The 57,036-nt window shown below is 47.3% G+C and carries 58 protein-coding genes and 2 pseudogenes (1 of these 60 cut by a window edge); 38 read left to right on the top strand and 22 right to left on the bottom strand.

Translation table 11 applies throughout. The features are described from left to right. The first annotated feature begins 42 nt into the window (after positions 1–42). Positions 43–858, top strand: a complete 816-nt coding sequence (gene proC, locus MSED_RS04955; RefSeq protein WP_012020933.1) for a pyrroline-5-carboxylate reductase — start codon at positions 43–45, stop codon at positions 856–858. 25 nt (positions 859–883) lie between these two features. Here proC and MSED_RS04960 read toward each other — a convergent pair whose 3' ends face one another. From MSED_RS04960 to sixA, 5 genes are read right to left on the bottom strand one after another with little or no spacing between them, the layout of a single operon-like run. Next, positions 884–1,534, bottom strand: a complete 651-nt coding sequence (locus MSED_RS04960; RefSeq protein WP_225938860.1) for a CHAD domain-containing protein — start codon at positions 1,532–1,534, stop codon at positions 884–886. Further along, positions 1,497–2,129, bottom strand: a complete 633-nt coding sequence (locus tag MSED_RS04965) for a dTMP kinase (protein WP_012020935.1) — start codon at positions 2,127–2,129, stop codon at positions 1,497–1,499. Before MSED_RS04965 ends, MSED_RS04960 begins: the two co-directional genes overlap by 38 nt. Next, positions 2,111–2,752: a dTMP kinase gene (gene tmk / locus MSED_RS04970; protein ID WP_012020936.1), complete on the bottom strand. Its 642-nt coding sequence runs from the start codon at positions 2,750–2,752 to the stop codon at positions 2,111–2,113. The genes MSED_RS04965 and tmk overlap by 19 nt, the downstream gene beginning before the upstream one ends. Continuing rightward, the gene (locus MSED_RS04975; protein WP_012020937.1) at positions 2,752–4,014 is read right to left on the bottom strand and encodes a Ppx/GppA phosphatase family protein; all 1,263 of its coding nucleotides are present in this window, start codon (positions 4,012–4,014) and stop codon (positions 2,752–2,754) included. Before MSED_RS04975 ends, tmk begins: the two co-directional genes overlap by 1 nt. Beyond that, positions 4,015–4,485 (bottom strand): phosphohistidine phosphatase SixA, encoded by a 471-nt coding sequence (sixA, locus tag MSED_RS04980; RefSeq protein WP_012020938.1) that lies wholly within the window; start codon positions 4,483–4,485, stop codon positions 4,015–4,017. It abuts the gene before it with no gap. Between the two features lie 104 nt (positions 4,486–4,589). Between sixA and MSED_RS04985 the strand changes: the two genes are divergently transcribed. Next, the gene (locus tag MSED_RS04985; protein WP_012020939.1) at positions 4,590–4,979 is read left to right on the top strand and encodes a hypothetical protein; all 390 of its coding nucleotides are present in this window, start codon (positions 4,590–4,592) and stop codon (positions 4,977–4,979) included. Between the two features lie 130 nt (positions 4,980–5,109). Here the strand turns inward: MSED_RS04985 and MSED_RS04990 are convergent, their stop codons facing one another. Both MSED_RS04990 and MSED_RS04995 read right to left on the bottom strand, forming a co-directional pair. Then, on the bottom strand, positions 5,110–5,916 hold the full coding sequence (locus MSED_RS04990) for an amidohydrolase family protein (RefSeq protein WP_012020940.1): 807 nt from the start codon (positions 5,914–5,916) through the stop codon (positions 5,110–5,112). 101 nt (positions 5,917–6,017) lie between these two features. Beyond that, complete coding sequence (locus MSED_RS04995) at positions 6,018–6,809, bottom strand: tyrosine-protein kinase family protein (protein WP_158497967.1); 792 nt, start codon at positions 6,807–6,809, stop codon at positions 6,018–6,020. Between the two features lie 383 nt (positions 6,810–7,192). Here MSED_RS04995 and MSED_RS11975 point away from each other — a divergent pair, with 383 nt between their 5' ends. The 3 genes from MSED_RS11975 (at position 7,193) to MSED_RS05005 (ending at position 8,835) form a co-directional block, all read left to right on the top strand. After that, positions 7,193–7,426, top strand: coding sequence for a glycosyltransferase family 2 protein (locus MSED_RS11975; RefSeq protein ID WP_053092987.1), 234 nt, complete (start codon positions 7,193–7,195; stop codon positions 7,424–7,426). 210 nt (positions 7,427–7,636) lie between these two features. Then, positions 7,637–8,512 (top strand): thiaminase II/PqqC family protein, encoded by an 876-nt coding sequence (locus MSED_RS05000; RefSeq protein WP_012020942.1) that lies wholly within the window; start codon positions 7,637–7,639, stop codon positions 8,510–8,512. Further along, positions 8,509–8,835, top strand: coding sequence for a TA0938 family protein (locus MSED_RS05005; protein WP_012020943.1), 327 nt, complete (start codon positions 8,509–8,511; stop codon positions 8,833–8,835). The genes MSED_RS05000 and MSED_RS05005 overlap by 4 nt, the downstream gene beginning before the upstream one ends. Here the strand turns inward: MSED_RS05005 and treH1 are convergent. Beyond that, positions 8,829–10,598 carry an alpha,alpha-trehalase TreH1 gene (gene treH1, locus MSED_RS05010; RefSeq protein WP_048060032.1) on the bottom strand — a complete coding sequence of 590 codons (1,770 nt, stop codon included), beginning with the start codon at positions 10,596–10,598 and terminating at the stop codon, positions 8,829–8,831. The two genes, MSED_RS05005 and treH1, sit on opposite strands and share 7 nt — an antisense overlap. Positions 10,599–10,774: 176 nt before the next feature. Between treH1 and MSED_RS05015 the strand changes: the two genes are divergently transcribed. Then, positions 10,775–11,608 carry a DUF973 family protein gene (locus MSED_RS05015; protein WP_012020945.1) on the top strand — a complete coding sequence of 278 codons (834 nt, stop codon included), beginning with the start codon at positions 10,775–10,777 and terminating at the stop codon, positions 11,606–11,608. 38 nt (positions 11,609–11,646) lie between these two features. Here MSED_RS05015 and MSED_RS05020 read toward each other — a convergent pair whose 3' ends face one another. After that, positions 11,647–12,450, bottom strand: coding sequence for an acetoacetate decarboxylase family protein (locus tag MSED_RS05020; protein ID WP_012020946.1), 804 nt, complete (start codon positions 12,448–12,450; stop codon positions 11,647–11,649). Between the two features lie 60 nt (positions 12,451–12,510). After that, positions 12,511–13,125 carry a helix-turn-helix domain-containing protein gene (locus MSED_RS05025; RefSeq protein ID WP_048060033.1) on the bottom strand — a complete coding sequence of 205 codons (615 nt, stop codon included), beginning with the start codon at positions 13,123–13,125 and terminating at the stop codon, positions 12,511–12,513. A 110-nt stretch (positions 13,126–13,235) separates the two neighbouring features. Here MSED_RS05025 and MSED_RS05030 point away from each other — a divergent pair, with 110 nt between their 5' ends. The 4 genes from MSED_RS05030 to MSED_RS05045 all read left to right on the top strand — a co-directional run bounded on the left by MSED_RS05030 (position 13,236) and on the right by MSED_RS05045 (position 17,673). After that, complete coding sequence (locus tag MSED_RS05030) at positions 13,236–14,711, top strand: MFS transporter (RefSeq protein ID WP_048060034.1); 1,476 nt, start codon at positions 13,236–13,238, stop codon at positions 14,709–14,711. A 17-nt stretch (positions 14,712–14,728) separates the two neighbouring features. Beyond that, positions 14,729–15,193, top strand: coding sequence for a flavin reductase family protein (locus MSED_RS05035; RefSeq protein ID WP_048060285.1), 465 nt, complete (start codon positions 14,729–14,731; stop codon positions 15,191–15,193). A 90-nt stretch (positions 15,194–15,283) separates the two neighbouring features. Next, a complete protein-coding gene (gene hpaD, locus MSED_RS05040) occupies positions 15,284–16,210 on the top strand; it encodes a 3,4-dihydroxyphenylacetate 2,3-dioxygenase (RefSeq protein ID WP_012020950.1) in 927 nt (308 codons plus the stop codon). Next, complete coding sequence (locus MSED_RS05045) at positions 16,207–17,673, top strand: 4-hydroxyphenylacetate 3-hydroxylase family protein (protein WP_012020951.1); 1,467 nt, start codon at positions 16,207–16,209, stop codon at positions 17,671–17,673. Before hpaD ends, MSED_RS05045 begins: the two co-directional genes overlap by 4 nt. 4 nt (positions 17,674–17,677) lie before the next feature. Here the strand turns inward: MSED_RS05045 and sdx are convergent, their stop codons facing one another. Then, positions 17,678–18,007, bottom strand: a complete 330-nt coding sequence (gene sdx, locus MSED_RS05050; RefSeq protein ID WP_012020952.1) for a sulredoxin — start codon at positions 18,005–18,007, stop codon at positions 17,678–17,680. A 162-nt stretch (positions 18,008–18,169) separates the two neighbouring features. Here sdx and MSED_RS11980 point away from each other — a divergent pair, with 162 nt between their 5' ends. From MSED_RS11980 to MSED_RS05070, 5 genes are read left to right on the top strand one after another with little or no spacing between them, the layout of a single operon-like run. Next, on the top strand, positions 18,170–18,433 hold the full coding sequence (locus MSED_RS11980; RefSeq protein ID WP_012020953.1) for a HEPN domain-containing protein: 264 nt from the start codon (positions 18,170–18,172) through the stop codon (positions 18,431–18,433). Next, on the top strand, positions 18,345–18,599 hold the full coding sequence (locus MSED_RS12295) for a HEPN domain-containing protein (RefSeq protein ID WP_048806918.1): 255 nt from the start codon (positions 18,345–18,347) through the stop codon (positions 18,597–18,599). Before MSED_RS11980 ends, MSED_RS12295 begins: the two co-directional genes overlap by 89 nt. Further along, complete coding sequence (locus MSED_RS05060; protein WP_012020954.1) at positions 18,577–18,921, top strand: nucleotidyltransferase domain-containing protein; 345 nt, start codon at positions 18,577–18,579, stop codon at positions 18,919–18,921. The genes MSED_RS12295 and MSED_RS05060 overlap by 23 nt, the downstream gene beginning before the upstream one ends. 13 nt (positions 18,922–18,934) lie before the next feature. Next, positions 18,935–19,222 (top strand): hypothetical protein, encoded by a 288-nt coding sequence (locus MSED_RS05065; protein ID WP_012020955.1) that lies wholly within the window; start codon positions 18,935–18,937, stop codon positions 19,220–19,222. A gap of 26 nt (positions 19,223–19,248) precedes the next feature. Next, the gene (locus tag MSED_RS05070; protein ID WP_012020956.1) at positions 19,249–20,661 is read left to right on the top strand and encodes an MFS transporter; all 1,413 of its coding nucleotides are present in this window, start codon (positions 19,249–19,251) and stop codon (positions 20,659–20,661) included. Here MSED_RS05070 and MSED_RS05075 read toward each other — a convergent pair. The 3 genes from MSED_RS05075 to MSED_RS05085 all read right to left on the bottom strand — a co-directional run bounded on the left by MSED_RS05075 (position 20,654) and on the right by MSED_RS05085 (position 22,399). Continuing rightward, positions 20,654–21,082, bottom strand: a complete 429-nt coding sequence (locus MSED_RS05075; protein WP_012020957.1) for a hypothetical protein — start codon at positions 21,080–21,082, stop codon at positions 20,654–20,656. The genes MSED_RS05070 and MSED_RS05075 overlap by 8 nt on opposite strands. Continuing rightward, positions 21,079–21,621 (bottom strand): class I SAM-dependent methyltransferase, encoded by a 543-nt coding sequence (locus MSED_RS05080; protein WP_012020958.1) that lies wholly within the window; start codon positions 21,619–21,621, stop codon positions 21,079–21,081. Before MSED_RS05080 ends, MSED_RS05075 begins: the two co-directional genes overlap by 4 nt. Positions 21,622–21,790: 169 nt before the next feature. Beyond that, positions 21,791–22,399, bottom strand: a complete 609-nt coding sequence (locus MSED_RS05085; RefSeq protein WP_012020959.1) for a methyltransferase family protein — start codon at positions 22,397–22,399, stop codon at positions 21,791–21,793. 233 nt (positions 22,400–22,632) lie between these two features. Between MSED_RS05085 and MSED_RS05090 the strand changes: the two genes are divergently transcribed. Beyond that, positions 22,633–22,983, top strand: coding sequence for an ArsR/SmtB family transcription factor (locus tag MSED_RS05090; RefSeq protein WP_012020960.1), 351 nt, complete (start codon positions 22,633–22,635; stop codon positions 22,981–22,983). Here MSED_RS05090 and MSED_RS05095 read toward each other — a convergent pair. After that, complete coding sequence (locus tag MSED_RS05095; protein WP_012020961.1) at positions 22,971–23,909, bottom strand: nucleoside hydrolase; 939 nt, start codon at positions 23,907–23,909, stop codon at positions 22,971–22,973. The two genes, MSED_RS05090 and MSED_RS05095, sit on opposite strands and share 13 nt — an antisense overlap. A gap of 315 nt (positions 23,910–24,224) precedes the next feature. On the opposite strand from MSED_RS05095, the gene fabG reads away from it, so the two are divergent. From fabG to MSED_RS05130, 7 genes are all read left to right on the top strand, one after another. Further along, positions 24,225–24,968: a 3-oxoacyl-ACP reductase FabG gene (gene fabG / locus MSED_RS05100; protein ID WP_012020962.1), complete on the top strand. Its 744-nt coding sequence runs from the start codon at positions 24,225–24,227 to the stop codon at positions 24,966–24,968. A gap of 8 nt (positions 24,969–24,976) precedes the next feature. After that, on the top strand, positions 24,977–26,134 hold the full coding sequence (locus MSED_RS05105; protein ID WP_012020963.1) for a thiolase family protein: 1,158 nt from the start codon (positions 24,977–24,979) through the stop codon (positions 26,132–26,134). Between the two features lies 1 nt (position 26,135). Continuing rightward, positions 26,136–26,429 (top strand): Zn-ribbon domain-containing OB-fold protein, encoded by a 294-nt coding sequence (locus MSED_RS05110; protein ID WP_012020964.1) that lies wholly within the window; start codon positions 26,136–26,138, stop codon positions 26,427–26,429. 95 nt (positions 26,430–26,524) lie between these two features. Then, positions 26,525–28,123: an alkaline phosphatase family protein gene (locus MSED_RS05115; protein ID WP_012020965.1), complete on the top strand. Its 1,599-nt coding sequence runs from the start codon at positions 26,525–26,527 to the stop codon at positions 28,121–28,123. Between the two features lie 90 nt (positions 28,124–28,213). Continuing rightward, positions 28,214–29,050: an undecaprenyl-diphosphate phosphatase gene (locus MSED_RS05120; protein WP_048060036.1), complete on the top strand. Its 837-nt coding sequence runs from the start codon at positions 28,214–28,216 to the stop codon at positions 29,048–29,050. Positions 29,051–29,120: 70 nt separating this feature from the next. Continuing rightward, complete coding sequence (locus MSED_RS05125; protein WP_012020967.1) at positions 29,121–30,053, top strand: zinc metalloprotease HtpX; 933 nt, start codon at positions 29,121–29,123, stop codon at positions 30,051–30,053. A 140-nt stretch (positions 30,054–30,193) separates the two neighbouring features. Beyond that, positions 30,194–31,507: an MFS transporter gene (locus MSED_RS05130; protein WP_012020968.1), complete on the top strand. Its 1,314-nt coding sequence runs from the start codon at positions 30,194–30,196 to the stop codon at positions 31,505–31,507. A gap of 110 nt (positions 31,508–31,617) precedes the next feature. On the opposite strand, the gene MSED_RS05135 is transcribed toward MSED_RS05130, so the two are convergent. Continuing rightward, positions 31,618–32,142 (bottom strand): hypothetical protein, encoded by a 525-nt coding sequence (locus MSED_RS05135; RefSeq protein WP_048060037.1) that lies wholly within the window; start codon positions 32,140–32,142, stop codon positions 31,618–31,620. Positions 32,143–32,232: 90 nt separating this feature from the next. Here MSED_RS05135 and MSED_RS05140 point away from each other — a divergent pair, with 90 nt between their 5' ends. Further along, a complete protein-coding gene (locus MSED_RS05140) occupies positions 32,233–33,729 on the top strand; it encodes a class I adenylate-forming enzyme family protein (RefSeq protein WP_012020970.1) in 1,497 nt (498 codons plus the stop codon). 305 nt (positions 33,730–34,034) lie between these two features. Here MSED_RS05140 and MSED_RS05145 read toward each other — a convergent pair whose 3' ends face one another. Next, a complete protein-coding gene (locus MSED_RS05145; RefSeq protein ID WP_012020971.1) occupies positions 34,035–35,288 on the bottom strand; it encodes an ATP-binding protein in 1,254 nt (417 codons plus the stop codon). A 445-nt stretch (positions 35,289–35,733) separates the two neighbouring features. Between MSED_RS05145 and MSED_RS05150 the strand changes: the two genes are divergently transcribed. The 5 genes from MSED_RS05150 (at position 35,734) to MSED_RS12460 (ending at position 42,032) form a co-directional block, all read left to right on the top strand. Continuing rightward, on the top strand, positions 35,734–36,150 hold the full coding sequence (locus MSED_RS05150) for a universal stress protein (RefSeq protein ID WP_012020972.1): 417 nt from the start codon (positions 35,734–35,736) through the stop codon (positions 36,148–36,150). 43 nt (positions 36,151–36,193) lie between these two features. Further along, positions 36,194–39,052, top strand: coding sequence for a thermopsin (locus MSED_RS11815; RefSeq protein WP_012020973.1), 2,859 nt, complete (start codon positions 36,194–36,196; stop codon positions 39,050–39,052). A 400-nt stretch (positions 39,053–39,452) separates the two neighbouring features. After that, a complete protein-coding gene (locus MSED_RS05160; protein ID WP_012020975.1) occupies positions 39,453–39,884 on the top strand; it encodes a hypothetical protein in 432 nt (143 codons plus the stop codon). 695 nt (positions 39,885–40,579) lie between these two features. Further along, a complete protein-coding gene (locus tag MSED_RS05165) occupies positions 40,580–41,413 on the top strand; it encodes a hypothetical protein (protein WP_012020976.1) in 834 nt (277 codons plus the stop codon). Positions 41,414–41,909: 496 nt separating this feature from the next. Beyond that, positions 41,910–42,032, top strand: coding sequence for a hypothetical protein (locus tag MSED_RS12460; protein WP_256464112.1), 123 nt, complete (start codon positions 41,910–41,912; stop codon positions 42,030–42,032). Between the two features lie 111 nt (positions 42,033–42,143). Here MSED_RS12460 and MSED_RS05170 read toward each other — a convergent pair whose 3' ends face one another. The 4 genes from MSED_RS05170 to MSED_RS05185 all read right to left on the bottom strand — a co-directional run bounded on the left by MSED_RS05170 (position 42,144) and on the right by MSED_RS05185 (position 47,317). Then, positions 42,144–43,361 carry a hypothetical protein gene (locus tag MSED_RS05170; RefSeq protein ID WP_012020977.1) on the bottom strand — a complete coding sequence of 406 codons (1,218 nt, stop codon included), beginning with the start codon at positions 43,359–43,361 and terminating at the stop codon, positions 42,144–42,146. Further along, the gene (locus tag MSED_RS05175) at positions 43,333–45,132 is read right to left on the bottom strand and encodes an AAA family ATPase (RefSeq protein ID WP_012020978.1); all 1,800 of its coding nucleotides are present in this window, start codon (positions 45,130–45,132) and stop codon (positions 43,333–43,335) included. Before MSED_RS05175 ends, MSED_RS05170 begins: the two co-directional genes overlap by 29 nt. A gap of 346 nt (positions 45,133–45,478) precedes the next feature. Beyond that, positions 45,479–46,504, bottom strand: a complete 1,026-nt coding sequence (locus tag MSED_RS05180; protein ID WP_012020979.1) for a DUF4097 family beta strand repeat-containing protein — start codon at positions 46,502–46,504, stop codon at positions 45,479–45,481. Between the two features lie 282 nt (positions 46,505–46,786). Then, positions 46,787–47,317 (bottom strand): hypothetical protein, encoded by a 531-nt coding sequence (locus MSED_RS05185; RefSeq protein WP_012020980.1) that lies wholly within the window; start codon positions 47,315–47,317, stop codon positions 46,787–46,789. A gap of 161 nt (positions 47,318–47,478) precedes the next feature. Here MSED_RS05185 and MSED_RS12300 point away from each other — a divergent pair. After that, positions 47,479–47,601, top strand: a pseudogene (locus MSED_RS12300) (IS6 family transposase); the annotation flags it as partial. Between the two features lie 3 nt (positions 47,602–47,604). Here MSED_RS12300 and MSED_RS11985 read toward each other — a convergent pair. Further along, a pseudogene (locus MSED_RS11985) lies at positions 47,605–48,317 on the bottom strand (IS1/IS1595 family N-terminal zinc-binding domain-containing protein). A gap of 502 nt (positions 48,318–48,819) precedes the next feature. On the opposite strand from MSED_RS11985, the gene MSED_RS05205 reads away from it, so the two are divergent. The 8 genes from MSED_RS05205 to MSED_RS05245 form a co-directional block, all read left to right on the top strand. Further along, on the top strand, positions 48,820–49,350 hold the full coding sequence (locus MSED_RS05205; RefSeq protein WP_268765955.1) for a protein kinase domain-containing protein: 531 nt from the start codon (positions 48,820–48,822) through the stop codon (positions 49,348–49,350). 192 nt (positions 49,351–49,542) lie between these two features. After that, positions 49,543–50,220 carry a hypothetical protein gene (locus MSED_RS11820; protein ID WP_012020981.1) on the top strand — a complete coding sequence of 226 codons (678 nt, stop codon included), beginning with the start codon at positions 49,543–49,545 and terminating at the stop codon, positions 50,218–50,220. 335 nt (positions 50,221–50,555) lie between these two features. Continuing rightward, positions 50,556–51,158 carry a class I SAM-dependent methyltransferase gene (locus tag MSED_RS05220; protein ID WP_012020982.1) on the top strand — a complete coding sequence of 201 codons (603 nt, stop codon included), beginning with the start codon at positions 50,556–50,558 and terminating at the stop codon, positions 51,156–51,158. Positions 51,159–51,783: 625 nt separating this feature from the next. Further along, positions 51,784–52,335, top strand: coding sequence for a hypothetical protein (locus MSED_RS05225; protein ID WP_012020983.1), 552 nt, complete (start codon positions 51,784–51,786; stop codon positions 52,333–52,335). A gap of 312 nt (positions 52,336–52,647) precedes the next feature. After that, positions 52,648–53,382, top strand: coding sequence for a hypothetical protein (locus tag MSED_RS05230; RefSeq protein WP_048060291.1), 735 nt, complete (start codon positions 52,648–52,650; stop codon positions 53,380–53,382). Between the two features lie 15 nt (positions 53,383–53,397). Further along, on the top strand, positions 53,398–54,936 hold the full coding sequence (locus MSED_RS05235; protein ID WP_012020985.1) for an ABC transporter ATP-binding protein: 1,539 nt from the start codon (positions 53,398–53,400) through the stop codon (positions 54,934–54,936). A gap of 2 nt (positions 54,937–54,938) precedes the next feature. Further along, positions 54,939–55,898: an energy-coupling factor transporter transmembrane component T family protein gene (locus MSED_RS05240; RefSeq protein ID WP_012020986.1), complete on the top strand. Its 960-nt coding sequence runs from the start codon at positions 54,939–54,941 to the stop codon at positions 55,896–55,898. Then, positions 55,899–57,036, top strand: partial view of a phospholipase C gene (locus tag MSED_RS05245; protein WP_012020987.1) — the 5' portion only. It continues 218 nt past the right edge of the window; 1,138 of the gene's 1,356 nt are visible here — the first part of the coding sequence; it begins with the start codon at positions 55,899–55,901; its stop codon lies beyond the right edge, outside the window. It begins immediately after the preceding gene.

The raw sequence follows: 57,036 nt of genomic DNA on the forward strand, positions 1-57,036 counted from the left end.
GCTAAGTGAGATCCTTTTAATCGAGATCGCGAAACTTCTTTCATGGAAACTCTCAGTGTGCTCGGCGCGGGAACCATTGGATCACTTCTGGTGAAGGCAGGCCTATCTCAGGGTTATAGGGTAGTCGCCACGGGCCGTTCCGAGAGAACTCTACTAAGGGTGAAGGGACTGGGAGCAGAGGCCATCACTGACAACGCTAGCGCCGTGATGAGGAGTGACTTGGTTATGATCAGTGTGAAGCCCCAACATTTTCCTGAGCTAGCCAAGTCAATTCCAAGGGAGCTCTGGAGAGGTAAAACCGTGATCTCGGTCATGGCTGGAGTTAGGCTCGACACCTTGCGTAAGGTGATGGGTGGGGCGCAGGTGTTCAGGGCAATGCCCAACGTCAATGCAGTGGTTAACATGTCAACCACCGCGATCACCGGGGAGGGTGAGGCCAAGGAACTGGTGGATTCACTCTTCAGGTCCTTGGGGGTGACCTATTGGGTCAGCGAGGACATGATGGACGTGTGGACTGCCCTCATAGGGAGTGGACCTGCTTTCATCTCTGAAATTGTGGATGGGCTAGTGCTGGGCGCTGTATCCTCGGGTATGCCCAGGGATCTAGCTTACTCCTCAGTTCTAGACATGTTAAAGGGAACTGCCGAGAACCTCAAGAATCACAAGGGTCACCCCGTGGAAGTCAGGGATAACGTGACAACTCCCGCTGGAACAACAATCAGGGGACTCAAGGCCATGGAAGAGAGAGGAGTTAAGGCAGCGCTCATAGAGACGGTAGAAAGCTCGAGCAGGAGAGCATCAGAGCTTGGTAAGCTAATTGACGAAAGAATTAGGAGGGAGTTAATTGGAGAGGATTAAGATGTCTCTCAACGATTGCCTCACTTTAAAACTGTGATAGCTTCTGCTTTATATGCCTAAACTCGTGATCAGACAGTAGGATCTCCCTTACCTCCATCCTCCCAATCTCCTTAATTCTGGAGACGTCCAGATTCAGCACGGGGATCTTCCCCTGGCATGCCTCCTGGGCCATTCTATCCCTTTCATTACCCATGGTTTTAACCAACTCCTTTAGGGAGTCGTTGAATATTCCCAAACTTTCTGCCAAAAATCTCGCCCTTCTCAACAATTTTCTAACTCCGTGGAAGTCGTTCACGAAGGGAATATCGCCATAAATTCTCATGAGGTTCTCAGCTACCAGGAACCTGGAACCGTAAAGCCTAGGTAATCTCCTTAGCCTAGGTAACCTTGCACTGACCCTCCTCAACACCTCTTCCCTATCTACCCGGGGACATCCGTGGACATCGTAATCCCTCACCTTCCCCAGGAGCTTTAGTATGCCCCTCGAGTTATCCAACAGGTCAAAATCCATGTGAAGGGGGTATAGTGCCTCAACCACAACCGCGTATTTCCTTAACTCAACCCTTGCGTCATGGACCTGGTTCGGTGAAGTTCCAAACAACTTCTTGAACTCTTCCAACTTCTCGTTCGCGTAATCCTCAGGCCTTCTCAATTCGGTCCCCAACAATGGTAGCAATTTCAGATTTTACCACCTCGAAATTTCGAGATGTGTCAACTATTACACCGTTCTGTATGACTTTCCTGAGATAGTCCTGGAAGGTGTTAAGGTAAGTCTCGTACGACGAGAACAGTTCACCATTTATACAGATGTCTATCCCTGAGCTAAGCGGATCCAGGACTCCCTTCTTTTTAAGGATTCTCCTCATTATCTCTCTCGGACTCGACACGAGTCCCAACGACAGATTAGCGTGGGGCAAGGCACTCAATACGTAGTTCATCCATTCCTCTTCTAGCCCTCTAGCTAATCCCCAAGCCTTCAGCGTGGAAACGTATCCGTCGGCGATAGCCAGGAATCCAGCCTTAACCATGGGTTTGACCTCATTCTCTATCTGATCAGCTAGGTCGGTGACATAGGCCAGGAACAGGGTTCTCCTCTGGAAGACTATGTCCCTCTTTTTCTTGGAAATGGGCTCCCCCATCAACCTGGACATTCCAAGACCGAAGGTAACCACGCCGTAACCCTGCTCCTCCAGATAAGTCTTCAGGGAGCTCACATGATATGTTCTGCCCGAACCCTCAGATCCCTCGAGAGCTATGATCTTTCCTTCCATAATAATTCACCCACTCTCCTCCTAATGTCCATCTGGATCTCCCTGGGGGATCTATTTCCGTCGAGAACCACAAAACCTTCCTCTTCAGCTAGTTTGTCGTATATCTCAAGGATCATCCCCTGATACTTGAGGAAGCCTTCCTCCGGTTCCAGGTCAGGAAAAACGTCTGCCCCTGCCTCCTGCGGTTTGATCCCCCTCTTGCTCTCCTTGAGGCGGGAAAGGGCCACCTCTGGTGTTACCCTGATGAAAAAGGTTATGTCCGGTTTCGGAGCGTAGGAGTAGAGCTTCTTTACCCATTCAAGGCTGACTCCCCTGACCGAGTCCCTCGCATAGGCCGTGTAGTAGTATCTGTCAGACACAACAACGAAGCCTGTGCGATACATGGGCAGGATTAGCCTTTCATACCTATCCGCGAAGTCGGTGGCGTGTATTAAGCTAAACGTCAGCGGAGTGAGCAGGTTCTTTTTCTTTGCCTCCTTTATTACCTCATGAATCCAGTCACTTGAGTTCCACTCGGTGAGGTATGCGTCAACCCTAGAGTCGAGCCAGTCCTTGAGAAGCTTAGCCTGACTAGATTTCCCTGACCCATCTATTCCCTCAAACGCGATTATTGAGCCTCCCATCAATAAACACCCAAGGGATATCTCTTGTTCAAGGTCTTGACTACCTTCGACATTTCAGCCACCTTATCTATTTTACCGTCAATACCCAGTTTAGTGAAGTCCTTCTTCCTCAACTTCTTGTTGACCCCCTTACAGATGAGGGCGACAAGCGCTAAATCCCTCTTCATGAATCCAGGGAAAAGCGACTCAACTAAATACTCATAACACGCGGTGAAGGGATCCTCCCATCCTGACTCCATAAAGACGTGCGAAAGGAATGAGGCCATCCCTGCCAGTTCGCTTCCAGTTATTTTCTCCGTCTCCAGGAAGAGGTCAAAGGGGGGCCTAACTCCCATGAAACTGGAAAAGGCCTCAAGCCAGTTGTCCCTGAGCTTGGAGAGGGATAACTCTTCTGCCTTCATTACCCTCCCCTCCCTCATCCCAAACTCCGAGATAGTGAGAGTGGGGGCATCAAACAAGTTCACGAGCTCCTCAATGACTAGGATCGCCGATTTCACGGTGACGGACCTCTCCTGGCCTATCCCGGGGAGAGCTCCGATCTCCTTCTCGTCCATGGACCAGAAGGTCTTGTTAAGTGACCTAATCTGGGAAGAGGGTACCTGGAAACCGTGCACGTGTTTGAACTTGATTCCGCCTATTTTCATGAGGAATCTCCCTATTGACCTAACGTTTCCACCAGAGCCGACCACTGTGGGGGGCAACCAGCTTGGCAATGAGTAAAGGTAATTCCTGACCTCTTTCCTTATACTCTCCTGGTTCTTGAAAACCTTGGCTAGCCTAAGGGCACCCAGGGGAAAGTGGTAAACCTGTCCCATCTCTCTTCCCCTCACGTAAACTAGTTCCAGTGAACCTCCTCCCAGCTCAAAGATCACGCCATCGGTGAAGGGTAGGGAGTTTATGGATCCTAGGGCTGCGAGTCTTCCCTCCTCTTCTCCTGGTATGATCCTAATATCGTGACCCAGGGACCTGGAAAGTCTCTTTGCAACTTCCTCGCCGTTCCTGGCAAGTCTGAATGCGCTTGTACCTAGGGGGTAAACTTCCTCGATCCCTCTCCTTTCCAGGACAGACCTGAACTTGGATAGCACGTTCTCAGCCTCGGCGATTCTCTCCTCCTTGATCTCTCCCCCTTCATCTACACCGTCTCCCAGTCGTGTGAAGTCCTTCATGCTTCCTACTGTTCTAAAGGAGTTTTGAGATAACCTCTGGAAAACCGAAAGCCTAATGGAGTTGTAGCCCAGGTCTATGACTCCAACTTCCTCCATTTAGATCAGCTTCATGACCTTCTGGGTTAGAAGTAACTCCAATTTAGACGTTTTCTCGGTCGCGTCCACTTCCACTACCGCGAGTCCGCCCCTCTTTATCTCGACTTCCGCCGAAGTGAGGGCCTTCACTAGCTTAGAGAGATGAGGTTCGTGACCCACGATAAGGATCGTTCCCTGCAATTCCTTGAGTTTCTCTGCTAGGCTCGAGGGATCCTTGTCGGGAAGGAGATCCTCAAGGGTTTCAGCCTTAATCTCAAGACCCATCTCGTCAAGTATAACTTCCGCTGACTGAACTGCCCTTAGCATGGGACTGACCATGACCTGATCGGGTTCGTATCCCATTTCCTCTAGGAAGTTGGCCACTCTCCTCATCTGTTTAACTCCCTTCTTAACTAGCTTTCTATCCTGATCATTTATACCTTCAGTTTGAGGTTCGCTCTCTCCGTGTCTTACAATTAGTATGGTAGTCATGTGAAGATTAGGCCTCTCCTCTATAAAAGCGTTTTTCGTGATGTGGTTTGGAGTATCAAGGTTAGTTAACGCATGAATTAATCCCGCTAAACCAGGAGGATTCCATGTTGTATGAGTTGGCCTTTGCGATTCACATGCTGGGATTGATAGGATGGGGAGGCCTAACCACAGGGGCGTATTACCTACTGGAGGCGTCAGGAGTGAGGGAGAGGAAAATACTGTTGGGTTATCGCAAGTTGGTTTACGTGGAGTGGGTATCATTGCTAGCCATGACCCTTTCGGGCCTCTACATGTGGGATAGGTTGGGCATGCCTCCATGGGTCTACCCGGCCTTTGCTCTCTCGCCAGTGATAGCGCTGGGCGAGTACTATCACTGGAGACTAACTTACGTAGGGGATATGGATATTTTCCTGAAGAGGATGAGGATCTTGTCGTTGTTCTATACCTTAGTGGCACTGTTCCTGATTTATGACATGGTTTTCAAACCAGCTTAACTAACTTAGCTCTCTGCAATCTGCCTCTAATCACAAACTAGTTGACGCAATGCAAGGGGTCTTGGTGACCTTGCACGTGTTAGGAACTGATATCCACTTCTAGATCTAGGTTCGATCAATGTGACCCTTTTCAACTAAGTCTAAGTACCCTCCTGGCGTTATCCCCCATTATTTTCCCACTATTTAATTCCTGGTACACCTGCCACGCGTGAACTGCCAGATCCTGACCCCTAAACGCGGGGAAATCGCTCCCATAGAGAACCTTATCCTCTATCTCCAACAATCTGGGTAACGCCTTTAGGAGATTTCTGGGAGGAATAGACGAAATCTCTAGAAACACGTTAGAGTAATTCCTGGCAAGGTAGAATGCCGTATCATACCATAGGGGTCTCCCAGCATGAGCTAGGATCAGTGTAACATCAAAGTCCTTCACCACGTCATCCACAAGGATAGGATCGCCATACTTGTTCCTAGCCTTAACCCCAATGCTAGTCCCCGTGTGGATCAGGATAGGGAGTTTCTTCTCCTCCGCAAACGAGTAAATGAACTCAAGCCTCCTGTCCCCATCCTCCTCTGGTCTATAGGCGTTGGGAGAAAAGCCGTGGTGAACTGGGTGTAACTTAATTCCCACAATGCCAAGGGAGTATTGCCTCTCAAGTTCCTGCTCCACGTTACAGGTCACAGGATTCACCTCTCCCCACTGATGGAAAAGTTCGCTCCCCTTTCTGATCTCGTAATCAAGATCGAACCCGTCGGAACACTCCTCACTCCAGCAAGGATGAGAGGGAACTAGAAGTACTTTCTCCACAGTGACGTCCTTGAAGTTGAGCGTGAACTTCGTATCTTCCACGTTTTGAAGGAATTGTCTGCAATGATCCGGAAGTTTCCTAAGGAAAATATGGTAGTGCACGTGGACGTCAACTACCCGCATGGCCATAGATAACCCCTGTAACCTAATAAGCTAGTCCTTGACCCTAAAGGAAATTTGAAACGGAGTTCTGGCTCAGGTCGAGTACTGTTTAACTCCCCGGTTAATGTCTACTTATCGAGAATTATTTTAGTATCCAGTGATGGATTGGAAACTATTAGCTCTGCTAACCTCCGAACCCTTGGAATTATCGGCATGTTTATCATCTCATCGGCATACTGGAATACCTCTTCAAAAAACGGGATAAGTATTCCCAGGTTAAAGTTAGTCGCTTTAAGTGCCTTGTCAAGCAGAGACTCAGCGTAAGATTCCATACCAGGTGCAATCATGTTGATGCAGAACCCAATGGCCTTTCCCACCGTTGTCTTACTCTCTGCATTGCTAATGTAAGCAAGGGTTTCATCAACTGCTAGTTTGGAGTTATTGGATACATAGATTCTCCTCACCGGCATGTTGGGGTAGTTCTTCAGGTACTCCGTTGTCTCTAACCTCACCATATCGTGGTCAAAGGTGATGAGACTCGCATTATCAACTATTACGTAGTCATGCGGATAGGATTTCAGGACATTGGTATAAAGATTGGAGAATCTCGTCCTGAGTTCGGGCTCATTCATTACCCGTTTAACGTCGCTATCATATCTGGGACCATCTCCCGTGATCTTGACAACGGTGATGAACCCCTTCTTGAACTTGAAATGTTCAAAGAACCTCGATTCAACTCCATCAACCACGCTACTTAATAGGCCCAGGTCCTCAATACCAGCCAGCCTAGAGGAGTATCCCACGTTATCCCTATCAAGAAGCAAAACTCTAAAACCCCTCTCTGCTAAAGCCAAGGATAAATTCATGGAAATGGTCGATTTGCCTACTCCTCCTTTGGCGCTCTGAATGGATACTCTCAATTTCAGACAGTATTACCATTAGAAAGATTACATATAAAGTTATCATTAGCTAGAAATTTGCATTCAAACTCCTTCCACTCGAGTTCGCATGTAAAGCTGATGTAAAATCTAAACGTATTCGTAATTTCAATCTTATATTTCAAGGTTTACTAGGATTGAACTTCCTTACTAGCGCTTCTAGATTAGTACCAAATTAAATATGTCTCAGGGATATTTATCTTAAAAGAATTACGAACTATTGATATTACAGTTTCGTAGTTCAAAACACTAAAAGGTTACACTAGGGTTATAAAACCCAAATTAAGGCCTGATTAATTTGTTGATATTATAGTTAGATTTCACAAGGTGCGAGATATCAACAGGAACCCATTCTCAGGGTAATAATGCGAGGAAGATTAGGTACCTCCGCATTTTCCTTAGGTTCCGGATCGGTTTTCAGAATATCTGCCCTGAGAGGTGGTGTTTACTTCGCTGAGTTCAGCACAACTGAGAATGGGGCTATATCCGTGTTACTTCACGAGAAAGGGTATAAGACCGTATACGCGGATTCTGGCCTCATATGGTACGGTGAGCCTCCGGAAGACTTAGCCTCATATTTTACTCAACGAATCAGATAGAGTTTTGGATATTGTTAGTTAATTGGCAGATTATTGAGAAGTAATTTGGTATTGTTTTTGACTATCATTCAGGCTTCCTTTACTGGTTAAAGGAGGGAACAATTAGTCTCATGGAATTTTTAACCCCGTGATGTACTAGATACTACAGGTTCGCGTAATTCCAGTTCATTATGAACATTTCTTTAAAATTGAGATTCACGAAAGAATATTATGCCCATATGTCCCGCATGTGAGATTAAACTTGAGTCTTGGGGGTCAGTCTCCAGTCATATGATTCAACAGGCTAGCAGGAGCGATCCGGGACACGTAATGTGGTTAAACAGGAACCTGTCGTTACGCGAGATGCCACAGGAGGAACTAGCGAAGAGACTTGAAACCTTCTTCTCGGGAGAGTTAAGGTCCTGGATAATCTCTAGATTTATTGAAAAGTTTTATGGTGATAAACCACACCCCTTCATGATAGCCATGCAGAACCCGATCAGGGAAGTCCTTCTGGGTTACGTCTTGGAGCATCAGCACTTCCTAGTTAACTGGGTTAGGGTTCTCTCCAAGATTGTGTACGAGACCGACCAGGTAGACGTGATAAGATTCGAGTTGGAGAACATTACCACGGAGTTCGTAGGCACGGAGAGTTCTCCCTCACACTACGAGCTTCTCCTTAGAATGGGGGAGAGCATGGGGATGAAGAGGGAGGAAATCCTGTCTACACCGCCCCTCAAGGGGACAGTTGAGGCAATTAACACGTGGAGAAAGTTGTCACAGAGGAACTGGGTTGAGGTTATGGCTGCAATGCATAGCTTAGAGCTAGTGGCGGACAAGAACCTTAGAAGGTATGGAGCAAAGATCCACTATTTTAACGAGAAGATTCTGGACTCAAACGATTTCCCAGAGGCGGTCAAGAACTTCCTTATGGAGGGTTATGAGGCAGACCAGTATCACGCAGAAGAGGCCCTGGATCTGGTGGAAAGGTACGCTGTTGATCAAGAGAGAGTGAAAGTAACCGTCCTGAAGTCATTTGATACTTTCTCCAAGTATCTACTCTCTAGGTTGGAGAGAGCCTTGTTGCTATCTGGGGTGATAGCGTGAAGATAGTGGTAAATGGGGAGGAGGCTGGAACCAAGGAGAAGGGATGTGCCCTGTGCGGGGCAACCTGGGGAGGATGGTATGAGGACGTGGACGGTGAGAGGCTTTTCTTCTGTTGTGACGTATGCGCAAGGGAATTCCTCAACATGCTGAACAGGGTGAAGGAGATCACCGGTTGGGGGAAGGTAGACGAGCTAATCATTAACGGAGATTACTATAGGGGTAGGAACTGTGAGGCAAAATCCGAGGGAAAATCCCTTAGCTTTTACGTGAAGTTCGGCGAGGATGCCGAGATTACAACGTTCATAATAAAGGGGAATCATTGACCTTCCTCGTCAGGAGCAACTGACTTGGCTTCAGCAAGTTCATTGAGTGCCAGTATCAAGTTAGATTGGGCAAAGGCCTGCGGGAAATTCCCCGTGAACACTTTCCTCTTAGGATCTATGTGCTCTCCCACGAGGTATGTACCGCGAGTGGCCTCTAGGATACCCAATATGATCCTCTCAGCGTCCTCAATCCTCACCAGCTTTATGTAAACCCTAGCTAACCAAAGGCTAGCCAGCGTGAAGGGGTACTTTGCCTCCCCCAGAAAGTCCCTCCTATACCTTTTGGCCTGGCCGTCAACTACCAGGGTGTTCTCTATCTCCCTTAAGGTGTTCAGAAAGGTTGGATCGTCTGGTTCAACAAATCCGTAAAGCGGTAGGGTAAGTAATGCGGAGTCGACCTCATTGCTTCCAGGCCTCTTTACGAACTTCCCATCATTTACGCAGTTCTCCGTTATCCACTCCCTGATCTCATGTCTAGTATCTTTCCATCTGTTCTCCTTATCCACCACCTTCACTAGCTTTCCTGCCCTCTCCAGAGCTACCCACATCATAACCTTTGAGTGGGTATAGTGCGCCTGAACTCCCCTCTCCTCCCATATTCCTACGTCCTGAAGCTTCCAGTTCTCAGATACCCAATCAGCAATGTACTCTATTACGTCCAGATGTCCCCTCACGTAGGAGGAGTCCCCCGTGGCCACGTAGTACTTGTAAAGTGCATCCATGAAAAATCCCTCTAGATCTAGCTGAAGCTGAGCTGCCGCCGCGTTTCCGACCCTCACGGGCCTGGAGTTCATGAAACCAGAGAGCCAGGGGATCTCCACCTCCCTTGGGGGAACCGAACCGTCTATGGAATAGAGTGGGTAGAGGAACGGCTTCGTCGTGAACGACACCATCCTAGATAGGAACTCTATGATTCTCCTGGCGTCCATTGTGTGCCCAGCAGAGATGAGACCCTCAGCCACAATCGAGGAGTCCCTAACCCAGGCGAAGCGGTAGTCCCAGTTCCTCACACCGCCCTCTATCTCAGGAAGCGAAGTTGTGGGTGCAGCAACTATTGCCCCCGTGGGGTTATACATTAATCCCAAAAGCATACCTACAGACGTTTCATAGGCCGTTAGAAGGTCCTCTCCCTTAAATCCCGGTATCTCCATACGAGAGATCCTACCCCTTCCCTTCCCCCTCCTAATCAGGTTTCTCCAGTAATTTATGGTCCTCTCTACCCCAGTCTCCACATCGAATTTGAGCTCCTTCCCAAATATGCCGAACCTCTCATCACTGAAATGACCAAGGAAGGCATATCCTTCTCCTGATACCACCCACCCCCTGCTAGTTTCTTGAATTGAGGGAAAGATGAGATGTAGTTCCAGGAATTCCGAGTTCTCAGGGTTAGCTAACTTGTAAATTCCCTTACTTAACCTGTAAACCTTAGCCCTTACTTTCCCGTAGTTGAACGTTGCATCAGCCCAGATCTCCAGGGGAGTCCTTGCATTGATTTTCCTAACTAGAGAGTGCTCTCCCCTTAGGAGGAGGTCAATCACCTCTGTTCCGTCCCTCAGAACAGTTTTCAATATGTTAGGAACTAGGTACTCCTGAGTTGCCACTTCCCCTGATATACCGAAGGAACCAGCCTTCTCGTCGAGAATCTTCGCGAAGACAGGGGAGGAATCGTATCTGGGAAAGGTCAACCATACGACCTCAGTTCCAGTTATAAGGGCCCCTGTGAATTCGTTGTTGAGGCAGAACAATCTTGAAGAGAAGTCCATGAATCTCTGGTCCAGGCGATGTAATTAAACTCTTGCATACCTGGGAAATTGGCAATACGATTTCCAAAGACGAGAACTATCATAAATGAGGGTCATCCCCAGATCCAAGCAGGTTGTCTCGCAAATTACTAAGTAATTTCGACAAAACTTAATAAGATCGCTATCAAGTTATATTTATGGCATCACCACAGGAAGTGAATGGAATTTCCAGGCTTAGGGGTGGAATAGCCTTTGAGTTTTTAGCAGCAATCCTGTTGATTCTAGGCATCGTCTTTTTTGCAGGAGGTATAGCTGGAGTTATTGTGGGTGTAATTATACTGGTGATAGCGATAGCCGTGGCAATTATAGCTCTAGTCAGGCTATACGGAGGATTCTCAGCCTTAGAGCCCTTCGTTCCCAACATGGTGCTTGGAAGGATTGGGGTTATTTTGTCGATCATACCATATCTTAATTTCATAGGTTACATCCTCATAGGAATAGCACTTTATTTCATAGGCGAGAGGTATAATAATGGTACCCTGAAAACTGGAGGAATAATCACCGCCATACCCTTCATAAACTTCATCGGCTTAATTATATCCTACATAGGACTAGGATCTATTAATTTCTCTGCGGTACCGCAACCCAGCTATCAACCAGGGTATGGACAAGGGCCAGGTTATCAACCTGGGTATGGACAAGGAACTGGGGTAGGACAAGGATATGGTCCTTCACAACAGGGTCAGCCAGTATCTGTTTACCAAGTGGGTCAAGGTACACTTAAGTATAACACAGCTAACTTCACCCTTTACTCCTCCGGTCAGGTTAGGATTACTGGTGCTTCACTCGAGGGCGTTGACACGTATGCGGTTAGTATCAATCCCATGTTCTTGAGTCCTGGGAATAACAACGTCTCCGTAAACTTTTCCTCTCTCCCCCAGACCATGATTCCTGGAGGGGTCTACAGGATTAAGGTGAATCTAGACAACAATACTTCAGTCTATGTATCTGTAATCTACTCACAGCAGTAACAAACACAATGATAAACAAAAGGTCAAGAAAAAGCTTTTTACGCTACCCTTTCTAGCTGTCCTCTTACCTTGTCTAGGAGGACAGTCTTCGTTACCCTGAAGTAAAGGGTGTAGTAGTACCCACCATACACCTGATCCACGGATAGGACGTTAACCTCGTCGTTTACGTAACCTCCTAACTCTACCTCCGCAGTTCCCTTCCAGATTTCGCCATATCTACTCTCGTCCCTTAGCCTGCTTACAATCTCATACACGTCGTCTTCCCCTTCACCTCTTGAGGCAAATCTCCTCACATTTATGAAGGGTCCGAAGTTCTTCAGGGGAAGAGAGTCAGTCTTCTCCTCAAGTTCTACCCTCAATCTCAGCATCACTCCTCCTCCCCTCGTAACGTAACCTCCCATCTTGAGGCCGGTCTCAGGTCTGTTGTACTTGGGCAGAAGGGGGTGGAGTTTCGTCATCCTGATGTTTGCAATCTTCTTGGGGTAGCCATCTAGCCAGCCTCTGACCAAGGCCCAATCCTTGTCTACCCACATGTAGGGGAAATACAGGTAGTTCTTTCCCTTGTACTCTACCTTCAGTCCTATTGCGCCCTCCATGTACTGAACCAGATCCGGCTCCTGGTACATATAATCCCAGTTCGACTCTGCCGTCGAAACAAATTCTGCTATGTACACCCATCCCTCTCCATCCGTCTTCATGAACTCTGGGATGATCTGTTCTGCCCCACTGAACTTTACGTGAGATGCTATGTACGTCACGCCGTAATACCAGGGTGGTGGGAAAACTGTTTGCGATCTGCCCGTCCTGGTTATGGGCATTGTGAAATCCTTTTCGCTGGACATGGAGGCAACTTGCTCCCTCCATTTTTAAAACATATCTCTAACAAGTTTCACGCTATCAACTCAAAACGTCAGATGATCCGACACATACCTCAGAATCTTTCTCTGGACGTTCCTCCAGTGGTAGAGAAAGGTTACTTTGCTCACCCCCAAAACCTTGGCCAGTGCCTCAGCCTCAATCTCCCGTGGATAGTTGAGATATCCATGGTTGAGGGCCATCCAAAACACCTTCCTTTCCATATCCGTGAGATAGGGATAACTGGGCGAAAAGTCCTCCACTTCGACGCGAACTATCTTTCCCAGGGATGAGAGTTCCTCCTTCAGTTCGCTGAGAGTTCCGCTTCCTGTAACGAAGGTCCAGAACTCCTTACCCATTTCGTTATAGTTACCCAGAATTAGAACCTCCCTCGAGTAAAGTAAACCTGCGATCGATCCCTCATATACGTTAAGGAAATCCAGAAGGGCGTCACTCCTATTCACGTAAACTCTATTCAACTTCTTCACTGATTTATGTGATGCCATCCTCCGCCCCAGTTCCTTAGATGGTGAAACGAGCCAACTCCTCAGGTAACCACGGTCAGGGTAAACCTCTAGGTTCATGGTAATAGCTCTCTCCTGAGCCTCTGATGTCCAACAACCCTCGTGAATTACCCCGACTGTCACTTTCTTAAGCACCATTTTCCATCATCTATAATCTAGTTTATACTGTAATAACCTTATACTTATAATGTTTCAATATTAAACTAGTTTGATATAACGGATTAATTACCATGAACAATTCTCCAATTATGGCAGAAAAGTCTGTGAAAGCCGGGGAAATAATCGCCCGGATGGACAGGTTACCCATCTGGTCACTCTCGTACATTTTCATTGGAATACTGGGGATGGGATTTCTCTTCACATTTTTTGATATTTTTGACATTAACGTCTCATTTATCCAGACATCTCTCACCATATTTCACGTTAGTAGTCCATCCTCGCCAGAGATTGGGGTTCTACTGGGACCGGCAGTTCTCCTTAACCTGGTTGGATATATTGTGGGCTCCCTACTCCTTTCCCCTCTCTCGGATCGGATAGGCAGGAGGAACATGTTAATGATAACCATGGCCATCACGGGGCTCGGGAGTCTGTACAACGCACTTGTTAACGATTATTCTAACTTCCTCCTGGCTAGGACTATCACAGGAATAGGAGTCGGAGCAGACCTAGCAGTGGTCAACACTTACATAGGCGAAGTTGCTCCACTAAATGGGAGGGCAAAGTACACCAGTTTCGTGTTCCTGTTCTCAACTCTTGGGGCTGGGTTGGGTCTCTGGTTAGGACTCCTGTTAACAACTCCACCTGCTCCATTTCCCCTAGGTTTACCCTTCGCTCTAGGAGGATCTGGCTTCCTTGCCGTAAACGGGTGGAGGGTGATGTACGGAATTGGCGCTCTCCTAGCCTTGATAGGCTTGCTCCTCAGGTTCAATCTTCCTGAATCTCCTAGATGGTTGATATCCCGCGGTAGGATAGCTGACGCCGAGGCCGTGGTAAAACAAATGGAAGAGAGAGCGTCGAGGAAGCTAAGGTCTCTTCCTCCACTTCCCGCGGTAATACCCCCTTACGTTGTGGAGAGATTGTCCTATCTCGACTCGTTAAAGGCAGTGATACTGGATAGGAGGTATGCGAGAAGGCTCGCGGTCCTAATCCCGATGTGGTTCTTTGGCTACATGACAGTTTACGTGTTAGCAGCAGGATTAACCACTATCCTGGCGTCCCTAGGATATCCTCCGCCCGAGGCCGGTATCATTGCCTCCTTTGGGGATATAGGGTTCATCCTATGCGCAGTAACCATCATGTTGGTTGGGGATAAGATGGAGAGGAGCAGGTGGACTGCAATCTCAGTTCTCTTTACCATAGTGGGGGGCGTGGTGATAGCGTTAGCGAAGACCAACTTACCGTTATCTTTCCTGGGATCGTCAATACTGTTCTACGGCTTCAATCTATGGGTTCCAGTGTCATATGCGTGGAGCGCTGAGAGTTTTCCAACAAGGGCTAGGGCGACAGGTTTCGCCCTCACCGACGGGCTGGGGCATATAGGAGGAGGAGTAGGGACAGTTGTTGTAGCGTCTTTTGTGGCGTCCCTAGTGTCCAGTGGTGTCACCACGGGATTGGCAATTGAGGTTTTCCTGCTCATAGCGTCCTTCCAGATAATCTCAACAGTGATTGCAGTATCCCTAGGACATAAAACAGCTAATAAAAGGTTGGACGAAATATCTCCGTGAGATAAATGGAAATCAACCTGTCTGAAGGACTAAGGGATTTGATGAGAAGGTATCCACAGGGCGTAGCCGTGGTTACCACTACGTGGAAGGGTAAAATGGTCGGAATGACAGTGAACACGTTCAACTCGCTTTCCTTGAACCCTCCCCTGGTCCTCTTCATTGCCGATAGAACCAAGGGTAACGACGTCCCATTCAGGGAGACTTCAAGTTTCTCGGTAAACCTTGTGGACGATGCGAAGATCCTCGATGTTTTTGCAACCAAGCCAGTGGAGACCAGGTTTCAGGAAGTGAAGTTTCATCTCTCAAAGGAAGGGGTTCCTCTCCTGAGCGATGGTTATGCCTACTTACTAGCAAGTAGGAGCCAGGTGATAGATGTGGGGGATCACGCTATCATAGTGGGGGAGGTGAAGGAGGTTAAGGTGAACAGGGAACCCAATCCGCTGGTTTACTACATGAGAAATTACAGGAACGTTTGTATTTAACCTGAGAAGAGCTTACGTCAGACTTTTTGGTGCTTGTTCTTTAACTGGTTTGATGTAAACCTAATAAAATTCGTAAATTAAAATAGTCTCATGACTAACTTAAACGTGCTCAGGCTTTCTCACGTGTGCGTGAGAGTAACAGACCTAGAGAGGGCTGAGAACTTCTATGTCAATCTCCTTGGCTTCGTGGAGACGCAGAAGGATGGAGACTACCTCTATCTCAGGGGGATCGAGGAGGGACAACACCACAGTCTAGTTCTGAAGAAGGCAAGCTCTCCAGGCCTGTGCTATATTGCGTTCAGGGTTAGGGAGGGACTCGATAAGGTGAGGGAACTGGGTAACTCCACGAGATTCAAGGAGAAGGGGGTGGAGGACTCCATACTTGTGGAGTCGCCTGGAGGAGTTCCCCTCCTCTTCTATCAGGACATGGAGTATGTGGGTGATTTGAGGCTGAAGTTCTATCTTCATCGAGGCGTATCCCCGGTGAAGTTAGCCCACGTGAATTACGTGGTAGGTAACCTTGAGAGGGAGGAGAGATTTTTCAAGGACCTCGGGTTCGTGGAAACCGAACGTTTCCTGGACAAGACAGGGAGGAAAACAGTGGTCTGGCTCACAAGGAGGGGTAACTCCCACGAAGTGGCAATAGCTGAGTCCCAGAGGAAAGTTCCAGGCTTCCATCACGAGACCTTCTACGTACATGACGTAAGGGACGTGATTAGGGCAGCGGATTTGCTTGCATCCATGGGGTATTGGGACAACATAGAAAGGGGCCCGGGAAGGCATGGGGCCACAGAGGGGTACTACATCTATCTCAGGGACCTGGACATGAATAGGCTGGAGTTCTTTACTAACGATTATGAGGTGTTAGACCCAGATAAGTGGAAGACAGTGGAATGGACCCACGATCAGTTTAGGTTTAGGAGCGATTTCTGGGGAAGACCAATCCCAGATTCCTGGCTCAAGGAGTGGATGCCCGTGGAGAACCTTCACGGAGAGTTAAGGGGGTGGGAAGCATGATAAGGAAAGGGAGTGACTACATAGAGAGTATAAGCAAGAATCCGCCTGTGACCTACTACGAAGGGGAAGTTGTGAGCGACGTTGTAAATCATCCCGCGTTCAGGATCCCGGTTAAGACTGTGGCCAGCTACTACGACCTTCACTGGAAAGTTGACGGGTTGAGGGTCTACAACAGAGACGTCGGTGAGGAAACTAGCATAAGCTTAGTCAGACCCAGGAGCAAGGAGGACCTCCTGAAGTTAGGGGAGGGGCTGGTAAAGATCTACGAGTTCTATAGGGGTTTCTTCGGAAGAAGCCCAGATTACATGAACCTATGGACCATGGTCTTCTTCGCCCACGCTGAGGACTACTTCGGGAAACACTTCGGTTCGAGGTTCATGGAGAACGCCATGGAAATCTATCGGGAATCCACAAGAAAGGACCACTTTTACACACACGCCATAGTTGCCCCGATGTATGACAGATCTAGACCTCCGTCTCAGTGGGAAGATCCGTATATACAGATAGGTATCACAGAGGAGAGGCCAGAGGGGGTTGTGGTCAGGGGTGCAGCCATGATTTGTACGGCAGGACCCTACGCCGAGATGCTGTGGTATCTTCCGAACATGAGGAGGGACTCTGACCCTAGGTATGCCCTCTACTTCTCAATTCCCACAACTACCAAGGGAGTAAGGTTCATAGCGAGGAGAGGGTTCCAACCAAGGGAGGGTGGCGAGTTTGAGTATCCCATCTCCTCAAGGTGGGACGAGGCTGATGCAATCCTGGTCTTGGATAACGTGTTAGTCCCGTGGGACAGGATCATATTCTTCAAGAAACCTGAGCTCATTGAGGACCTCATGTGGCATACTGTGGGGCTCAGGGGATGGTTTAACTGGCACTTCATGATACAGCACTACACCAGGCTTAAGTTTTTGGCAGGGCTAGCCATGACTATCACCGAGGCAGCCGGCACAAGTACCTTCATCAACGTTCAAGAGAAAATAGGCGAGATCCTCCTATACGTCGCACTTAACGAGGCTGCCCTCTACGGTTCCGTGGCCAGAGCCCAGGAATTACCCAACATCGTGAGACCCGATCCCTATATCTCAATCTCAGCTAGTCACTTCAACATGAAGGCAGTACCACGGGCAAACGAGATCTTGAGGCTCATAAGTGCAGGTTCATCCATACCAATACCCGCCGGAGCAAAGGACTTCACGAACCCCGAGGAAAGGGCTTACCTAGAGAAGTACATGGCAATGAAGGGATTCGATGCTCTTGAGAGAGTCAAGACCTTCAACCTCCTTTGGGACGTGATAGGGTCGGAGGTAGGAATGAGATATGAGCAATACGACCGGTTCAGTAGGGGTGATCCCACGATCAGGTGGGCCCAGACTTACACTGAGGTATTCAGGGATAGGAGAAACGAGTTCGTGAAACTGGTCAAGGAAATTCTGGATCAGATGCCCAATCCAAAGGCCTAAAAAACTACACGTCGACTTCTATCCAGCCACCATTATCCCTGACCTGATATGTCTTCAAGCCAAGTTTTTCCTTGGGTGCGTCCTTGGCTACGTATGGAGGCTCCAGCATTTCACCAGTCTTAAGGTTGAAGACTGCGTGATGGCAGGGACACTTCACTGTTAAGTTTCCGGAGTCAAGTTCACCCAGGATACACCTAGCGTGAGAGCAAACCGCATCCATTCCGTAAAGCGTTCCATTAACATTCGCAATGAAAATTACCTTATCATCTACCTTAACGGCAGCATGACCTGCCTTTTCCAGTGCCTTTGCACTTATGGTTCTTTTCCAAGTCATGGCAAAGATCTTTTTCTAGATCTCTTAAAGATTTCACTTTATAAAAATATAAATGTCTTAAAACAGACAAAAAATTAAAATGAAAATAGTGAAGAGGGTCTCCTGCACTGAATTGAAGGAGCCTTCATGAACGCTAAATACCCTTGAAAAGACCTATTCCTAATGAGTGGGATCAGGATTCAACTGCTTAAGGCGAGGGCTTTACAGTTTCTTGAAAATGCTAGACTTAACGTGGAAAAGGGATATTATGATTTGGCCGTGTTTAACTGTGAACAATCACTTCAACTCTATCTAAAGGCGATATTACAGGAACCCTTTGCGTCCGAATTCAGATCTCATGAGCTTAAATCACTCCTGTCTCATCTCTCTAAGCTGTTGGGAGAGCGAGTTTCAGGAGGCACAGAGGGAAATAGATGCGTTGACTAGGTCAAAAAGGGATTTCTTAATTGATTTAGAAAATGCGTATATCGATAGCAGATATGGTGACGTGGAGTACGATAGGTCTCATGCCGAGGAAATTTTGAAGTCCACCGAGGAGACCATAAATAAACTGGAGGTGATTGCTAGGAATGTCAAGCTGGGTAAGGGATAAGTTTGAGCACCTTTCCAAGTGGAGGGAGTATGCCAAGGCCATAGCGGATTCGGCAAGGGAGTTTGATCCTGGGGTGAAGGTTTACGTTTTCGGGGGAGTGGCAGAGGATAGGATAACCGTGTTAAGCGATATAGATATACTTATCATTTTTCCTAGACTATTAAGTGACAGGGACATAATCAGGTTAAGGAGAGAAATACTTGTAAGGGCTATGGATGAGCACTCTCCTCCCTTTGACTCTCCGGTGGAGCTACACGTAGTTGACTCTGAAAGGGCAAAGGAGTATCTCGGTCGTGCAAGGAAGTTGATTGAGATAACGTAGGCTCCACTAAGAGTTGAAGGATCCCAGTTATCACGGAATCCATGATCTCATAAACTCTCCTCTCCTCGCGTTTAAGGTACCTTTCCGAGAAGAGTCTCTTCTCGTTTATGCGGAACCTGTTAAGTTCGATTCTCCAATGATCAGAACCAAGAGACTCAAGATCTTAGTCTTCTTGTCGGATGGGCCGTCCGCTATTAAACATGAATTTCATGGGTACCCGAGATTCATGGGTACCCATACAATGAAGGGACTAACGGTTCCCGTGGATCACATGGACCAGGGGCCCTCTGAGCAATCCTAATTAATCCTGTTATCGATATATCTAATATGAGGAGCGAGTTCTGGAAGTTCGTGCCCATCCTCGCCTTCATTTCCATTATGACCATGTATGTGGAGATGGTGGTGCTCCCCTCATTACCGAGGATAGAGTCGCAGTTCAATGTTACGTCATCAGAGGGATCTTGGATACTTTCCTCGGAAACCCTCACAGGGATGGCACTCGCTCCCTTAGTGGGTAGACTTGCAGACTCTTGGGGGAGGAAGAGAGTGCTACTCTCAATCCTTTCAATTTACATCGTGTCCGTTGCCCTAACTTCCTTGTCCCCAAACTTTGCTGTACTCATAGCCTCAAGGTCTGTTCAAGGCATCGGGTTAAGTATTAACCCTCTAGCGTATACCCTTCTCAGGGAAAGGCTTAGCAACAGGGAACTTCCAGTTGCTCAGGGTGTGATAGCCTCCACTTTCGCTGTTGGTGCAGCAGTTGCTCTGCCTATTGGTAGTTTCATTTCTCAGTATTACTCCTGGCAGTTCGCTTACATAACCTCTCTCCCCTTCCTAGTGATGAGCGTAATACTGGTTTACCTTCTTTTTCCCAGCTCAACCGTGAGAACAGGAGAGAAGATTGACGTCGTGGGAGTTGGGTTGCTGTCATTGGGTTTCCTACTTGTGGGAATTGGTTTCACCGAGGCCCCTAGCTGGGGATGGACCTCTCCTGGGTTCTTCTCCCTTCTGGGTCTCGGAGGCCTCATCCTAGCCTACTTTGCCCTTCGTGAGAGGAGAGTCAACAACCCAGTCATCAATCCCGAGGACCTCAAGAACCCAAACATCTCCGTTCCTCTCCTTTCCTCGTTCATAACGGGTTTTGGGCTTTTCCTTACTTTCCAGTCCCTTGTGTTCATTTTCGAGTTACCTAGACCAGTGGGATACGGTTACAGCATCCTGCAGACCGGAGAGACAATGGCGCCCATATCCCTGGTGCTCCTAGTTGGTGGACCACTTTTCGGAAGTCTAGTGAACAAGGTAGGTTATAAGAGAGTGATCCTGTCTTCCTCAATGGCATCTACTGGGACCTTAGGTTTACTAGCCTGGGTCGTGGGCAAGGTAGGTGTGCCTGAACTCATGGGTGTCCTGGTACTCGTGTTGTTCTTCATTTCTGGGATGAATGTTACCAGGATCACACTTCTGCTGGCCTCATCCTCTAGGGAGAAAATGTCGTCAATCACGGGGACTAATACCTCAATGAGACTCATGGGTAACACGCTAGGGCCTATCATCAGTGGATCGCTTCAGGACACGTATAAGTTCCCCCTGTTCTCCGGCTTTCTGGGTAGTATCCCTCTCTTTACCTTCATACCCTCGATTCAGGCCTTTCAGTACTCCTTCCTCATCTCCATGGCATCAGTGATCTGCGTGGTAATACTTGCAACGAGGATAAGGGAAACGTCCATGTTGACTAGCTAGTTTTCCAGCTCCTCCAATCCCCGAACTTGTCGTACTCGGGGCAAGCTCTCCTGTAGTTTATACCCTGAACCCAGTCCACGTTGACGAAGGTATCGAAGAACTTCCTCTCCATGGTACTGGGCCTTTCAACTAGGGGAGAGATCTCGCTTACTACGGACTCCATCTCCTCTCTTGAGGAAAAGTACAAAACGATGACTCCCCTGCTCATTAACCTAAGTGGGAAGGGGAAGAAGGAGAACTTCCACGGAACGCCTAGCTCGTCCAGTAGGACTAGAACGTCATCCAGTTGAACCTTAAGGGAGGAGATGGGTATCCCTACCTTCCAGCAGTTGAGGGAGTTTGAATGTTGAACTCCCTTGAGGAACTCAGCGTAACATACCTCGCACTTCCCCCACTCCTTCCTCCCCTGAACCCACCTCACTTTTCCACCAGGGCCCACCATTCCATGAATGAAGAACCGCTCCTTATCACCTTGAACTTGGAGAGTAATTCTTTCCACTCTTCCTCCTTCACGCTTCTCGGGTCCTTTCCTCTTCCCTTCCTTGAGCTCACGTAGGCCCTCGCAGATCTCCTCATGACCCTCCTCATTTCATCTACTGCCCCCTTGTGATCCACGAGACAACATAGCACAAGGTTTGAGAACACGAAGTCCACACTCTCGTCACCAAGAAAGCTCAGGGAACTTGCAGACCCCACCCTCGCCTCAACGTTGCTTAGACCCTTCCTCTTGATCCTATCTATTGCCCTTGGGTCAGGGTCAACTGCCCACACCTTTCCCTTCTCCCCCACCAACCTGGACAGGAGAGGGATGAAGAAACCTGGCCCAGACCCCACGTCCAGAACAGTCATCCCTGGGATAATCGAGTCCCTAAACCTATCCAAGATCCTGGTTGGGGGCGAGAAAGCCCTCCTCACTGGATTATCAAGTATGAACGGCGGTATTTTCCTATCCTGAACCATAAGTCACGGTGGAATGATAGGTTAAATTTTTTCTCATTAGTGTATTAAGTAGAAATATAAATCGGTTAATTCAACATAGGTTTAGGGCCGGTTTCTTTCGTATAATGAGCTCATGTTTAGAAGGAAAGTTAGGATTACTTAAGGCTGGATTGAGCAGACACTAGTCCTCCTACACTATACCGGGGATAAACCTCTTCTTGACGCGGTTCATGTAAGAAATATACTCCTCTCCCAGTTCTTGAGTCAAGAGCTTTTCCTCCAACTTTGCTCTACGACTGTACACCAGGAGAGACGCTGTTATGGAAAGAACTATTGCGAAGATGGACCTTGAGGCGATTGCCACTCCGGTCAGTATGATAATGGCCCCACCGTATGCTGGATGCCGAACATATGCGTAAGGGCCGGAGTCAACAACCCGGTGATTTTCTAGCAAAGTCACTACGGGAGAGAAGAATTTTCCTAAGGTCAAGATTGCCCATAACCTAAACCCTATCCCTACTAGCGCTAAAATAACTCCCAAATATACCAAGAGAAATGGTAACTCGCCTAATCCAGAGTAAAACGAGAAATATGTAAAGAAAATATCCACGAAGTATATTCCGAAAAGAGTAACTATCAGAACAATATAGGATCCGAACTCTCTCCTTCTTATTTTCCCTCTTTGCTCACCTCTTTTCCAAACTCTAGGGAGAAGATATGTAAGTAATAACTCTACTGAAAGGGTTCCATATGACAACGCAAAAACAATTTCAACGGTCTCGGCAAAATTGTTAATCATTAAAATAGTTACCTTATCATAGTATTAAGGTTATCTTAGTGGTTATGTGATTATATCTATTAATAGAAAATATATGAACTGATCTTACCATGATTGCTCCTTTCATCCTTCTAGCCGTTAAAGGGAAACTTCACTCATTCACGCGAAACGAGTCCGGGATAGTCACGCACCTAGATCACGCTCTAGATTTTCAATGTAGGTATATTTTTAAGCGTAAACATGGATATTAATTCATGGATAATAGACCGCTAATACTTGAACTTGAATCCTTCTTTTCAGCGCTATCTGATGGAACGAGACTGGAGATAACCCTATACCTGAGGGATCACGAGGCAACTGTGCAGGAAATAGCTAACGCGCTTGGGAAGTCCCAATCGTTAATATCTCATCATCTCTCATGTCTCAGGAACTGCGGAGTTGTGAACGTTGAGAAGAGGGGGAAATACTCGGTCTATTCCCTTAACGGCGAGGCCGTGAGGAAGATAATAGATGAAGCAATAGGTCATGTTAGTAGGCATAGTAAATCGATTCTTTCCTGCGAGATAGTGAGGGAGGAAAAGGGAGAACTCACTCAGACCCGTTGACCTCCCAGAAGATCTAGGAGCATGGCAATGAACTTGCCCCTATCTATTTCGTAGACCACGTTCACGTTGGGCTCCTTGCCCAGGACTCCTAGATAGTCAATCACCGTGGCACCCCTGGTAAGGCAATCGCAGTTCTCCACGTCGACGAACTGCCTCTCCACGCGGGTCGCCACACTCTGATCCAACGCAACAGCAGTTGTGATGAGGTCGGGGTGTGGGTTCCCCCTCATCTTCTGCCTGGTCATGGCGAAGTTCCTGTAGTGGGTATAGAAGTTGATGTAGAGCTGACTCATCTCGGTGTTCATCCTCTTAATCTCCTCCCACTCCTCATTCACGGTGTACTGTGTTATGAGGTCCCACGCAACCATGGTAATGTCGAATCCAGCGTTAAACACTAGCTTCGCGGCGTCGGGATCAACCCAGATATTGTACTCTGCGGCGGGCGTTATGTTGCCGTGACCGTTGATGGTACCACCCATGACCCAGACCTTACCTATTTTTTCAGGGAGACTTTTGTCCTTGAGGTACGCCATGGCTAGGTTCGTGAGCGGAGAGATCGCTAGGAACTCGAGCTCTCCCGGATAGCGATCCGCGGTCTCCAGGATGAAGTCGACGGCGTGCTTGGGCTCAGGTTTGGCGTTGGTCTCCAGGGCAGAGTCACCAATACCCCCCTTTCCATGAACGTTCTCGACTGTCCTGAACCCCTTGATTAGGGGTCTCTCCATCCCTGGGTATACCTTCAAGTCCACCTTGAAATATCTACGGGCAAAATCAGAGGCCCATAGCGCATTCCTCACCTCCACAGGGAATGAGACGTTGCCCTCGACCACGGTGATACCGTGTACCTTCATTCCCTTGTGCAGGAGAAGGAATAGACTAAATATATCATCCTCGGCCGTGTCGCAATCAATGATGAAATGTCTCATGAATGATAGTCTATAAACTCACTAAAGAAACTAAGCCTTAAGTTAACTAAAGTTTATATGGAGATCATCCTGACTCTTCTCAAAGTTATTCGAATCGCCTAGAAAGGATAGCCCAAGTAAAGAGTCTCAATATAAATTTCCTGGTGCCGTATTCTCTGAATGTTATATAGTATAGTAAATCGATTAATCTTAGCTTGAGGCCGTTTACCAGTATGGACTTCCTGATTCATATAAAGAATAAATGGAGTCCGAGTAAGCTTCCCATCGATCTCAATAATGTTGAACGTTTTTTACCCGCGCTCTCAGGTCTATGGTATGGGAGTTCAACACGAGAATAGCCTCGCCCTGGTAACTGGAGCGGGGAGCGGAATAGGTTTGGCCATAGCACGTAAACTCGGGGAGAAGGGATTTAAGGTGGCCATAGGGGATCTCAAGAATTATGAGGAGAGTGCCGAGAACCTGAGAAAGCTTGGTCTCCACGTGGTGGGTCTACCACTGGACGTAACTAACTGGGACTCATGCAGTGAGTTCGTCGAGGCCTCCATGGCCCACTTTAAGACGGATCACGTTGACGTCCTGGTTAACAACGCTGGCATTATCCGTGACTCACTCTTCGTAAAGATGTCGAGGGAGGATTGGGACGCCGTTATCAAGGTTCACCTCTACGGGGCCTTTAACATGACCAAGCAGGTGGTTGAATCCATGATCTCCAAGGGACACGGTAGAATCATAAATATGTCGTCCCTGAGCTGGACCGGAAACGTGGGCCAGGCTAACTACTCTGCGGCGAAGGCTGGCCTCGTTGGTTTCACCAAGACCCTCTCCAAGGAACTTGGAAGATACAACATCACGGTTAACGCCATTGCCCCAGGTTTCATTGATACCCCCATGACCAGGACTGTCCCAGACAAGATAAGGGAGAAGTTCATGGAAAGGCTCTCCATCAAGAGGATAGGCGAGCCAGAGGACGTGGCCAACCTAGTGGCGTTCCTGGCCAGTGATGAGGCCTCCTACATTACGGGAGAGTTAATTGGAGTTACGGGAGGACTCACCTTCTAGGTGATACCATGATCTTAGGTTTCGGAAGTACGGTACAGAAAACCTACCCGGGCACCACCTTTGAGCTTCTCTCATCCACACTTGATAAGGCCCTCGAGATGGCCCACCTAGACAGAGGTAAGATAGACGGGCTAATTGCGACCTTCCTCCCAGGTACCTTTGACGGTAACTTGGCCCTGCATTTCTACACGGGACAGCTGGCCCAATACCTTGGAATAAGACCTAGGTTCCTAGATTACGTGGACTTTGGGGGAGCCTCTGCCCTAGCCATGCTCTATAGGGCAGAGAAGGCGATTTCTGCAGGTGACGCCGATAACGTTGTCATAATCGTGGGCGGGAAGGCGTCTCCCGTGAGGGAGAGGAAAGTGACTGCAGATTCGGTGGACAGGGCATATCAAGGTATAAGGCTCACTCCCTTCGACGAGGTGTTCAGGGTTTACGACGACCTGAACCCTGTCACGGACTACGCACTTGTGGCGACGAGGCACTCGCACCTCTTCGGGACCACGGACGAGCAGAGGGCGTCCATAGCCGTGAAACAGAGGTTTAATGCCCAGGGAAATCCCAAGGCTATGTACAAGGACCCCCTCAGATTAGAGGACGTGCTCTCCTCTAGGATGGTTAGTACTCCCCTTAGGTTGCTGGAGATCGTGTATCCAGTTGACGGCTTCCACGTGTTCGTCGTGGGGAAGTCAGGAGGTAAGTCAGACCTAAGACCCTTGTCCGTGAAGTACTTCGGGGAGGCCCACTGGCCGGAGATGCCTCCTGAGCTACCGGATATAGTGTCAACGCCCGCAGTCGAGAGTTCCAAGGGGGCCAGGCCACTCCTTGAGAAGATGGACTGCTTTGAACTTTATGACTCCTTCACCATCACGGTCCTCCTTCAGATAGAGGACATAGGTCTCGCCGAGAAGGGAAAGGGAGGTAGGTTCGCCCAAGATGTCAACTTCACCTATCAAGGGGAGATCCCCATTAACACGGGAGGCGGATCGCTCAACGTGGGTCAACCAGCCTACATGAGCGGTGGGGTGATCCTGGAGGAGGCGCTCATCCAGTTAAATGCCATGGGAGAGGGGAGACAGGTCAAGGGGGTAGACATGGTCCTGGTTAACGGGATAGGTGGATGGAACAGGGCTCACTCGACTACCCTAGTTCTAGGTGAGTGAGATGGAGAGCTTCAAGGAAGGCAAGATCCCATACCTTCACTGCCTCGACTGCGGGTATAACTTCTTTTATCCCAGGGATAGATGCCCTAGATGTCACGGGGGCAAACTGGAGTCCAGACTTAGCTCGGGGAGGGGAGTGATCTTCTCCTACACGGAATTCCAGGGAGGAATTTACGCCATAGTTGAGATGGAAGAAGGATTTAGGCTATACGCTAACGTTAGGGAGAAGGTGAGGATAGGCGATAGGGTTGTAGCTGTTCCGGGAAAGGGGAGGCCGGAGTTCGTCAAGGGATGAACAACTCCCACACAACTATATAGTACTACGTAGTCTATATGTTACTCCATTTTTATATAGACAACGATTATATTTTCAAGTAAAAAGTTGAGCTCATGAAGGCTCTAACTTGGATCGGAATAGTTCTCACGCTTCTCTCGGCTCTCTCTTTTCTTTCAATCGTGAGCTCTGGAGCGACTCAAGCCACAGCCACACCAATAAAACATGTCATATTCATAGAACTTGAGAACCACGCTTTCGACAGCATTTACGGCACTTATCCCTTTGGATACCCCGTGATCGTGAACAATATCACCATGTCAGTCATGAGGCCCGTGAATTACATTTACAACTTATCCCTCCTAAACACCCTGTCTCAGTCCCACGGAAACGTAACCTGGATCTCAGTTCCCGCCGGAAAGGGCTACCTTCACCCCTATTACGCCAATTCAACCGTCCTAGTAAATCCCAAGGAAGGTTACACCAACTATCATGAGGACTGGAATTGGGGGCAAATGAACGGCTTCGTGAACGGATCTGGCCCTCAGTCACTGGCTTACGTCTCATATGAACAGGTACCGCTCCTCTGGGATTACGCCGAGGAATACGTACTCTTTGATAACTACTTCTCTCCCACCCTATCCGTGACTGTACCCAACAGGATTGCATACATTACAGGTTTTCCCACTCAGGTTGAGAGCGACGCCCCTCAATTTGGGTTAATACCTCTTAACGAGTCTATCCTTTACCAGCTCACGGAGAACAATGTAAGTTGGGGCTGGTACGAATACGGTTACTCCAAGGACTTTCAGATACTATCCCCTGATCTTTACCTTGGATACAACAACACGGCACCCCTGCCCGTTAGCCTCTTGAAGGGAGCGAATCAGTGGAACTCGCACTATCACGACCTTTCAGACTTTCTGGCTGAGGCTAGAAACGGGTCTCTTCCATCAGTCTCATACGTCATGTTCACGGGTCCCATGGGGTATGACGATCACGTGCCCGGTTACGATATGCATCCTCCCTACAATACCACACTCGCTATGCTCATGCTCTCCACAGTGATCAACGCCGTGATGACGGGGCCAGACTGGAACTCCACTGTGATTTTCATCACCTTCGACGAAGGCGGAGGATACTACGATCCAGTCCCTCCACCAATAGTTAATGGGTTCGGTCTCGCCAATACTCCAACAATATCCAAGATATTACCGGGTTACTTCACCCTAGGGCAGAGGATCCCGCTCCTTATGGTTTCGCCCTACTCCAAGGAGGGATTCGTGGACAACTACACCGCTTCGGGCTACTCAATCCTTGCCTTCATTGACTACAACTGGCATCTTCCCTACCTGAACCCCATAGTGAAGGAGTTCGGACCAGAGTCAATCCTTTACGGGCTTAACTTCACTGCTCCAAGGCCTCCCCTGGTCCTGACCCCTGAGAACTGGAGTTATCCGGTTCCCCTACAGTATCCAATTCACTACGGCTACGTGGCAACCATTAACAATAACTACAGCATCTACAACGCGATCTACCACGATAAGCAGATGGGCAACTACACGCCCCCGCAGTACTTCCTTGAGGGCAACGTGGTGCAAGGCGGGGTTCAGGAAGCCACGGGCTCCTCGGCTGGTTTCCCAACCCTCCTCCTGTGGATTCCAGTCCTCCTCATCATCATAGCCGTGGGAGTCCTCCTGGAGAGGCGTAAGTGAACTATATAGAGTATCGAGTCTATGTAGAACTATATTTTTTACTAATTCTATATGTGCAAACCCTATTTTTCTGAACACGTCTTACCGCGCATGAACTACGTCTTAGTTGGTATAGTTCTCGGTCTAGTTCAAGGAATCAGTGAGTGGTTGCCCATTAGCAGTAAAACCCAGGTCTTGATAGCCTCAACCTTTCTCCTGGGCTTACCCTTCTCCCTGGCATACGCCTTCGGCCTCTTCATGGAGATTGGAACCATTTTCGCTGCGGTGATATACTTCAGGCGAGAGATAGTTAGGCTGGTGAAGGCCCTGGTGGGTAGGGGAACATCGCAGGACGTCAAGTTGCTCAAGTTCGTCGTAGTCATTACGCTGATAACGGGGATGATCGGTGTTCCGCTCTACCTTTTCGTGATAAACTTGGTCACGTCTGCGGTCGTGGGAATTCCCATGACTGTCCTTGGGGTAATCCTAGTCTTGGATGGGATAGTGATCTACTTAACAAGGAAGAGATATGTTCCCAGAAGAGGGTTGAATGAACTCACGTGGAGAGACATGGTGATCGTGGGGATAGCTCAGGGGTTGGCAGCGCTCCCGGGAGTTAGCAGATCTGGGATGACCACCTCAGCCATGATCCTCCTAGGGGTAAAACCAGAGGAAGCGTTCAGGCTCTCCTTCCTTTCCTTGATTCCGGCTGCGCTCGGAGCAATAGGTGTCACCGTGATATTTAGTAAGGCTGAGGTAGTGCAAGCCGTCCACCTCATAAATGTGACAGGACTTGCCGTATCCATGATAGTTGCCACGGGAATTAGCTTGGTTCTCATTGACGCGCTCCTCAAGTTCGCGAGATCAGGTAGAGTCCTCATCCTGGTATTTAGCCTAGGAGTGCTCGCGATCATTAGTGGGATACTTAGCTCGATCTTTGGAGGTTAAGAGTTCCATCGGGAGATAGGAAATCTCCCTCAACTCTCAAACTTTTAATTTTAGCCAACGAACTAATTCCATGAGCGTTAAGGGAAGGCTCCTCACTAGCATGGGGTTTGCACTAATCCTCACCGTGGTGTCAGAGGCCCTCATCCTTCTGGTTATATCCTCAGCCCTCAGGATCTCGCTCGTCTTAGTTTTCCCTCTACTCTTCGTGTTCTGGTTATTTCAATGGCTAATCTCACCTTACCTTGTGGGAAGGGGAGGAATAGAGATTCATTCAAGCGACCCAGAGTATGGCTGGTTAGTACAGATGGTGAGGGAGGTGGCGCTCGCGTCGAGGATATCCCCACCTAGGGTTTTCCTCGTGGATGCTCCCTATCCCAACGCCTTCGCCTATGGAAATAGCGTAAGCGGGAAAAGGGTGGGAATAACCATACCTCTCCTTCAGATCTTAGACGTGAATGAACTCAGGGCTGTAATAGCCCATGAGGTGGGTCACCTGAAACATAGGGACGTGGAAATTGGGATGACCCTAGGCTTGATACCTACTGCCCTGGGTTACATTAGCACCCTCCTCATGAACTTCGGGTTTTTCGCAATACTCTTAGCAGGAGACGAATTTGAGCTTCTATTTGCCCTACTTGCCTTGGCCCTTGGTTTTATCCTTCTAGTTGCCACGTTAACTCTTCAGGTCTTTGTCCTATGGTTCAATAGGCTGAGGGAATCCTATGCCGACTACAACTCGTATGAGGTCCTAGGTGAGGGATCGAGCGCCCTTGCCACTGCTCTGGCAAAGATAGAGCTATACATGCAGAAAATTAGACTGGACCCCTTCACTGGGATCATTGTGACGGCAGCCCCGGTCAGGGTCGAGAGCCAGGAACCTCTCCTCGTTGTGAGGGAGTGGCTCAACAAGAAGGTGAGCGTCTTCACGGACATACTTTCCACACATCCACATCCGGCCAGGAGAGTCCAGATGCTGTATAGGCTAATCAGGGAAGGCGGTTAATTCGCACGGTTTTGGTGGAGGATCAATCACTTAAGCTCCCTTGAGTTCTTACTAACAGTTTAGTGGTAATACGATATCCTCTAAACTTTTTAGAGATCACATTCGTAAACCTTTAAAATATAAGCAGTTCTTATGACTCGATGGATCCAAATCTTCCCAGTAAGAACCTGGACAAATTCTCCTGGTCCAAGGTTCATACCTTCGCCTTCATAGCTTTCTCTGCCGGATTTTTCCTAGAGGCTTACATTTTTGGTATGGCCTCCATAGCAACTGGCTGGGTAAGCGTTCCTAAGTTCCTCACGAGCACTCTCCTGGCATGGGCACCCCTCTGGCTAATCATAGGGATTATGGTGACCGGTCCCCTTTCCGATAGACTTGGCAGGAAGACCATGTTCTACATCACCATGGCCTTATATGGGGTTGGCGCAGTGGGACTGGTTTTCAGCGGGACCTACTATCTAATCCTTCTTTTCCTTGCCATGATGCTCTTCGCCGCTGGGGGTGAGATGAACACAATCATGGTCGCGACCCACGAGATAATGCCCAGGAAACACAGGAGCAAGGCCTTCTTCCTGGAGCTCAACTTCATTAACGTTGGAGGTTTCGTACTAGGTCTCGTGGGTTACCTGGTTCAGAACCAATCGGTGTTTTTCCAGAGACTCATGATAGGTGTCACAGTCCTCATAGTCCTCGTGGTTCTGATGTACACCAGGCTCAAGATTCCCGAGTCCATACGGTGGCTCGAGAAACAGGGTAGACTTGAAGACGCGGACAAGGAAATCAAGAAGTACTTCGGAGATATAAAGATAATATCGCAGGATGAATTGAGGCCAAAGATCACGGTTAAGAAGCTTCCCATGTGGTTTAAGCTCCTGGTCGTAATCCTGGTTGCGGCTGCCAACACCATCGGTTACGGTCTCATGACCTACGTCCTGGGGCCCTACTACTTTCCGAGTCAGACTGCCATGATCATACTAGTGACCAACCTAGCTGAGATGCTTGTGGGACTGGTGATAGGCGTGTTCGCTGACTCCCTGAGCAGGAAACTACTCCTCCTCATCTCCTTTGTGGGGGCGACGGGATTCACGTTTCTGATCATGGGGACAATACCCATGTGGAGCAAGAGTCTGACCCTATTCTACTCTCTACTGGTGTTGCTAAACGTGTTCGTAGGGATCTCCTATCTTACGGAAGATGCCCTCAAGAGCGAGATCTGGCCTACCCTCAAGAGGGGTACAATAACGGCGGTGGCAAGGTTCATATCCATTGGAGCTTACATTCCCACGATTTACCTTACAAGTAACTTCAGCATTTTCCAGTACACTCTGTTCAACGGGCTAGTATGGGCAGTGGGTATGGTAGCAGCCATATTATGGTTCGTGAAGGGGTATGAGACCGGTAAGGGAATCAGTGTCGATGAAATTTCGGAGGAAGTAGAAGGAACGAAGGTGTGAACCAGTTCCCTTTTTTGTTCTTGTCTAATTTTCCTTATCCTGATATCTCTTCACGTTTTCTCCTTTAGATTATGTACTGTATATAGCTTCACGTTAAAGGCATCCATACGTTACCTTGAGGGTGTAGTAACCTTGCCCTTCGTCAGCAACATTATTATCCCAACCATTTTCACAATGTCCCCCACAATGGAGACTACACCAGCGTGGAAGAGGTACAGGGGAAGCCCTGCGGTGAAGATCACGGCACCCCAGAAGAAAAGCGACGAGTACAACCTGGATATCTGATTTGCAGTTAGGTAAATGGAGATTCCAGCTATTGGCTCCAGAGTGTAACCAGCTACTATTACCTCAATCCCCAGGAAACTGTGGAGGAACGCGAGTATTAACCCAACAAGGGTTATTACGATCGCTGAAACTGCGAAATAGTCCATTATCCATTGCTTCTGAAGTTTACTCCTATGATAACTTAAAAAGGAGGGGATGGCCACTGCCCAGACCACGGTCATTATCCCCAGAAACGTGGGGGAGAGGGCGTACCCTATCCCGTTCAACTCAAGGAGAACTAGCCCGTAAAGTATCACTAGGGATGCGATCAAGCTTATCACGTTACCTTGAAACAGGAACTTCCTATCCATATGATTCATTTAACGTAAAAGAACTTAAACTAGTGGTAAACTCAACTTTTCAGAGGGTCACTTTTTAAGCCATGAGGAGTTCACGACTCAATGATTAGAGGCCCAATTTTACCCGACCTCAGACCTAGAACCCAGAGCGATATCCTAGAGTCCTCTGGGGAAGGCGTGGCCATAAACTTCCTTGGCAACAGGATAAGTTACCCCGAGCTGAGGGGAATGGTGGAGAGCGTTTCCTCCCAACTGGAAATTGGCCGGGGAGACGTGGTAATCCTCTCCACCCAGAACATACCGCAGTTCGTCATTGCCGAGTACGCGGTGTGGAGGAAGGGAGGGATTGTGTTGCCCGTTAATCCCAGTTACACGCAAGCTGAACTGGACTACTTGGCAAGGGACTCTGGGGCGAAGCTCGTGATCGCGTCATGTGAGTCCAACGTTCCCTCGAACTTGCCTGTGATCAGGACCAATCCTCACACCTTTCACAAGGTGGAAGGGTGGAATATCCCGGACTGCGAAGAGGAACTCAACCTCAAGTCGGGGAGAGGGGACAGGGTGAACTACTCCCCCCAAGAGGTCGCGGTCCTGATGTACACCTCGGGAACAACGGGGAAGCCCAAGGGAGTTCCGATTACGCACTCCAACCTTTACGCCTCCTCTCTCATCTACGTGAGGTGGTTCCAGTTCACGGGACGGGACAAGGTCCTTGGGATCGCACCATTCTTCCACGTGACTGGGCAGGTCTTCCACGTGACCACGCCCGTGATGGCTGGGTCGCAGATAGTAGCAACTTTCAGGTTCGATCCCAGGTCAGCACTTAGGACAGTTCAAGAGGAGAGGACCACGGTAACCATGAGCGTTGCCACAGCGTATAGGGCCATGCTCAACTCCTACTCTGGGGAAGACCTAACGTCGATGAGGTTATGGTCCTCTGGCGGGATGCCAATGCCTCGAGCCCTAGAGGAGGAGTGGAAAAGGTTGACAGGTTCCTGGATCTATATGGCCTGGGGCCTCACGGAGACCACATCACCGGCCACGCTGTGGCCTTACCCCTACTCAGGCGAGCTACCGGTTAACGAAATGGGTGTAGTGAGCTCTGGGATGCCCGTGTACAACACAGAGATCGAGTTGGAGGACGGCGAGCTCCTGGTGAGGGGTCCTCAAGTCGTGAAGGGTTACTGGAAACAGGAGGAGTTCAAGGACGGATGGCTTCACACAGGGGACATTGGCGAGATAAGAGATGGTTGGGTTTACGTAATAGACAGGAAGAAGGATGTCATAGTTACCTCGGGCTTCAAGGTAATGCCGAGAGAGGTGGAGGAAGTTCTTCATCTTCACCCTGGGGTTGACGAGGCAGTTGTCGTGGGTATACCGGACGAGTACAGGGGCGAGCGGGTAGTAGCCTTCGTGAAACCTAGACCGGGAGCCAAACTGAACCTCGAGGAACTTAAAGAGTTCTGTAGGACAAGGCTAGCCCCATACAAGGTCCCCAGAGAGATCAGACTTGTGGACGAGATTCCGAAGACAGGTTCAGGCAAGATTATGAGGAGAGCCTTCAAGGAGGAGAGGTCACCAAGTCATAGTAACAGTTAACCTTGGGTTTATGGACTGAAGGCCTGCTTAGGGAACATAACCTAAAAGTTTCACACGGAAACTTGTTCATGAAGGCCCTACTGGCTAAATATGTCCATAGGATGGGTTGAAAGACCTCGCTTACCCAGAGGAACCCCTTGAAGACTTCACCGGTCTCCTGTACATTCTGGATATTTCTATCTAGAATTTACAACATTATATAGTTCAGACATTCTATTAAGATCACAAGGGCAAGCAACAGGCATGATTCATCAAGTCAAGGGTAAGCCTATCCTGGCTTTCATCAAGTGATCGACTCCTAGACTTCACAGAGTGTTGTAGTCTCTCAGCAAGAACTGATACAAGGGGATTACCCTTATCTCCATGCCCTCATGCTTGATTGTCTCCCTTAAATCCCAGCTGACAACTATTAGCTCCTTGGCCCTTGTTAGCTCGTGACCCCTGATTAACCCCCTTATTTCCCTCTCCTCTACTACATCGCTAGCATAGGTAACCTGAATCAGTCGAGAGTTTAACTCATCGTAAAAGTCGACCTCGAAACCGTTCCTAACGTAGTATAAATGATCTGTACCCTGAAGTTCTCTCACGAGCTTGATAGCCACCAGGTTCTCCATTATTCTACCCTTGTCCTTTCCTTTTATGGCTACGCTTGAAATTATTCCAGGATCTACAACGTAAACCTTCTTGTTGTATGTTAGCCTTTGCTTTAGCTTCTCGCCGTACCTTGGTAGAAAGAAGATTAGGTATGCCTCACTCAACCCATTAGCCCACATCTCCACGGTAACCTTGTTCAGACCCAGGACTTTAGCTAAAGAGGAGAGCGAGACCTCATTGGAGTAGTAGGAGACTAGTGTCCTGGCAAACTCCCTAAACTTACCTATTTCCCTAATCCTGTATCTCGCTATCACGTCCTTGAAGAGTATGTCATTATAGATGAAGTTCACCTGTTCCCTGCTCAGAATTAGGGACTCCGGAAATCCTCCCTCCACAATGTAGTTCTCAAGTTCCACCTTCAGTCTGGATACCCTTAACGTGGAGTAAAAGTCGTTATCTGCAACCTCTTCGCCCTTATATCTCAGGTACTCGCGAAAGGAAAAGGGAAAGAGGATGAAATCGCTGTGTCTACCCGTTAGGGATGTAGCTAGCTCACCGGACAAAAGTTTGGAGTTGGTCCCAGTGACGATTACCCTCTTCACATCCCTTAACCTTGAAACGAAGGGCTCCCAGCCCTCTACTCCTTGTATCTCGTCAAAGATGATGTATTCAACGTCACCGTACAGCTCATGAATACCCTGGAGAACCTTATTCAGTTCCTCTTTCCTGATACCTTTCAATCTCTCATCTTCGAAGTTTACATACGCGAATTTTTTCCCCTGAAGGAGAAGAGTTGCCAGGGTGGATTTTCCAGCCCTCCTTACTCCTAGGATGGCTAGGGCGTTTGGGGCCCTCAAGTACTTAAGTAGATCTGGGACGTCCCTCTTCACTATCCTTCCTCTCAATTTATTTTGAAGTATGTCTGACTGATCCACTATGACCTGCTTAATATCCTCAATATCCACAGGGTATATTCGGGACAGCGTTAATATGGTTTATTGTACTATACCAAGTTATCGAGAAGTTGGTATAGTATACTATACCAAGTCATCTTATATACTCCTATGACATCGCCTTGTATGGCAACAATAGGGCACTACCCAAGATAGGTTTGAAACGTGATAACCCACTACTTTTGGTTATAAATGTCGTGACTGAGGAACAGCAATTACATATAGATAACGCGACCTAAGGCCAGACATGGGAAACTTACCTAGTTCCTAACCCCAAACATAAAGGAGAAGGAGTGGCATAAACTAAACAATCGCTGGAAACTGAAAACCATTTTACAAACCCAAGGACACTCTACCTTATCACTGATAATTTTTTAAGTAAAACAATGTTCGTTTTAAATGAAATTAATAGAAAAGTTTAAATTCTTTGAAGTGTAGAGAATAGCAGTGAACCCTGTTGTATAAAAAGCTTCTAGTTGGATATGATGGATCGGAGCAAGCCAGGAAGGCGTTGCTCCACGCTATCCAACTGGCTAAGCTTCACTCCTCAAAGGTGGTTGCGGTCGAGGCAATAGACTCTGATCACTTCGTGATCGAGGGCTATTACAGGGAGGATCACGTCAAGATTAAGGAGAGGATAATGGCCCACACCGAGGACATCAAGAGGATATCTCACGAGCATGGAATTGACGTGGAGTTCAAGGTGGCTAGGGGTCCACCTGATCAGGTGATCTCGAAGTTCGCTGAGGAGGAAGACGTTGACCTGATAGTGTTAGGCACCAGGGGATTTAAGGGACTTAAGAAGGTTTTTCTCGGGAGCGTTAGCTCGTCGGTTGCCGAGAGGACCAAGAGGCCGGTCCTAGTCGTGAAGTGAGAACTTGGAATAAGTTTATATCACGTTCTCAATACTAATCCTCATGAAGTTTCTCGTGCTTACTCTGCTGGTTCTATCCTTGATCCCCGTAATTAACAGTTCTATGGTCCCAGCTCATCCACCTGCAGAGTTACCTTCGCATCTTCGCGGAGATCCATCCTCCTCCTTCTACCTTCTCCCTAGGTACTATGAGAGCTTTTGGTGTACCGTGTACACGGGTCAGAACGTTACAGGAACGCTGAACTCTACTAACCCAGTAGTATTGTTTGTAATGAACTCGAGCCAGTATCAGGCCTTTACTCAGTCAGGATCCTTCAACTCCCTGTTCATGGCCTACGGAAACAACATCAGCTTTAACGTTGGTCCACTTCCAGGGGGTGAGTATTACGTCGTTGTTGAGAATAACGGTTCCCTCAATGCAAACGGGTTCCTTTCCTATTCTGCAGTACCTCTGGTCCCCTTCACCGTCCACTCCTATCTCCCTGCCCCTGTGGGAATAGCGGACTACGGCGTGAAGAATACCTCCAAGGGTCTACAGGGTTACATCGTGAAGTTTAACGAGGTCGTGGGAGAGTTCACCGTGAACTCAATATCAGCTTACAACTCAACTCCTCCCAGCGGAATCTCTCCCTACTCAGCAACCCTTCAGCTCAACGTAGTACTTCAGGTTAACACTGTTCACGGCGGATATCAGTACTGGCTTCAGGACGTTCTCTTGTTCTTCACAAATAACGACACAGCGTGCGTAGAGGATAACGTGTGGAATTTCACAAGTTACCCCTCAATTCTCTCAAACTCCACCTTGACGGGACAGGGACACGTTTACCCCTACAGGGAAGGAAACTACATCGAGTATTACTACGCTTACGGTATCTCTGCCTTCAGGTATTCCACACCCTTCAAGGGACAACTAGTAATGAGGACCAACGTGGTCCCTCAGGGCATTGAGGTCATGTTTGGGTTCTACAACGGCACCATGAATTGGTACGACAACGTAACGATCCACGAGAGCGGAGTCACGAGCGCATATATGTTGGTGGACGGCTTCAACACCACTGGAAGAGGGGTAAGATATGACGCCGAGCTCGTGTTCGGAGGGGGAGGGAGTGGGGAGATCACTAACTTCAACTCAATGAACTCAACGCTTTCACTCATGTACGTAGTGAATGGGGTTAACGAGACTCCCCAGGAGCTCTACGGATATGGGGCGGACACGGCCGAGGCCGCGGATAACCTTAAGACAACCCTCGTGAACGGGGTACCCACGGTCACCTTGGGGCAAGAGAACTTTTACGAACCCCTATACCCCGTGGGATCTCCCTTTGGCCACTTCTCGTTCGCCGTGTTGAGAGCAGAGCAGGGAGCGCCTGTTGTGGTTAACGTGAGCGTACAGGTGTTTAATGGTGTGGGGCCCTACACCTATAGGTTCTACCTGGACGGAACACTAGTGAAGGCGATAACGGGTGGATCCACGCTCAATACTCAACTTAATCTCGGCGTTCTCACCGTGGGCTCACACAATCTTACCGTGATTGTTGAGGACGGACTCGGGCAGACTGTGTCTAGCTCAACGAACTTCGTTGTTGGGGTTGGACCAGTTATCACAATTTCGTCGCAAACCATCCTGGATTACGGCCAGCCACTCAGGGTCACGATCCAGGTTAACGGTGGAACTCCACCTTACACCGTGTTGCTTCACGTGAATGGGAGTACCTACACTGTGACTGGTGACGAAGTGACCCTGAACCTAACTCCGGGCACATACCTAATTTACGCTACGGTTACGGACTCGCAGGGGGTCTCCTCCACGTCAGGGAAAGAGATCGTGGTCGTGAACCCTGACCCAACAATCCAGTTGAGATTTCCCTCAACCCTGGACGTGGGAGAGGGAGGGAACGTCACCTACACCGTGAGTGGTGGTACTCCACCCTACGTCGTTACCCTTTACCTCAACGGTACCCGCGTGGGGAATTTCATCAGGTTTAACTCACCTGGGGTCTACGTTCTCTCAGCGACCGTGAAGGATAGCCTGAACTTCACGATTTCCAAGAGTATCGTGGTTACGGTGAATCCTGATCCCACAATCTCCGTGACCGCCTTGTCAAGGCTAGACCAGGGACAGGCTAACCTCATCAACGTGAGCGTCGAGGGAGGTACACCTCCCTACAAGTTCTCGTACTCAATACCTGGAGTCTTGACTAGTACCACAAGCAACCCAAACTTCACGGTGAACGCATCTCCTCCGCCTGGAAACTACACCTTTAACGTCACGGTCAAGGACTCCACGGGATTCGTGACGTCGAAACTAATTACCTTCCAGGTAAATCCAGATCCCTCCCTTCAGGTTGAGTATAACTCCTCGATCACAGAGGTTAACATCCCAGTTCTGCTTTTCGCGAACATCTCAGGCGGAACTCCTCCCTACTCCCTGTCCTGGTCAACGCTAGGAACCTCACTTGGGGGATCTCAAACCCTCCTGTTCCATGAACCCCCTGGAAACTACACGGTGACCCTCACCCTCAAGGACGCGGTCGGGTTCGTCGTGAATAGAACTGTCAACATCTTGGTGTATCCAAGACTCGAGGCAAACATCTCAGTGCAGGAGGGGAATTCCCTTGTGGGCGGTTATGCAGTACTTTCTGCCTTAACCAGAGGAGGCGTATCACCTTACTCCTATACCTGGTTGCTGAACGGAGAGAAGGTGGGGGATCAATCGAGTCTTAACCTGTCCTTATCGCCGGGTAAATACAACGTAACACTAGTGGTGAGGGATTCCTTCGGAGTTGTGTCCACGAGTCAAGTTAACGTGAATGTCGGTTACGGTTATGTGGTATACCTAGTTCCCGCGATAGCGATCGTGGTGATAGGAGTGGCGATAGGGCTTAGAAGACGCGGTACCTGATGACTGCATTAGTTTCATTACAACTCCTTTTTTGAACAACTTCTCAATGACGAGAATACTATGTATAACGGGTTATATGTCAAAGATTACACATGAACGTGAAAGAGCTATCAGGGGATGATATAGTTGGAGACCTGCATCCAAGCATAAGGGATAGTTGTCTCGTGTTGAGAAATAGCTCTGGATCCACGGGCAGTGCCATACATCGTAATTCAATCCCGGAGCGCTTTCATAACGGTCTAGGTCAGGAAGCTTTCTCTGTCTCATCTCTTGAAAATTTTCCGAAAATGATTTCATCTCTGACTCCTCCACTGTCATTTAAGGTTCCTCATTCTAGAGGGAGGAGTTAACCCCATCATGTTATGAAAAGGATTATTAGTTCAGTTGAGAAACCTACCCTATGAAGCTCACCGTACTCATCGTCATATTACTGGCCATAGGCTTGGTCGGCTTTGGGGCATTCAGAGGGGCACATATCCTATCTCCATCACGCCCCAGTTCCACGAACGTGACTCCCTCTAACACTCCCTCTAACACAACCTACCCCTCGTTCCAACAGGGGATCTACGTGGTAAACTCAACCGTTTACCTAGTTTACTATTCTCAGTTCTCGCAGGTTAAGATTGGGAACACTACCTTTATCCACGGGGGGCCAATCATGGCTGGATTCAACGGAGTCTATCTGGTGGAGAACTCCACACTGCTAAATCTCAACGAAGTTCAGATTTACAACGGTAGCTGGTTCAACATCTCCCTTCCAATCTTCCATCAGGGCCCAGGGGCTTTCCCAAGGGGTACACTTTACCCTGCCGGATCAGTGATCCCGCTTTAGGCCGTCTAAGGGAGTTGTGTCCACACCTCATTTTCTCACGTGCTAACTCAAATTCAAGGAATAGGGAGTAATGTGGAGTATTTGATTACTTAACGTCAATTCTACGAATAAATATGATTGAGAGAACAATCTCAATTTTCTAACACTCCACACCATCAATGAGCATGAACTGACACCTTTAACCTGTACACTTAGAAGCGACGTTATTCTCTAAATTGAAACTATTCGTAAAATTAGAACCAAGTAGTATACTACATACTAGATAGGTGGGACTTGATTACCTAACATTTATTACGAATGATTTTAACTGGGACAAGATCATTAATTCAGACACCCCTGAGATCATAATGAAATAGGAACTTGGTGCAAACCCTTAGTCGCCCCACCAAAGTTTCTCTTCTAAAACGCGAACTAGGACTGTCAAATCAAGTTTTACAGAGAGACGTAGAACTGTAAAATAGAATTTGACAGGTTCAGAGCCATTGCGCTAATTTCTCTCATGGACAAGGATCTTCTTGTCACAAAAGGCGAATTCTCCTTGAGAACGGAGAGTAAACAGAAAGTCCTTTAGTTCTAGACTAGAGAAAGATAGCTGAGGGACGGAATAGCTCAATAGCTGAAACGGGCCTCCTCGAAATCCAAAGGGAGTAGTTTCGACCACCTCCAAGATTTATTTATGTTAAGGAGAAGAGTAGATGGGAATGGCCACTGACATATCATCAATGGTGTCGGATCTAGTTCTGGAGTACGTGAGGGGCATCCTGGACAAGTCGAAGCAGGGGAGGAAGCTTTCGGAGCAGGATTACCAGGTCTTACTATCCTATCTCGTAAACAAGAGGATTGACGATCTATCCACGGAAATGAGGGAGGTAAAGGAAGATGTGAAGGGATTGAGGGACCATGTGGACAAGAAGTTTGATACCATGAGAGACTACGTGGACAAGAGGTTCGACACGCTCAGGGACCACGTGGATAGCAGGGTCGACGTCTTGAGGGACCACATGGACAAGAAGTTTGAGGAGTCGAGGCAGTTCACTGAGAGCAAATTTAAGGAATTGAGGGAGTACACGGACAAGACATTTGAGGAACTGAAGGGGAACATGGACCATAGATTTGAGGAGCTCAAGGGTTACGTGGATGTACAGTTCGTTAAGATGAAGGAGTATGTGGATGTACAGTTCAAGCAAATGGACAAAAGGTTCGAGGAATTCAAGGTTGACATGGGCCAGAAATTCGAAGAATTTAAGGCCGACACGGACAAGAAATTCGAAGAGTTCAAGGTTGACATGGGCCAGAAATTCGAAGAGTTCAAGAGCGATACTAGAAGGGAAATGGAGGGATTTAAGAGCGATATGATCAAGAAGTTCGAGGAATTCGAGGCTAGGACCGACAAGAAGATTGACGAGCTAAAGAAGGATATGGACATCAGGTTCACTCAAACCGACAAGAGGCTCGATGACCTGCGAAGCGATATGAACGCCAGATTTGACGAGTTAATAAGGATCCTGAGTAGTAAGAGGGGAGAGTAGGTCCTAGAGGGGATACAACTAGAACTCTCAAGGGGCCAAAGGTGTGATCCGAAGCGTGGTACGTCATTTTCGTCACTGAAATAGGGCCTCTCGTGAAACCTTGACTAAGGTCACCATTTTAAGGAGTACTTGCAATATTAATTCACCCTGGTACTGATAATTGATTCCGAGGTAAGTGTCCCGAAGTTCAAGGGAATTTCCATGACTCTCTCCTGTAAAAGTTTCTCTTTGTGGGCCAACGAGGAACGGATGGACATAGTACTTCACACCTTAAGTGTTCCTTCATAGTCCCTGAACATTACTGGTCCATAAGTAGGGTACCATTGGTAGGGTCTCGAGAGTTTAATCAAAGCATCTATCTTGAAATAAAGATATTGGGAGAGGGATCATCACGCATTTTACCTTGAGTTCATCTAAGCTTATCTGAACTTTTGTCCAATCTCTCGCGGAAAAAGTTTCGACGAGGTCCCCGAGTTTAACGTCGCTGTCATATCTCATGATATGGGTTAGAATAGGCGAAATAAACCTAGTATTCCCAGACGAAGAGAGCATGATGAGAGTTTTGAGGAGTGCAGGGATTAAACTTGAGGATGTGTCAATAGTCGAAAAGAGAGACTAATCTTTCCAAGTCAGTCTTTCTTTTTCTCGCTCCAACTTATTTCCCCAAGACTATCAATTGTAATAGTCTCTTAAGATAACTTCAGGTGTTAGAGAATATCCGCAAGTAATATCATAATAACTTGCTTAGGTAACTATTTGATGTAAATATCCTTGCTATTTTCTCCTCGTTAGTTTCGTCATCATCAGCAGGATTTAGGACCACTATATATAATTTTTTGGAATTTTTGAAATTAATATCCACGAATCCTTCCTCCTTGGCCTTCTCATTGATCTGGTACGTTGCTTTCTCCTCCGAATCCATGACCTCAACCTCCTTATCTAATCCTGGATAAATAAGTATCGCGGTAAGAGGATTGTATTCATAAGCATATGCCATGAGTTTAAATCTGCTAGAGGTAATATATCCAACCTTGCTAGAATATTTGCATTCGACTAGTACAGAATTTCCAGCTACCAATGAGAGATCAGGTCTACCTCTGAAAATCTCAGTATTATCTAAGTCATCAACGGAGTCCAGTTGCGAGAAATCTAGATCGCTATTAAGGATTAAGCTAAGTCTTCTGTTTCCTTTCTTGGCCACATATCTTCCGTTTTCCTTCGCTACATCGAATCCTTCCCTCTCTAGATATTTAACGAAAATGAAGAAAACGTAAAGCTCATACAATTTCCACAAAATCACTTTAAGCATTTTCTTATTCATAGACGGCGCCTTCTGAGTAGAAATGCCCAAGGAAAGTTCCTTTAGCTGAGATAATGTATAGTAGAGATTGAAAGTCTCCCTTAGCCACTCGGGATCGTAATCTGTCAAAGGTCTAAAATATTCTCCCTTAAAGTAGCTGAGACCTTTCCTTAGCCGATCCAGTCTAGTTTTCATCCTACCCTTCACGCGAAAGTATTTGATTTCCTCTCGAACATCCTTTATTTTATTGTAGTATTGTAAAGCTGTACTATATATACGCTTCAAGAGATAATTCATGATAGCGTACTCCGGCGCATCATACCCCTTTATGTAAGTATAGTACGCATAAATTCCCCTTGACATCACAGGAATGCTTCTAGGTAAATCAATAGCTCCCATAGGTTCGCGATCATAACTTATTACAAATTCCCTATAGGTTAGCCTGGCTTCGATGGCCTGCTCGAGGTAGGCCAAAGCTCTATCTACGATCCATGTGGTCATGGATGACAGAATAAAGTATTTAGTTATTTCATTAATTTCTATGTTCTCTAGGCCCTGGGTTAACAGTCTGTCTAGGTCTATATCTCCCCTGTAAGCTAGGTAATACTTACCCACTTTCTCAATTAGTTGTTTGTCCCTGATTAACATTCTTCTCACATTCTTCAAAGTATTTATTGTAGTTCTCCAAGTCCTTCAAGTTCACGGTTCCAAGCGTGCTTCTTAATATCTCACGAAATATATGTATATCTTTATTTTGAGTAGAATTATAAATATTTATTGCCTTCTTGAGGGACGCAGGCGATATATTAAATCCGGATCTGGTATCAAATCCCTCAAGTAAGTCACCTCTAGGTCTTGACGAGAATTTCTCTCTCAGACATTTTATAATGTCCTTTATCTCCTTATCTACTTGAAGATTTAGTTTCGATATATCCTCAATTCCCTTTGGGTACTCAAATTGAAAAACAAAGAACCTTCTAGTCAGTGCACTACCAATGTCGAAGAGATTCCTAAAGTCTATTAGGTTCATGGTGGCGATTATTCTTAGCCCAGTCAGTGGTTTATCTCCCAATCTCTCGTAATTCTCTAGGAATCTTCTAGCTTCCTCATCCACGTTATTCCCGTAACTCTTAATCTCATCAACTAGGGAAGATGGTAACTTCCAATTGCTAAGTTCGGTACTGGAAAATATTGTGAAAAATTCACCAAACGCCTTATCTATGTCAGCTCTATTTATCTCGTCTATTATTATCGCGAAGCTATTTGCGGAAGGAATTTCGGCCGCCCTATTATATGCTTTCACTAGCAATCCGCTCTTCCATATAACAGAACCTGCCTGAATGGTTTCACCACCTATAACATCTCTCCTAAACCATAGTGAATTTGCAGTCGTTATTGTATAGCAATTGTCTCCAGCGTAATAACGGGCGAGACGTGTAGCCAGTTCAGTTTTTCCGACACCTGGGGGGCCTACAAACAGTACATTTCCACCACGCATACTCTCCTTCAAGATTGAGCTAAACTGAGTTGTCTCTAGTCCAGTGCCTAGATAAAGGTCATTTAGGACTATGTCTCCAGTCTTAACGCAGCTGATTTGGGGTTTAAATTGAAGGTTTCCAGTTGTTAGGTTTTGGAGAGAGGATAACTTTCTCTCCTGAGATGCGCGGAGTTTTTGATAGATATCCCTATAGAAGAGTAGGGTATTCCTTATCTCGTCCTTTTTTGGTTTAATATATTCATTTAGTAAGTATTCCATTACTTCTTTTTTACGATAGCAATTATTGGCATTTAATGATATTTTCCCATCTGTTAACGGATCAAACGAAATTTCATCAAAAGACGCCCAATTTTCAAAAGGCTTGTCCCTAAGCTTTTTGTGAATATATAGGACTTTCATTCTAACGCGCATTTTCCATATTTTATCGAAACTAACCTCTTTCCAATACGTAAAATTTCTAAAAATATCATAGTTAATGTCCGTAATTATTCCAAAACCAAAGAATGATTTATTTAGATAAAATATTGCAAAAAGCGGGTCTACTATATTCCCGTCTTTAATTTGTTTTCGATAGGCATCGACTAAAGTTCCATATTCGAAATGTGTCTCCTCGTCCGGAGTACTCTTTGACTTGGAGCTAACTGTATCCCCCCACAGCATGTAACTTACTTCTGCTTCTAAAGAATATCTAAAAGAGTACATCCAATGTTCATAATTATCCTTGTTTCCAACAAAAACACATATTGGATTTGGTTCTTCTCTAGCAGAATTTTCCTTAATATCGGTTTGACTAATTATCTTTTTATCTATTAGACTTATTATTCTATCAATCGACTCATTTAGTTCTTTCTCATTGTTCGTAGTGAGATATGTATCCAGATATTCCAAGCCTTGTCTCAACTTAAACCAATCATCATACATAATTTTATTGTGAATCTAAGAAGATTTTAATTTTTGCTCTAAATGTACTTCTTTAAGAGGTATCGTATGATTAGGTCAAGTACTACTATCTCATTACTCCTCGGTTAAAATTAAGTTCAAGTATAATATATATTAATAACATGGTTACGAATAGATATGGTATAGAATATTTCAAAAATAACTGCAATTCCCAGGATACACTGAATAATAGTTGACAAACCCGTATAAAATCTATATAATGAGCAGATATGTAACTATATATCGAAATAAACTCAAAAAATTATTATTTGCTATATTAAAATCCATTTCTGATTAGCCTGGGATTGTGATAAAACAAAAATTAGAATTAGTTTATTTGAATGTCTGCGTTAGAAGTTTCAAGGGATACCTGTGTTGCTCCTCCGTTCATAGATCCTGTGAGTATTTGATCGTTGATATTTTGTACGTTTGTTAGTGGTAAGGTGTAAGAGATGGCACCGTTACTGGTCATGGCAGACACCTCTATGCTTGAGGATGTTGGAGTCGTGAAGTAGATATTACCATTGGAAGTAATAAGGGAAATAGATCCGCCGTCTAGAGTGGAGAACTGGGCTTGTATTGCCCCATTAGAGGCAGTCACACTCACAGAGGTTGGAGAGTTTAACTGAAGAATTACTCCACCATTTGATGTTTCCGCCTCAACACTAGTTGCAGAATTGGATATTATCTCGATGTTACCGTTACTGGTTATGGCCGTAATACTGGTTACGTAGTTGTTCGAGATGTAGATGTTAGCATTGGATTTCTCAATGACTATCTGCGTCACTGTTGGAGGAACAGTGATCGTGGTGTTCCCTACTTCGGAGGCGGAACCCTGAATTACGGCTTCGCTCCCACTATAGGAGGTAGATAATTGCACGTTTGAATTCACCTGGAATTGACCAGACACGATTGAGATAGATCCGCACACATCAAGGACTTCCACCGCGGTAATTGTGGAAGAGGTCGATGAGCCTGAACTACCGGAGCTGGAGGAGGTTGTACTTCCAGACGAGGATCCGCCTGTAGATGATGAGGACTGTGTGCCTTGTGTCGATGTACCAGTGGAAGTACTCTGTTGACCCCCCTGATTGGTAGATGTGCTTCCAGAGGATCCACCGTTACTTGACGTACTTGTAGATGGAGGAGATGTGGTTGTAGATGGAGGAGTAGATGAAGGTTGTTGAATGGAGTGAGATGCCGGGGAGAACAAGTATAATCCTGTTACTGCAACAACTCCAATTACAATTATGGCCGTGACAAGAACAATGGTCGAGGAAGCACCTATAGATCTTATCTTCCTTCTCCTAACTCCCAAAGATTTAATATTTAGAGTAGAAGTTCCTTTTTTCATTGGATAGTAATTGCATAATTGGTTAATATGTTTACCTTCATATTTGCTTCAATATCCTAAATGGATAGGTAAAAAGATAGAGATATCTTATGATATTGTGTTTTACTTGAATAGTCAATATATTCTCAGTATTATTAAATCATTTTTAGAGTTTTACGACAGATCAGACTTTCCATAATTACTTTGGCCAATCACTTGTATATGTTCTCCCATGCGAGAACACAGAAACTAGCATTACTAAATAAAGGGGAATACTTGTATTTTAATCAATAAAATTAAAAATTAATAAGTATAAGTTATGGTCACAGTTTCTGAAGCTCCATTTATTAGATTGTTATTACCAATCTCTATATTTATGTTGCCCGGTAATACTGGAAATACTACAGTCCCACTTGTACCTACGTTATATGTCTGGCTTGTTATTGTTTGTCCATTATTAGTGGATTCTACTATTGTAACAGTTGTTTTGCTTGTGGTTGAAGACAATACATTAACAGTTACGTAACCAGCATAATTTGAAGTGAATGAAATTGTGCTATATTGACCAGCAGGTTGATTTACAGAATAATCATTTGCAATTGTATTTGTATCTTGTAAGTTAACGATTGATTGCAGTTGTTGATTTTGGTTAGTGAGGCTATTTACCTCATTTTGCAGTGTTGTTATTTCATTTAAAAGCGCCGTTACATTTGAGTTGCTTGTGGTCACAGGGATTGAAGTATTAATTGTTCCCATACCGAAATAAAAGAACAAAGATACTATTGCTATAATTCCCAGAATAATTACAACTCCTACTATTGCTAATTTCTTCATATGAGCGTAAAGTGAGATGAAGCCACTATATAAAGCTTATTTATCGTCAATAATATGTATCCAGCAATATCGCTAAATTAGACAAAATAATATTTAAGGGTCAGGATGGGTCTATCACACGAGTAAACGTGAAGATTCCTCTTCCTGTCCTGACCCGTATTATGATTTACTTTCTTGAACTTAATAACCTTAAGTCCAGGTTCTGGTCGCTAGAGAAGTTGGAAGCCCTAGCAGGCTATTTCCTCGGGCTCTCGCCCGGGAGATTTAAGGTCCCTAGCACAGTGACATCATGAAGTTACAAATTTTGGGATTAGGTCGCGTTCCCACAGGAAGAGCCCCACCGAGTACCTCATCATCTCAAGGCTCCTATTCACAGCCTTCGTAGCTCTCTTAAACCTCACGAGCCTATCGCGAAGCAATAAGTGAAGGGACTCGTTGGGGTTCATAGGTGACACGACGGTGTGTTTCGGCAAGAGGAAGTATGCGTTGTTGTCACTTACCCAAGTCCCCTTTTAAGGTAGATATCTAAGTTCTTGAAAGGTCTCTCCCCTGTCGCCCACGGAGAAGGCAACGTACATGCTCTTGCTTGAGATCAGGAAAGTGAAGACCCACACGTAGAATGCCTTCGCGTTCCTCTTCACGTAAGTCCACATCTCATCAACTACACGCCCTCCCCCGCGACCTTCTTCGCGCCACACAGGTCGATGAGCTTCGCGTACCTCTTCCCACCGTACCTCTTGATCTACGTGAAGACCGTCCCAAGGGGCACCTGGAGTACCCTGGAGATCGCCCTCATGCCCATCCCAACCGCGTACATCTTGAGCGTCCTTTCCCTCACGCTCTTGTCATAACGATGCGTAGCTCCATCCACCAACTGTCTCCCGCAGTTCCTGCAATACTCCTGCTTCCCCCTAGACTTACCCTTCTTAACCACGTGGTTCCTACCGCAGGAAGGGCAAGATATCTCCCTGTAAACAGGTTTTCTCCCCCTTTTGCCAATAGTATTACCTTATTATACAAATATTCATACCTATCTGATGGCACTATGGTACCGTCTTACAAAAACTAATTATCGGATGGTGTTGATATAAGTTGGATGTCCCAACCTAAACCTGTTGATCGTTCGACTATGGTCCTAATTACACAAACGATAGTTATTGTGCTCATGATCATATCGACTGCCGTTCAACCCAGTCTACAGAATAATCAGAATTGGCTGGATATTCTTTATCTTCTGGTGGGGAGTACATTAACTCACGGAGGATCAAAAATCTCACGTGGTCAGTGAACATGAAGACTAGTGCCTGAAGGGAATAGTTTTAGTTTCTTTTCGTCATTACACCTTAGTTAAGGCTTAAATACTTACAATGAACAGAATATTATGTCTTATTATTCTTACTTTTCATTTGCTTTCATAAAATTTTGTATTCTTTCTTATATGCTCACATGGATATGCTACACATTACGTGAAAATAGTAATAAAATTGTAAATTCTGAGGGAGATCGCGAAGGCTTTGGCCTTCCTCCACTCACGCGGATACGTCCACCTAGACGTTAAGCCCCAAAACATTTTCCTAAGGAGTGATCCAGGTAGAACTGGGGAGGAGGTGTACAGGGGATTGCAGGGAAACCTTAAGCTTGGCGACCTAAGAACCACGGTGAGAGCAGGTGAGAGGGTAACCCAGGCCACCCCAGCCTATTGCCCTCCAGAGCAGGTTGAGGCTATCATCAAGGGTTCGGGGACTAGACCGGAGATGGACGTTTTTGCGCTGGGAATGACCGGGTATAGGTTACTCACCCTAAGGGACGACAACCCGGCCACGCCTTACCTGGACGAGGCCTTCAACCACATTCCACGCGACCCGGAAAAGGCCCTCGAGCTCGTGAGAAGGGCCAGAGAAAGCCTGGAGAGGTGGACCCCAGTCATGGAGGGTCCACGGGAGCTCAGGGACATCATTGTGAGGATGATCTCAACTCAACCCGAGAGGAGGCCTAAGGCCCACGAGGTCGCAATCGCCTTGAGGGAGAAGTAGAAAGTGATACCTCCAGTCACCTGTGGGGATGCGTGAAACTGATGGACCGACCCGCATCTCATGCTAAACGTGACGTCCAAGTGGCTCGACTTGTCACGTTCCCTTCGCGACTTCAACGGATCAACATAATATTTAAGCTTTATCCATGCTTGGATAAGGTTAATATTTGGAGGTTCCTCAAATTTCAAGGAAATGTCTCAACCAGGTCCAGATCGAAACCAGCCACCTAACTCCCCCTTTAGGAGTAAAAAGTGGCTTATCATCTTCGGCGTCATGGTGGTGGCTCTCGCGATAGCCTTACCAATAGTTTTAATGACCTCATCAACACATGTTCTATCTCCCACCACCTCATCAGTCGACGTCATATCAGCGTCATCTGTCCAAGGTATTTTCGGCGGTTCATGGAGAGTGGCCCTTAACAACACATGTGACCAGGTCATAGAGCGGATACCAGGCATCACCAATATTACCGCATATCAGAATGGAACTACTGTGACACTATCCTGTCCTCATCTGCTCCGACTGTTTCATCGGGAGGTCCTAGTGGGAAACGTTAATGGGACGAACGCGACCATAACAATCGAGGAGATGCAGATAATTGAAAGCGTGGGTAACGCGTCCAACGTAACAATACAGGGCATTGATATCCCAGGTATTTTCCATGTTCCCCAAGAGCCTCAGATGCCGACAGGGTTCATTCTTAAATTAACTAGATATGATGGATACACAATATTATATGTCACGAGAGTATATTCCAATAACACGAGTACGCTGGTTGAAGCAGTTAAGGGCAACGAGTTCATTAGAATAGAGGTGAGTGGAGTCAACGCATCTTTACAGCAGGCTGAAGAATTACTAAAGATTATCTAGGAAATCGAGCTCTCTTTTTCCTGTTTATTCCTTCAAGTGTCGGTGTCAGGGAACTGGAAGTAAGAACTTATTTACCTTGTTATCGAGGTAAGGTTTTCTAGAGTCGGTCGTGGGTCTCAGTTTTCTAGAAAGGCCTCTTGGAACTCTTGGCCTCCAGATCTGGTTTCTTGACTGTTGACGCCACCTCAAGGATACCTGGATCAGTTGATCTGATCTGCGACATTTCTCTACTCCAGAACTATTCCGTTGTGAGGATGGGGAAACACGGGATTCCCATCAGGAAGTATCCCCTATTCCCGCATCTATTTTTAGGGGAAGAAACTAGACATTAGGAGATGGACAAATCATACTTTGGAACGTATCATCACACCACATTTGAGGAATCCGAAAGAATGAGGGAAACGGCCAAGGAGATGTTTATGGAGGCATTTAAGAGGATACTTGATAGTAACGCGGACCTACAGATCATAGATGTAGGTTGCGGTTTAGGTTTCCTCACAATTCTCACCGCCTCTTATTTCCCTAGGGCCACAATAACCTGCGTGGACGTGTTTACCCAATCATCTCTGAGGGAAAACTCTAGGGATATCCTGGAAAACAATCTCAGGATCGCTCAAGTCCTCGATAGGGTGAAAATCGTTGAGGCAGACGTAACCGAGATTCTCCCCCCAGGGAAATTCGACCTTGCAGTATCCAATCTGGTGCTCCACAACCTAGGGAGAAAGAGATTCGTCGCTTACAGGAATATTCATGACGTGCTTAAACCTGGATCGTACTTCGTAAACGCCGACGGATTCATAAAGAAAAGCCTGTTCGTGGATCCCTTTCGCGATGACATGAAAAGGATTTCAGACATATTTCACGTTGATTTTGTGATAAAACCAGAAACTCAAGGTTTATTCTTCAAATACATCTTGGTTGCACTAAAATCTAAATGAAATGAATAAGTAACGTGAATGGTATTGACACCCCGTGGATGGCGAGAATGGTTGGTAGTCCTCGAGGCTCTTGGTTAACCTCTGGGCTACGCTTCCAGTTCCCTCCAAGCCCCTCATTAGACGGAAACCTGGAAGGCAGACCTTTACGTTCTCATGAACTCTCCACGTTGAACTCTGTCCGGCTGAGACAGAATTCTCAGGACGCAATTAGCAAGTCGCTCAGCTTTAGGTCTCTATTGTTGAGTCCCTAGGGCTTTCAGGACAAATAGGTGACTTCATTCCTGGTCTTGAGACTAGAAGACGTCATGGGGCCAGTTGTCGCTCGTCACTTACGGCCTTGAGAATTCTGGTTAGGAGAGGCTCCTCTCCCTCCATAGTCGTTGAAGAGATGCTAGCATGACGGCCTTCTGTTCAGTCCCTTGAATTCTAGGATTTGTGGACGGATTTGCCGACTACTTTTACGGAAAACTGGTTTTCTATCCTGACCACTTTCAGAACCATGCGTTAACTTTCTAGGTCTCAACGTGCCCCGCCTCCCCTCAACTAGCCTAATGTGGTAGGTTCGTTCACGCCACCATTTTCAGGTAACTCTCAGGTTTATTTATATTCGCGAGAATTGAGACATATGAGTGAGATTACCTCCCTCGTGACTGACATAGTCCTAGAGTACGTGAAGGGGATTGTCGAGAAGTCGAAGCAGGGGAAGAAGATCACGGAACAGGAATATCAAGTTCTCATCGCGTACCTTACTAACAAGAGGATAGATGACCTCCAGGCTCAACTGGATAGGAGAGTTGATAAGCTGGAGTCCGAGGTGAAGGGATTGAGGGATCTAGTAGAGAGGAAATTCGAGGAATCAAGGTCCTACACAGATAAGAAGACCGAGGAGATAAAGCAATACACCGACAGGAGGTTTGAGGAACTCAAGCAATACACCGACAAGAGATTCGATGAGATGAAGCAGTACACGGACTTAAGATTCGAAGAACTCAAGCAATATACCGATAAGAGATTCGAAGAACTTAAAGAGTACACCGACAAGAGGTTTGATGAGATGGAGAAGAGGTCTGAGTCAAGGTTCGATGAGCTAAACAGAAGAATTGACGACTTACGTAAGGACATGAACGCAAGGTTTGACCAATTGATAGCAATCCTTACCAAGAAGGAGAACGGATAGACTAAAAGTCGTAGATGAAGCCCTTCGACTTCTTCGGTTGGCTTCACCTATATGGTTCCTACTTTTCGGGGAGCCGTGCCATTAGGAGATGTGGATTGAAGTATACTCTTGTCCTTCCCCACGATTTATCCTCAAGTACTGAGATAGAGCCAGAAGTTGATTGGACCAACCAGGGACACGATACAAGGTGAACTTCTCATGACCGCCCCTATCGCTCCTCTATAGAACCAGTAATCTACATACAACTATATACTTTCTGAATTCTCTATACAATACTTGTATAAACTCTGTAACGATCAACTCATGATAAAAATGGGATTTAATGGAATTGAGGGAGCAATAAACGTTCCGGGAGAAATTCCCTGGGAGATAGTGGTACTTTACTTTCTAGGCGCTCTTCTTTTTGTTGTGTATTACGGGAGGAAGACAGGAGGTCTCAGGTCCTTCACCACGATCGACCTGGTTTACATAGGGATAGGTGGAGCTTTCTCGGTAGTGTGGGAGTTCTACATTGGTAGTTTCCTGGGAAGGTTCCTTCCAAGCACGCCGTTCGTGAGTGTAGGTTTCTGGGGTAGGCTTATCATTGTCTTCATCATAGCTGCCCTAGTCAGGAAGGTGGGTGCGGGGATGTTTACCTTGCTCGTGTATAACCTATTGGGCGACCTTTTCCATTACGGTTTCGGTGGAGAACCCATGTACTTCATTTACGAGTCGCTAACCTATGGACTTTTCGTGGACATAATGATCGCGGTAACTGGAGGCCACCTCTTTGGGATAGGGAAGGAACTAAGTAATGGAGCAGGCGAGGCTACGGCCACAAGGACCACCACGATTCTAGGTGTGATACAGGGCGCGATCCTTGGCTTAACGTGGGCGATTCCCGATCCAGTATTCTACAGCGCCTTCTTTAGCCCCTTCCTCTACGGTTCATACGTGAACTGGGCTCACATCCTCTTTAATCTAGGGGCCTTCATGCCTGGGGACATCGTCATGGGTATACTGGCCTCAATCCTGGCCGTGAGGATAGCGAGGGCAGTGGGTCAGTGAACTGGTGGTTCTAGCTTGTTTGTAAGGATAAGGGACCTTAAGGTAACTTATCTGGGAAGAGGAAGGCCCTCCCTTCAGGTGGACAGCCTGGATATCAAGGAGGGGGAGTCGGTCCTAGTACTCGGCAAGTCCGGTTCAGGGAAGTCTACCCTGGTGAGCTCCTTGAATGGTGTGATCCCCAACCTAATCTCGGCCAAGGTTGAGGGAGAGATCACGGTTTTCGGGAGGGACCCCAGGAAGACACCTGTTCACGAAATGGCCAAGCTAGTGGGAACCCTCCTGCAGGACCCTGAGGCTCAGGTTTTCCATCACCTGGTTCGAGACGAGATCGCCTTCGGACCGGAGAACTTTGCCCTTCCTAGAGAGGAGATCCTGTCACGGGTTGAGGAGTCCGCAAGGGTCACAGGGGTCTCCCACCTCATGATGAGGGAGACATCCTCACTGTCCGGGGGTGAACTTCAGAGGACTGTGCTTGCCTCCGTCTTAGCCTTGAGGCCTAGGGCGCTCATCCTTGATGAGCCCACGTCCAGCATTGACCCCCAAGGGACAGCGGAGATCCTGGGTCTCCTGAGGTCGCTAAGGAACTCCGGCGTGAGCATGATAATTGTGGAGCATAAGGTTGAGAGGGTTCTGCCTTACGTGGATAGGGTTATCCTAGTGGATGGAGGAAGGGTTGCCCTGAACGTCGAGAAGGCCAGATTAATGGAGCACGTCGACCTGTTAACCAGGGCAGGGGTTGAGGTACCCGAGTATTACCTTCATATGAAAAGGTACGGCGTAACTCGGGATTCCCTCTCGACGTATAGGCGAAGTCCGATCCCCAGGGTGAGGGGTGGGAGCATCTCACTCTTCGCGAGGGTTAAGGTTTGGACTAAGGAAGGAAAGGTCCTAGTCGACACCGAGATTCAACTGAGGAAGGGCGAGATAGTTGCCCTCATGGGAAGGAATGGGGCAGGGAAGACGACTCTCCTGAAGGCGATCATGGGCCTTCTGGACACCAAGTTGAGGAGCGAGGTTCACCTGGTCGTGAGTGGGAAGGACATCTCCAGGTCTAGGTATTACGAGAGGGGAAGTTACGTCGCATATTTACCTCAAAACTTCGACGTAATGTTTGTCAGGAGAACTGTGGAGGACGAGATTAAGGCCTCCTCCAACGATCCAGAGCAATACCTCAAGTTATTCTCGTTGAACCAAGTAAGGAAAGAGGATCCCTTAACCCTATCCTTTGGTCAGAGGAGGAGAGTAGCCATGGCCTCTATCCTCGGAAGGGGGCAGAGGGTGGTCCTGATGGATGAGCCCACGAGTGGACAGGATTGGTATCATAGGGAGAACCTGGGGAAAGAGTTGAGGGAACTGGGGAAGAGGGGAATATCAACGCTCGTGGTCACACACGATTCAAGGTTCGTAGACAAGTTCTGCGATAGGGTGATCGTGATGGACCAGGGAAGAATCGTGACTGAGGGAACGCCAGAGGAGGTGTTCAGAGTGGGGATCGTGACTCCGCCCACTGAGTACCTGGTTGAAGCTGGAACCTGGAATCCGCTGGAGGGATAAAGATGAGTCTCATCACGACCCTTATTAGCTGGTTCCTATTCTTTTATGGAGTGGGGTTTCCGGTGCTCCTCATAGTCTCCGTGGTCAGGCTCAAGGGTTTCATGGAGATAACCAGATACGAGAGTGGGACAGGTTTCATGTACAGGGTAAACCCGGTCACTAAGGTTCTCCTAGGTCTGGCGGTTATGGGGGTTGCGTCGACCACGGTGTGGTGGATAGGTGCACTCCTCACCCTCGCTATCTCCCTGGTTTACCTTACCCTGAGGGACGGGGTTAGAAAGCTCGTGTACCTCTCTGTGGTCCTAGTGAGTAGCCTTATCTCATCTATGTGGAGCGTTGCACCCTACGTTACTCCATCTATCCTGGAGTTGGCCTTCCCGCACCAGAACCTGGTCACGGTGTGGACATGGCCCTCCTATTTCGAGGTTATGGGGTATCAACCCAACCTTACCCTTCAGGCCTTGATGTATGGCCTGCAGATTGGGTTTAGGGTTACCGCAGTTCTCGCCTCTGCCCTGATCCTGGTGTTGACCACAACAACGTCAGACATTTTCAGGATGTTCACGAAGTTGAGGGCACCCCTCTCCTTAACCTTCTCTCTCCTCGTGGGAGTGAGGACTGTTCCAAGGATATTTGAGCTCCTAGACTCCTCCGTGAAGATGCAGTTTATTAGGGGACTAGGTAGGGGGAAACCTAGGATTGTGTACCCCTTCCTTCTCCTCTATTCTGCGATCCTCGCCTTGGTACCAACCATGGTTTACCTCCTGAGGGGAGCCAAAACCATGGCCATCTCTGCGGACACGCGCGGATTTAGGGCCTCGCCAAGGAGGACGGAGATCGTGGAGCTTGGGTTCAGGAAGGAGGACTACGTGATATTTGGTGTAGTGGTGGGGCTCATCCTGTTGGCCATCGTCGCAAACCTGTTGGGCTTCGGTAGATCTGTACCCTACTTAGGTGTCTAGATGAGGTTGGTCTCGGTAGCTTTGTTCCTAGTACTCCTTCCATCACTTCACGTGGTATCTAACGTGACGACCCAGACGGGCACGGCGACCCCTATCAAGCACGTGATCATCGTGATAGATGAAAATCATTCCTTCGATAACCTCTTCGGGGTTTACCCCTTTGGGGTTCCTCCCATAGTGAATAACGTGACCTGTTCAGTGATGAGGCCAGTCAACCTAGTAGATGGTCCAGGGAAATTAATGCAGATAGACGTTCCCTGGATACCTGGAATACCCCTGTACACTCATCCCTTCTACATTAACTCCTCAACTCCACCAGACCCGATCGAGGGGTATACCACATACCACGAAGATTACTGGTACGCCACACAGGATGGGTTCCCCCTCTTCTCGGGACCGCAATCCATGGGGTACTTCTCCTACGAACAGGTTGGGGTCCTTTGGGATTACGCGGAGGAATACGTCCTCTTTGACAACTACTACTCCCCTGTCCTTGACGTGACTGAACCCAATAGGATTGCCTACCTAGTGGGTTTCCCTCCATCATTTCACAACGACGAGGCATCAGGAATTTACTCCTTCAATGAGACCATCATGTACCAGTTAACTGCGCACAATATCTCGTGGGGGTATTTCGTATACGACTTGGAGGGAATACCGTGGCCGATCTCCACCCTCAAGGGTGTGTCAGGAAATTTTTACAACCTTAGTGTGTTCTATCAAGACCTTCAGGACGGGAATCTGCCCAGCGTGTCCTGGGTCATGTTCCTTGGCGGGGAGACGGGAAAATACGACATGCATCCTCCCGACAACGTGACCGTTGGTGCAATTGCCTTCTCACAGGTGGTGAATGCGGTCATGAGGAGTAGGTACTGGAACTCGACGGCGATCTTCTTTACCTTTGATGAGGGTGGCGGTTATTATGATCAGGTAACTCCTCCCTTCGTGAACGGGACGTCACTGGGCCAGAGGATTCCGTTACTCGTGATATCGCCTTACGCAAAGGAGGCCTATGTGGACAACTACACGGTGTCAGGTTACACATTGTTAGCCTTCGTGGATTATAACTGGAAACTTCCTTGGCTGACTCCCTGGGTTCAGAACAGTGACCTTCAGGGTCTTCTTAACGCGTTCGACT

The sequence above is a fragment of the Metallosphaera sedula DSM 5348 genome (genome assembly GCF_000016605.1).
Lineage (GTDB): Archaea > Thermoproteota > Thermoprotei_A > Sulfolobales > Sulfolobaceae > Metallosphaera > Metallosphaera sedula.

Excerpts from the sequence above, each read along its gene's own strand:
- proC (WP_012020933.1), top strand. The coding sequence starts at position 43 with ATGGAAACTCTCAGTGTGCTCGGCGCGGGAACCATTGGATCACTTCTG.
- MSED_RS04965 (WP_012020935.1), bottom strand. The coding sequence starts at position 2,129 with ATGGAAGGAAAGATCATAGCTCTCGAGGGATCTGAGGGTTCGGGCAGA.
- tmk (WP_012020936.1), bottom strand. The coding sequence starts at position 2,752 with ATGGGAGGCTCAATAATCGCGTTTGAGGGAATAGATGGGTCAGGGAAA.
- MSED_RS04975 (WP_012020937.1), bottom strand. The coding sequence starts at position 4,014 with ATGGAGGAAGTTGGAGTCATAGACCTGGGCTACAACTCCATTAGGCTT.
- sixA (WP_012020938.1), bottom strand. The coding sequence starts at position 4,485 with ATGACTACCATACTAATTGTAAGACACGGAGAGAGCGAACCTCAAACT.
- MSED_RS04985 (WP_012020939.1), top strand. The coding sequence starts at position 4,590 with ATGTTGTATGAGTTGGCCTTTGCGATTCACATGCTGGGATTGATAGGA.
- MSED_RS04990 (WP_012020940.1), bottom strand. The coding sequence starts at position 5,916 with ATGGCCATGCGGGTAGTTGACGTCCACGTGCACTACCATATTTTCCTT.
- MSED_RS11975 (WP_053092987.1), top strand. The coding sequence starts at position 7,193 with ATGCGAGGAAGATTAGGTACCTCCGCATTTTCCTTAGGTTCCGGATCG.
- MSED_RS05000 (WP_012020942.1), top strand. The coding sequence starts at position 7,637 with ATGCCCATATGTCCCGCATGTGAGATTAAACTTGAGTCTTGGGGGTCA.
- treH1 (WP_048060032.1), bottom strand. The coding sequence starts at position 10,598 with ATGGACTTCTCTTCAAGATTGTTCTGCCTCAACAACGAATTCACAGGG.
- MSED_RS05015 (WP_012020945.1), top strand. The coding sequence starts at position 10,775 with ATGGCATCACCACAGGAAGTGAATGGAATTTCCAGGCTTAGGGGTGGA.
- MSED_RS05020 (WP_012020946.1), bottom strand. The coding sequence starts at position 12,450 with ATGTCCAGCGAAAAGGATTTCACAATGCCCATAACCAGGACGGGCAGA.
- MSED_RS05025 (WP_048060033.1), bottom strand. The coding sequence starts at position 13,125 with ATGGTGCTTAAGAAAGTGACAGTCGGGGTAATTCACGAGGGTTGTTGG.
- MSED_RS05030 (WP_048060034.1), top strand. The coding sequence starts at position 13,236 with ATGGCAGAAAAGTCTGTGAAAGCCGGGGAAATAATCGCCCGGATGGAC.
- hpaD (WP_012020950.1), top strand. The coding sequence starts at position 15,284 with ATGACTAACTTAAACGTGCTCAGGCTTTCTCACGTGTGCGTGAGAGTA.
- MSED_RS05045 (WP_012020951.1), top strand. The coding sequence starts at position 16,207 with ATGATAAGGAAAGGGAGTGACTACATAGAGAGTATAAGCAAGAATCCG.
- sdx (WP_012020952.1), bottom strand. The coding sequence starts at position 18,007 with ATGACTTGGAAAAGAACCATAAGTGCAAAGGCACTGGAAAAGGCAGGT.
- MSED_RS11980 (WP_012020953.1), top strand. The coding sequence starts at position 18,170 with ATGAGTGGGATCAGGATTCAACTGCTTAAGGCGAGGGCTTTACAGTTT.
- MSED_RS12295 (WP_048806918.1), top strand. The coding sequence starts at position 18,345 with ATGAGCTTAAATCACTCCTGTCTCATCTCTCTAAGCTGTTGGGAGAGC.
- MSED_RS05060 (WP_012020954.1), top strand. The coding sequence starts at position 18,577 with ATGTCAAGCTGGGTAAGGGATAAGTTTGAGCACCTTTCCAAGTGGAGG.
- MSED_RS05070 (WP_012020956.1), top strand. The coding sequence starts at position 19,249 with ATGAGGAGCGAGTTCTGGAAGTTCGTGCCCATCCTCGCCTTCATTTCC.
- MSED_RS05080 (WP_012020958.1), bottom strand. The coding sequence starts at position 21,621 with ATGGTTCAGGATAGGAAAATACCGCCGTTCATACTTGATAATCCAGTG.
- MSED_RS05085 (WP_012020959.1), bottom strand. The coding sequence starts at position 22,399 with ATGATTAACAATTTTGCCGAGACCGTTGAAATTGTTTTTGCGTTGTCA.
- MSED_RS05090 (WP_012020960.1), top strand. The coding sequence starts at position 22,633 with ATGGATAATAGACCGCTAATACTTGAACTTGAATCCTTCTTTTCAGCG.
- MSED_RS05095 (WP_012020961.1), bottom strand. The coding sequence starts at position 23,909 with ATGAGACATTTCATCATTGATTGCGACACGGCCGAGGATGATATATTT.
- fabG (WP_012020962.1), top strand. The coding sequence starts at position 24,225 with ATGGGAGTTCAACACGAGAATAGCCTCGCCCTGGTAACTGGAGCGGGG.
- MSED_RS05105 (WP_012020963.1), top strand. The coding sequence starts at position 24,977 with ATGATCTTAGGTTTCGGAAGTACGGTACAGAAAACCTACCCGGGCACC.
- MSED_RS05110 (WP_012020964.1), top strand. The coding sequence starts at position 26,136 with ATGGAGAGCTTCAAGGAAGGCAAGATCCCATACCTTCACTGCCTCGAC.
- MSED_RS05115 (WP_012020965.1), top strand. The coding sequence starts at position 26,525 with ATGAAGGCTCTAACTTGGATCGGAATAGTTCTCACGCTTCTCTCGGCT.
- MSED_RS05120 (WP_048060036.1), top strand. The coding sequence starts at position 28,214 with ATGAACTACGTCTTAGTTGGTATAGTTCTCGGTCTAGTTCAAGGAATC.
- MSED_RS05125 (WP_012020967.1), top strand. The coding sequence starts at position 29,121 with ATGAGCGTTAAGGGAAGGCTCCTCACTAGCATGGGGTTTGCACTAATC.
- MSED_RS05130 (WP_012020968.1), top strand. The coding sequence starts at position 30,194 with ATGGATCCAAATCTTCCCAGTAAGAACCTGGACAAATTCTCCTGGTCC.
- MSED_RS05135 (WP_048060037.1), bottom strand. The coding sequence starts at position 32,142 with ATGGATAGGAAGTTCCTGTTTCAAGGTAACGTGATAAGCTTGATCGCA.
- MSED_RS05140 (WP_012020970.1), top strand. The coding sequence starts at position 32,233 with ATGATTAGAGGCCCAATTTTACCCGACCTCAGACCTAGAACCCAGAGC.
- MSED_RS11815 (WP_012020973.1), top strand. The coding sequence starts at position 36,194 with ATGAAGTTTCTCGTGCTTACTCTGCTGGTTCTATCCTTGATCCCCGTA.
- MSED_RS05160 (WP_012020975.1), top strand. The coding sequence starts at position 39,453 with ATGAAGCTCACCGTACTCATCGTCATATTACTGGCCATAGGCTTGGTC.
- MSED_RS05165 (WP_012020976.1), top strand. The coding sequence starts at position 40,580 with ATGGGAATGGCCACTGACATATCATCAATGGTGTCGGATCTAGTTCTG.
- MSED_RS12460 (WP_256464112.1), top strand. The coding sequence starts at position 41,910 with ATGATATGGGTTAGAATAGGCGAAATAAACCTAGTATTCCCAGACGAA.
- MSED_RS05170 (WP_012020977.1), bottom strand. The coding sequence starts at position 43,361 with ATGTTAATCAGGGACAAACAACTAATTGAGAAAGTGGGTAAGTATTAC.
- MSED_RS05175 (WP_012020978.1), bottom strand. The coding sequence starts at position 45,132 with ATGTATGATGATTGGTTTAAGTTGAGACAAGGCTTGGAATATCTGGAT.
- MSED_RS05180 (WP_012020979.1), bottom strand. The coding sequence starts at position 46,504 with ATGAAAAAAGGAACTTCTACTCTAAATATTAAATCTTTGGGAGTTAGG.
- MSED_RS05185 (WP_012020980.1), bottom strand. The coding sequence starts at position 47,317 with ATGAAGAAATTAGCAATAGTAGGAGTTGTAATTATTCTGGGAATTATA.
- MSED_RS11820 (WP_012020981.1), top strand. The coding sequence starts at position 49,543 with ATGTCTCAACCAGGTCCAGATCGAAACCAGCCACCTAACTCCCCCTTT.
- MSED_RS05220 (WP_012020982.1), top strand. The coding sequence starts at position 50,556 with ATGGACAAATCATACTTTGGAACGTATCATCACACCACATTTGAGGAA.
- MSED_RS05225 (WP_012020983.1), top strand. The coding sequence starts at position 51,784 with ATGAGTGAGATTACCTCCCTCGTGACTGACATAGTCCTAGAGTACGTG.
- MSED_RS05230 (WP_048060291.1), top strand. The coding sequence starts at position 52,648 with ATGGGATTTAATGGAATTGAGGGAGCAATAAACGTTCCGGGAGAAATT.
- MSED_RS05240 (WP_012020986.1), top strand. The coding sequence starts at position 54,939 with ATGAGTCTCATCACGACCCTTATTAGCTGGTTCCTATTCTTTTATGGA.